Annotated in this window: 45 protein-coding genes, 2 pseudogenes and 1 other annotated feature (2 of these 48 cut by a window edge); of the genes and pseudogenes, 19 read left to right on the top strand and 28 right to left on the bottom strand. The window is 34.5% G+C overall.

The window, feature by feature from the left end; all coding sequences use genetic code 11:
* Positions 1 to 277: the 5' portion of a recombinase family protein gene (locus G7082_RS01490; RefSeq protein ID WP_166033405.1), read on the bottom strand. It extends 281 nt beyond the left edge of the window; only the first 277 of its 558 coding nucleotides appear in the window; its start codon is at positions 275 to 277; the stop codon falls past the left edge of the window.
* 309 nt (positions 278 to 586) lie between these two features.
* Positions 587 to 6,763, bottom strand: a complete 6,177-nt coding sequence (locus G7082_RS01495) for a MucBP domain-containing protein (RefSeq protein ID WP_166033406.1) — start codon at positions 6,761 to 6,763, stop codon at positions 587 to 589.
* Between the two features lie 302 nt (positions 6,764 to 7,065).
* Here G7082_RS01495 and G7082_RS01500 point away from each other — a divergent pair, with 302 nt between their 5' ends.
* The 6 genes and pseudogenes from G7082_RS01500 (at position 7,066) to G7082_RS01525 (ending at position 12,491) form a co-directional block, all read left to right on the top strand.
* Positions 7,066 to 8,373, top strand: a complete 1,308-nt coding sequence (locus G7082_RS01500; protein WP_166033407.1) for a Sapep family Mn(2+)-dependent dipeptidase — start codon at positions 7,066 to 7,068, stop codon at positions 8,371 to 8,373.
* Between the two features lie 63 nt (positions 8,374 to 8,436).
* On the top strand, positions 8,437 to 9,156 hold the full coding sequence (locus tag G7082_RS01505; RefSeq protein ID WP_166033408.1) for a GntR family transcriptional regulator, LSA1692 subfamily: 720 nt from the start codon (positions 8,437 to 8,439) through the stop codon (positions 9,154 to 9,156).
* A gap of 128 nt (positions 9,157 to 9,284) precedes the next feature.
* Positions 9,285 to 10,238, top strand: a complete 954-nt coding sequence (locus tag G7082_RS01510; RefSeq protein WP_166033409.1) for a glycosylasparaginase — start codon at positions 9,285 to 9,287, stop codon at positions 10,236 to 10,238.
* 13 nt (positions 10,239 to 10,251) lie between these two features.
* Positions 10,252 to 10,584, top strand: coding sequence for a PTS sugar transporter subunit IIB (locus G7082_RS01515; protein WP_166033410.1), 333 nt, complete (start codon positions 10,252 to 10,254; stop codon positions 10,582 to 10,584).
* A gap of 14 nt (positions 10,585 to 10,598) precedes the next feature.
* The gene (celB, locus tag G7082_RS01520) at positions 10,599 to 11,957 is read left to right on the top strand and encodes a PTS cellobiose transporter subunit IIC (RefSeq protein ID WP_166033411.1); all 1,359 of its coding nucleotides are present in this window, start codon (positions 10,599 to 10,601) and stop codon (positions 11,955 to 11,957) included.
* Between the two features lie 19 nt (positions 11,958 to 11,976).
* Positions 11,977 to 12,491: pseudogene (locus tag G7082_RS01525) on the top strand (GrdB-related putative oxidoreductase).
* A gap of 42 nt (positions 12,492 to 12,533) precedes the next feature.
* Here the strand turns inward: G7082_RS01525 and G7082_RS01530 are convergent.
* Entirely contained in the window at positions 12,534 to 14,444 is a 1,911-nt protein-coding gene (locus G7082_RS01530) for a sucrose-specific PTS transporter subunit IIBC (RefSeq protein ID WP_166033412.1), read from the bottom strand.
* Positions 14,445 to 14,648: 204 nt separating this feature from the next.
* Between G7082_RS01530 and G7082_RS01535 the strand changes: the two genes are divergently transcribed.
* Positions 14,649 to 16,148, top strand: a complete 1,500-nt coding sequence (locus G7082_RS01535) for a sucrose-6-phosphate hydrolase (RefSeq protein ID WP_202983120.1) — start codon at positions 14,649 to 14,651, stop codon at positions 16,146 to 16,148.
* A gap of 14 nt (positions 16,149 to 16,162) precedes the next feature.
* Positions 16,163 to 17,140: a LacI family DNA-binding transcriptional regulator gene (locus G7082_RS01540; protein ID WP_166033413.1), complete on the top strand. Its 978-nt coding sequence runs from the start codon at positions 16,163 to 16,165 to the stop codon at positions 17,138 to 17,140.
* Positions 17,141 to 17,215: 75 nt separating this feature from the next.
* Here the strand turns inward: G7082_RS01540 and G7082_RS01545 are convergent, their stop codons facing one another.
* The 4 genes and pseudogenes from G7082_RS01545 to opp3b form a co-directional block, all read right to left on the bottom strand.
* On the bottom strand, positions 17,216 to 18,169 hold the full coding sequence (locus G7082_RS01545; RefSeq protein ID WP_166033414.1) for an ABC transporter ATP-binding protein: 954 nt from the start codon (positions 18,167 to 18,169) through the stop codon (positions 17,216 to 17,218).
* Between the two features lie 16 nt (positions 18,170 to 18,185).
* Positions 18,186 to 19,222: pseudogene (locus G7082_RS01550) on the bottom strand (ABC transporter ATP-binding protein).
* A gap of 15 nt (positions 19,223 to 19,237) precedes the next feature.
* A complete protein-coding gene (opp3C, locus tag G7082_RS01555) occupies positions 19,238 to 20,266 on the bottom strand; it encodes an oligopeptide ABC transporter permease (protein ID WP_166033415.1) in 1,029 nt (342 codons plus the stop codon).
* Positions 20,266 to 21,210, bottom strand: coding sequence for an oligopeptide ABC transporter permease (gene opp3b, locus G7082_RS01560; RefSeq protein ID WP_166033416.1), 945 nt, complete (start codon positions 21,208 to 21,210; stop codon positions 20,266 to 20,268). The genes opp3C and opp3b overlap by 1 nt, the downstream gene beginning before the upstream one ends.
* A gap of 85 nt (positions 21,211 to 21,295) precedes the next feature.
* Here opp3b and G7082_RS01565 point away from each other — a divergent pair, with 85 nt between their 5' ends.
* Positions 21,296 to 21,640: a DUF3899 domain-containing protein gene (locus tag G7082_RS01565; RefSeq protein ID WP_166033417.1), complete on the top strand. Its 345-nt coding sequence runs from the start codon at positions 21,296 to 21,298 to the stop codon at positions 21,638 to 21,640.
* 91 nt (positions 21,641 to 21,731) lie between these two features.
* On the opposite strand, the gene G7082_RS01570 is transcribed toward G7082_RS01565, so the two are convergent.
* The 19 genes from G7082_RS01570 to G7082_RS01660 all read right to left on the bottom strand — a co-directional run bounded on the left by G7082_RS01570 (position 21,732) and on the right by G7082_RS01660 (position 46,139).
* The gene (locus G7082_RS01570; RefSeq protein ID WP_166033418.1) at positions 21,732 to 23,411 is read right to left on the bottom strand and encodes a peptide ABC transporter substrate-binding protein; all 1,680 of its coding nucleotides are present in this window, start codon (positions 23,409 to 23,411) and stop codon (positions 21,732 to 21,734) included.
* A gap of 324 nt (positions 23,412 to 23,735) precedes the next feature.
* Positions 23,736 to 24,116, bottom strand: a complete 381-nt coding sequence (locus G7082_RS01575) for a DUF956 family protein (RefSeq protein WP_166033419.1) — start codon at positions 24,114 to 24,116, stop codon at positions 23,736 to 23,738.
* A gap of 96 nt (positions 24,117 to 24,212) precedes the next feature.
* Entirely contained in the window at positions 24,213 to 25,130 is a 918-nt protein-coding gene (locus tag G7082_RS01580; RefSeq protein WP_166033420.1) for a PTS system mannose/fructose/sorbose family transporter subunit IID, read from the bottom strand.
* Between the two features lie 18 nt (positions 25,131 to 25,148).
* Positions 25,149 to 25,958 carry a PTS mannose/fructose/sorbose transporter subunit IIC gene (locus G7082_RS01585; RefSeq protein ID WP_166033421.1) on the bottom strand — a complete coding sequence of 270 codons (810 nt, stop codon included), beginning with the start codon at positions 25,956 to 25,958 and terminating at the stop codon, positions 25,149 to 25,151.
* A gap of 27 nt (positions 25,959 to 25,985) precedes the next feature.
* Entirely contained in the window at positions 25,986 to 26,960 is a 975-nt protein-coding gene (locus tag G7082_RS01590; protein ID WP_166033422.1) for a mannose/fructose/sorbose PTS transporter subunit IIA, read from the bottom strand.
* A 72-nt stretch (positions 26,961 to 27,032) separates the two neighbouring features.
* A complete protein-coding gene (locus G7082_RS01595) occupies positions 27,033 to 27,530 on the bottom strand; it encodes a PTS sugar transporter subunit IIB (protein WP_166033423.1) in 498 nt (165 codons plus the stop codon).
* 205 nt (positions 27,531 to 27,735) lie between these two features.
* A complete protein-coding gene (locus tag G7082_RS01600) occupies positions 27,736 to 30,558 on the bottom strand; it encodes a sigma-54-dependent transcriptional regulator (protein WP_166033424.1) in 2,823 nt (940 codons plus the stop codon).
* Between the two features lie 74 nt (positions 30,559 to 30,632).
* Positions 30,633 to 30,935 carry a hypothetical protein gene (locus tag G7082_RS01605; protein WP_166033425.1) on the bottom strand — a complete coding sequence of 101 codons (303 nt, stop codon included), beginning with the start codon at positions 30,933 to 30,935 and terminating at the stop codon, positions 30,633 to 30,635.
* Between the two features lie 94 nt (positions 30,936 to 31,029).
* On the bottom strand, positions 31,030 to 32,544 hold the full coding sequence (locus G7082_RS01610; RefSeq protein ID WP_166033426.1) for a flavocytochrome c: 1,515 nt from the start codon (positions 32,542 to 32,544) through the stop codon (positions 31,030 to 31,032).
* Between the two features lie 415 nt (positions 32,545 to 32,959).
* On the bottom strand, positions 32,960 to 33,742 hold the full coding sequence (locus tag G7082_RS01615) for an SDR family oxidoreductase (RefSeq protein ID WP_166033427.1): 783 nt from the start codon (positions 33,740 to 33,742) through the stop codon (positions 32,960 to 32,962).
* A gap of 94 nt (positions 33,743 to 33,836) precedes the next feature.
* Positions 33,837 to 35,060 carry a peptidase T gene (gene pepT, locus G7082_RS01620; RefSeq protein ID WP_166033428.1) on the bottom strand — a complete coding sequence of 408 codons (1,224 nt, stop codon included), beginning with the start codon at positions 35,058 to 35,060 and terminating at the stop codon, positions 33,837 to 33,839.
* 12 nt (positions 35,061 to 35,072) lie between these two features.
* Complete coding sequence (locus tag G7082_RS01625) at positions 35,073 to 36,713, bottom strand: peptide ABC transporter substrate-binding protein (RefSeq protein WP_166033429.1); 1,641 nt, start codon at positions 36,711 to 36,713, stop codon at positions 35,073 to 35,075.
* Positions 36,714 to 36,780: 67 nt separating this feature from the next.
* Positions 36,781 to 37,004 (bottom strand) — a binding site (T-box leader).
* Positions 37,005 to 37,076: 72 nt separating this feature from the next.
* A complete protein-coding gene (locus G7082_RS01630; protein ID WP_166033430.1) occupies positions 37,077 to 38,738 on the bottom strand; it encodes a peptide ABC transporter substrate-binding protein in 1,662 nt (553 codons plus the stop codon).
* Positions 38,739 to 38,876: 138 nt separating this feature from the next.
* Entirely contained in the window at positions 38,877 to 39,692 is an 816-nt protein-coding gene (locus G7082_RS01635) for a histidine phosphatase family protein (RefSeq protein WP_166033431.1), read from the bottom strand.
* 87 nt (positions 39,693 to 39,779) lie between these two features.
* Complete coding sequence (locus G7082_RS01640; RefSeq protein ID WP_166033432.1) at positions 39,780 to 41,213, bottom strand: 6-phospho-beta-glucosidase; 1,434 nt, start codon at positions 41,211 to 41,213, stop codon at positions 39,780 to 39,782.
* A 49-nt stretch (positions 41,214 to 41,262) separates the two neighbouring features.
* The gene (locus tag G7082_RS01645; protein WP_166033433.1) at positions 41,263 to 41,982 is read right to left on the bottom strand and encodes a glucosamine-6-phosphate deaminase; all 720 of its coding nucleotides are present in this window, start codon (positions 41,980 to 41,982) and stop codon (positions 41,263 to 41,265) included.
* A gap of 20 nt (positions 41,983 to 42,002) precedes the next feature.
* Positions 42,003 to 43,901: a beta-glucoside-specific PTS transporter subunit IIABC gene (locus G7082_RS01650; RefSeq protein WP_166033434.1), complete on the bottom strand. Its 1,899-nt coding sequence runs from the start codon at positions 43,899 to 43,901 to the stop codon at positions 42,003 to 42,005.
* Between the two features lie 75 nt (positions 43,902 to 43,976).
* Positions 43,977 to 44,816 carry a BglG family transcription antiterminator LicT gene (gene licT, locus G7082_RS01655; protein ID WP_166033435.1) on the bottom strand — a complete coding sequence of 280 codons (840 nt, stop codon included), beginning with the start codon at positions 44,814 to 44,816 and terminating at the stop codon, positions 43,977 to 43,979.
* Positions 44,817 to 45,071: 255 nt separating this feature from the next.
* Positions 45,072 to 46,139, bottom strand: a complete 1,068-nt coding sequence (locus tag G7082_RS01660; RefSeq protein ID WP_166033436.1) for an iron-containing alcohol dehydrogenase family protein — start codon at positions 46,137 to 46,139, stop codon at positions 45,072 to 45,074.
* 160 nt (positions 46,140 to 46,299) lie between these two features.
* Between G7082_RS01660 and G7082_RS01665 the strand changes: the two genes are divergently transcribed.
* The 7 genes from G7082_RS01665 (at position 46,300) to G7082_RS01695 (ending at position 52,750) form a co-directional block, all read left to right on the top strand.
* On the top strand, positions 46,300 to 47,754 hold the full coding sequence (locus G7082_RS01665) for an ABC transporter substrate-binding protein/permease (protein ID WP_166033437.1): 1,455 nt from the start codon (positions 46,300 to 46,302) through the stop codon (positions 47,752 to 47,754).
* Positions 47,747 to 48,469 carry an amino acid ABC transporter ATP-binding protein gene (locus G7082_RS01670; RefSeq protein WP_166033438.1) on the top strand — a complete coding sequence of 241 codons (723 nt, stop codon included), beginning with the start codon at positions 47,747 to 47,749 and terminating at the stop codon, positions 48,467 to 48,469. The genes G7082_RS01665 and G7082_RS01670 overlap by 8 nt, the downstream gene beginning before the upstream one ends.
* 211 nt (positions 48,470 to 48,680) lie before the next feature.
* On the top strand, positions 48,681 to 49,829 hold the full coding sequence (locus tag G7082_RS01675) for a pyridoxal phosphate-dependent aminotransferase (RefSeq protein ID WP_166033439.1): 1,149 nt from the start codon (positions 48,681 to 48,683) through the stop codon (positions 49,827 to 49,829).
* Positions 49,830 to 49,948: 119 nt separating this feature from the next.
* Positions 49,949 to 50,215 (top strand): hypothetical protein, encoded by a 267-nt coding sequence (locus G7082_RS01680; protein WP_166033440.1) that lies wholly within the window; start codon positions 49,949 to 49,951, stop codon positions 50,213 to 50,215.
* A 216-nt stretch (positions 50,216 to 50,431) separates the two neighbouring features.
* Entirely contained in the window at positions 50,432 to 51,307 is an 876-nt protein-coding gene (locus tag G7082_RS01685; RefSeq protein ID WP_166035992.1) for a cation diffusion facilitator family transporter, read from the top strand.
* Between the two features lie 100 nt (positions 51,308 to 51,407).
* Positions 51,408 to 52,529, top strand: a complete 1,122-nt coding sequence (locus tag G7082_RS01690; RefSeq protein ID WP_166033441.1) for an NAD(P)/FAD-dependent oxidoreductase — start codon at positions 51,408 to 51,410, stop codon at positions 52,527 to 52,529.
* A 53-nt stretch (positions 52,530 to 52,582) separates the two neighbouring features.
* Positions 52,583 to 52,750 carry an SPJ_0845 family protein gene (locus G7082_RS01695; RefSeq protein WP_166033442.1) on the top strand — a complete coding sequence of 56 codons (168 nt, stop codon included), beginning with the start codon at positions 52,583 to 52,585 and terminating at the stop codon, positions 52,748 to 52,750.
* 68 nt (positions 52,751 to 52,818) lie between these two features.
* Here G7082_RS01695 and yihA read toward each other — a convergent pair whose 3' ends face one another.
* Together yihA and G7082_RS01705 are read right to left on the bottom strand one after the other, a co-directional pair.
* Entirely contained in the window at positions 52,819 to 53,400 is a 582-nt protein-coding gene (gene yihA, locus G7082_RS01700) for a ribosome biogenesis GTP-binding protein YihA/YsxC (protein WP_166033443.1), read from the bottom strand.
* A gap of 88 nt (positions 53,401 to 53,488) precedes the next feature.
* Positions 53,489 to 55,081, bottom strand: a complete 1,593-nt coding sequence (locus tag G7082_RS01705) for a glucosaminidase domain-containing protein (RefSeq protein ID WP_166033444.1) — start codon at positions 55,079 to 55,081, stop codon at positions 53,489 to 53,491.
* 397 nt (positions 55,082 to 55,478) lie between these two features.
* Between G7082_RS01705 and G7082_RS01710 the strand changes: the two genes are divergently transcribed.
* From G7082_RS01710 to G7082_RS01720, 3 genes are all read left to right on the top strand, one after another.
* Positions 55,479 to 56,525, top strand: a complete 1,047-nt coding sequence (locus G7082_RS01710; protein ID WP_166033445.1) for a PTS sugar transporter subunit IIC — start codon at positions 55,479 to 55,481, stop codon at positions 56,523 to 56,525.
* A 135-nt stretch (positions 56,526 to 56,660) separates the two neighbouring features.
* Entirely contained in the window at positions 56,661 to 57,293 is a 633-nt protein-coding gene (locus G7082_RS01715) for a GntR family transcriptional regulator (RefSeq protein ID WP_166033446.1), read from the top strand.
* Positions 57,294 to 57,460: 167 nt separating this feature from the next.
* A protein-coding gene (locus tag G7082_RS01720) for a quaternary amine ABC transporter ATP-binding protein (RefSeq protein ID WP_166033447.1) crosses the window boundary here: on the top strand, positions 57,461 to 57,671 show its beginning. 995 nt of this gene lie beyond the right edge of the window; 211 of the gene's 1,206 nt are visible here — the first part of the coding sequence; it begins with the start codon at positions 57,461 to 57,463; its stop codon lies beyond the right edge, outside the window.

The raw sequence follows: 57,671 nt of genomic DNA on the forward strand, positions 1-57,671 counted from the left end.
CAACAACTAATTGGATGTCTTTTGCTTTTAATTCTGATAAAAATTCAGCTAATTGAATGATTGACTTACCTAAACATCTCAATTCATAAACAACTAATTGGTCCCCTGCTCCCAAGCTTTCAATAACTTGTGTTAAAACAATATCACTTTGGCTGATTTCTGACATATCTTCTTTTTCAATTGAGACTGTTTCGATTGAAAATCCTTTTAAGCCTTCAACTTGTTCTCTTACGTATGCTTCTTCACTAGATGCGTATACATATCCTATTTTTTTCATGGTTGTATCCTCCTATATGAACATGATTTTTACTGATAATCATGTATTTCCTTTTGCTATGTTCATAGTATATCTCTTTTTTAAAAAACCTGCCTTATCAAACTTTTCTCAACGTTGCGAAATTTTTGATAAAAAAAGAACTATTAATGAATTTAGACGATTTTTTCTCACTTTAATTCTCTTTTCGCATTATTTATATATGTTTTATGAACAAAAATAAAGTAAATTGTGATAAAACTAATTATCGTTTTATCACAATTTACTTCTATCTTTTTAATTTACCAAGCATTATGTTTGCTAATGCTCTTATTATTCCTTTTCTTTTCTCTTTAAAACCGCCAAAACAGCTAGCCCAAGAATACCAATCATACTAATAACAAATGAATTTATATTATTTTCTCCAGTTTTAGGAAGAGTTCTTCCTGCGCTTGTCGATCCATTATTATTAGTTGAAGTTTTTTTAGTTACTGTTTTTTTGTTTTGTTTGTAGATATAAACGACTTCTTGCGTTTCTTTCGTAAATGTTCCTTTAGCGTTCTTAGGTGTTTCTTTCAACTTCCAACCTTCAATCTCTTTGGCTTTCGTTTCGTAAACTTCACCTAATTTACCACTTAGAATTTCTTTTTCTGCTAACTCTTTTCCTTCTTCATCCACGTATTTTACATTTACTTTCGATACTTCTTCTTTCACTTTTTCGTAAACATAAACGACTTCTTGCGTTTCTTTTGTAAATGTTCCTTTAGCGTTCTTAGGTGTTTCTTTCAACTTCCAACCTTCAATCTCTTTGGCTTTCGTTTCGTATGTTTCACCTAATTTTCCGCTTAACACTTCTTTTTCAGCTAATTCTTTTCCTTCTTCGTCTACATATTTCACATTTACTTTTGCCACTTCTTCTTTTACTTTTTCATAAACATAAACGACTTCTTGCGTTTCTTTTGTAAATGTTCCTTTGGCATTTTTAGGGGTTTCTTTCAACTTCCAGCCTTCAATCTCTTTGGCTTTCGTTTCGTATGTTTCACCTAATTTTCCGCTTAACACTTCTTTTTCAGCTAATTCTTTTCCTTCTTCGTCTACATATTTCACATTTACTTTTGCCACTTCTTCTTTTACTTTTTCATAAACATAAACGACTTCTTGCGTTTCTTTTGTAAATGTTCCTTTGGCATTTTTAGGGGTTTCTTTCAACTTCCAACCTTCAATCTCTTTGGCTTTCGTTTCGTAAACTTCACCTAATTTACCACTTAGAATTTCTTTTTCTGCTAACTCTTTTCCTTCTTCATCCATGTATTTTACATTTACTTTTGCCACTTCTTCTTTTACTTTTTCGTAAATGTAGATGACTTCTTGCATTTCTTTCGTGAATGTTCCTTTGGCATTTTTAGGTGTTTCTTTCAACTTCCAGCCTTCAATCTCTTTAGCTTTCGTTTCGTATGTTTCACCTAATTTTCCGCTTAACACTTCTTTTTCAGCTAATTCTTTTCCTTCTTCGTCTACATATTTCACATTTACTTTTGCCACTTCTTCTTTTACTTTTTCATAAACATAAACGACTTCTTGCGTTTCTTTTGTAAATGTTCCTTTAGCATTTTTAGGGGTTTCTTTTAAAGTCCAGCCTTCGATTACTTTGGCTTTCGTTTCATAAGATTCACCTAATTTTCCGCTTAATTCCTCTTTTGTAGATAATTCTTTGCCTGATTCATCTACATATTTTACATTTACTTTTGATACTTCTTCTTTTACTTTTTCATAAACATAAACGACTTCTTGCGTTTCTTTCGTGAATGTTCCTTTGGCATTTTTAGGTGTTTCTTTCAACTTCCAGCCTTCAATCTCTTTAGCTTTCGTTTCATAAGATTCACCTAATTTTCCGCTTAATTCCTCTTTTGTAGATAATTCTTTGCCTGATTCGTCTACATATTTCACATTTACTTTCGATACTTCTTCTTTCACTTTTTCGTAAATGTAGATGACTTCTTGCATTTCTTTCGTAAATGTTCCTTTAGCGTTCTTAGGTGTTTCTTTCAACTTCCAACCTTCAATCTCTTTGGCTTTCGTTTCGTATGTTTCACCTAATTTACCACTTAATACTTCTTTCTTAGATAACTCTTTACCCGATTCATCTACATATTTTACATTTACTTTCGATATTTCTTCTTTCACTTTTTCGTAAACGTAAACTACTTCTTGCATTTTTTTCGTAAATGTTCCTTTAGCATTTTTAGGTGTCTCTTTTAAGATCCAACCATCGATTGCTTTGGCTTTCGTTTCGTATGATTCACCTAATTTTCCGCTTAATTCTTCTTTTTCAGCTAGCTCTTTTCCTAATTTATCTACATATTTTGCAGTTACTTTTGCCACTTCTTCTTTTACTTTTTCATAAACATAAACGACTTCTTGCGTTTCTTTCGTAAATGTTCCTTTAGCATTTTTAGGGTTTTCTTTTAACTTCCAACCTTCGATTACTTTGGCTTTGGTTTCGTATGATTCACCTAATTTTCCGCTTAATTCTTCTTTTTCAGCTAGCTCTTTTCCTAATTTATCTACATATTTTGCAGTTACTTTGGCGCCTTCTTCTTTTTCATAAACGTAAACTACTTCTTGCGTTTCTTTCGTAAATGTTCCTTTCGCGTTTTTAGGTGTTTCTTTCAACTTCCAACCTTCAATCTCTTTAGCTGTTGTTTCGTATGATTCATCTAATTTTCCGCTTAACACTTCTTTTTCAGCTAATTCTTTACCGGATTCATCTACATATTTTGCGGTTACTTTGGCGCCTTCTTCTTTTTCATAAACATAAAAGACTTCTTGTTCCTCTGATGTAAACACGCCTTCTGCATTTGTTGCTGTCTCTTTTAACGTCCAACCTTCAATCTCTTTAGCTGTTGTTTGGTAAGTTTCATCTAGTTTACCACTTAAAATATCTGGTTCTACTATGTCCGTATATGATTCATCTACATATCTTACAGTTACATTGACTCCTTGAGCTTTATCGTAAACAAAAACCACTGTTAAAGGATTCTCACTGAAAAAGCCATTCATATTATCAGGAATTCCCACTAGCTGCCAACCAGTCACATTTCTAGCCTTAGCTGTATATGCTTCACCAGAAAAACCATTCATCACTACTGGATTCGCTAATTGTTTACCATTTCTATCTACAAATCTAACAGTTACTGGGGCTCCTTTAGCTTTCTTATATCTGTACGTAACATATTGGATACTCTCTTTAAACGTTCCTGAAATATTATATGGGAATCCCTCTAGCTCCCAATTTGGAATTTTCTTCTCTTCAGATTTATAAGGTAGCCCTAACTTACCTGTTAACACAACTTCTGGTGCTAAGGTATTTCCTAATCCATCTTGATATCGAACGATGACAGGTTGGCTATTTGCTTCTTTCACATACACAAAAGTCACTGTTTGCCCTACTGTTTTAAAGACGCCTTTTGCATTTTCAGGTGTTTCTTTTAGAGTCCAGCCTTCAATCTTTTTAGGCTCAGCTTGATAGTCCACTCCCAACGCCCCTTCAAGACGTTCTTCATCCGCTAATTCGTTGCCTATTTCATCTACATATTTAATAATAACAGGCTGCGCTTTTTGTTTTTTGAATTTAGCAGTAAATGTTAAGTTCTTAGTTAATATTTCATCTTTTCCTGGTAAATTAGGATCCCATTCAGCAAACTCATAAAACTCATTTGGAATTGTCTTTGGAATATTCTTGATAACTTTATCCCATGTCACCCCGTAAGGAATTTTAATGGTTCTAATTGGGTTTCCTTCTAATTTACCACCTTCATCAGCTTTAAAAGTAATACTGATTTCTTGTTTTTCCCAAACGGCATATAAATCAATGTCTTTGTCTGCTGTTTTAAAATCAGCAGATAAGTCATAATCTTTTTCACCATTAGCTGACTTACTCCAACCAATTAGTTTAGCTCCTTCTTTGTTGAAGATCTCACCGGCTAACTGGATATTTGTATTTTTGTATGCTGAGCTTTGTTTTACTTCATCGCCATTATGATAATTAATATGAATCGTTTCATTTTCTGGAGCAAATTCTGCTGTTAATAGCGTATCTCCTTTAACAGGAATTAACGCATTTACTTGATACAAATTAAAATCTTTATTAGAACGCCAACCGATAAAAACATGATTTTTTGGTGGTGTAATTGAATCACTTGTCAGAACTCTTCCCACAGATCCCAAAGAATAAATATTTTTATCCTCAGGAACTTCACCTGTCCCACGACCTTTATCATATGTAACGTAGTAAGGATTTGTTTTCCATTTAGCATATAATGTAATATCTTTTGTCAGTGGTATTGTATTAGTAAATTCTGAATAGGTCGTTCCACCAATCAACCAATACCATCCCATGAAGACACCTTTATCTTCTACAAAGGTTTCATTCTTCACATATTCTCGAGGGAATTTTACGGTTTCATTTTTACCGTATCCTTGTTCTAGTAGTTCTTTACCATTAACACCATCTAAGTATTTGACTTTAATTTCTTGAGATTCCCATTTGGCAAAAAATTTTAAGTCATTTGCAGGCATAGTTAAATTTTCGAAATCTACTCTATTACGATACTCATCATCATAATACCAGCCTTTAAAATCATAGTCATTTTTTATTGGCATTCCAGGACTAGCAATTTCTCCTTCAAATTTCAAATTTTTAGATATCGGAACATCCGAAATAAAGGTTCCACCTTTTAAATCATAAGATAAATTAAATGATTTTCTTTTATATTTTAAATCAATTGAGTCTGGTGCTGGATCAAATTCTTGTTTCATTGGCGTAAAGAATCCTCGTATATCTCTAGGATGGTAAGTTATTTTATTTTTAGTCATATTATTTTTAAAAATTCTTGGTCCTTTAAAATCAGTACCTTCAACATTTTCTAAATACTCATTAAACGTTATTTCCTTTAATTCTTTTTCAAATTCAATCCACACCCCTAAATTTTCTTTCGATGGATCTTTAGGTAAAAAAGTCGTTGAGATGTATGTTGTTTTCCCTAACCAATTAACTGGATATAAAGATTCTTGTCTCCACGGAGATAAAGCATAAAAAAAGTTATTACTCCTAATTATCATTTCTTCCGGTTGTGGAAATTTTCGTTCAACATTTTCTCCAAATTTAGCTTTTACTTCATAACTTGGCAGTATGTTTCCATTTTGATTCCTTTTTCCAAAATAATCTATCCCATTTTTATTAAACCCGTTCAATGGATCTAAAATATAAAATTGATAGTTATAAATTCTTAATCTAGAATAAACATTAATAGTAGTTTCACCATTTCCTGATAATTTATCTTTTTTCGAATGATCAAATGTATAATACTCAATCCCTTTTCTTGTATAATAATTAGCATTACCCTCTAATATTTGTTGAACTTCTTGTTCACTCTTTATATCAATCTCTGTACCAGATAATCCTTTTTGTTTAGTAGAGGTTCCAGCGTACTCATAATTATCTGGATTACTACCCGGATCACCAATGACTCCTAACTTCTCTCTCCAAAAAACTACTGTATACTCAGCTTCAGCAGCTTCCCAAACAGCATATAATGTGACGTTTCCAGTGATTGGTGTTGCAAAATCATATTTTTCACCTTTTGGTTTTAGTGACCAATGTTTAAATGTGTACCCACTTCTTGTTGGAGTAGTAGGTTCTTCAATTCCTTTGCCATTTGTTGCTTGAACTGGTTCTACTTGTGTTCCTTCTGAAATAAATAGAACGGTATGGGTATCGGAAAATTTAGGAACTAAAACCAAATCTTTCGAAACTTTATTTAATTCAAATGAAAATGGTTGCTCTTTTGGATCACTCTCGTCATACCAGTACATAAAAAATTTATCTGCTGGTGCTTTAGGATCTTTTTTAGTTTCTTCTATATTTTCATTCTTATTTCGTTCATAAGAATCAATAATCGTTCCTGTGCTGTCTTTAAATTGAATTAAGAATTTTTCAGAAAATTTAGCATGATACACTGTTTCTTCATCTATAACTTCTTCAAATGTCACTTTTTTATCATTTTTATCAAACCATCCTAAAAAGGTTCCCTTACCTATAGGATCTTTGGGTTTCTCTATTTTTTCTCCTTTTTCGACGGAGACTTCTTTATAAACTTCTTCTCCTACCATAAAATTAACGAAAAGTTTTTCTTTGATATCTTTAGTTTCTTCTTTTACCTCTTCTTCTGATGAAGATTCTTCAGACACAGTGTCTTGTGTTGACTCTATTCTTTCACTTGTCGATGACTCTTCCAATTTTTTACTCGAACTACTCTCCGTTGAGTCCTCCGTACTTTCTTTAGTTGCCTCTTGTGTTTCTGAACTGGTTGTCTCTTTTTCTACGACTGATTCCGCATCTTTTTTCACAAAGTGATTTATTTCACTTGAAGATACAGCGAGGGGTTGCATTAATAAAATCCCCGCCATAATTGTCGTACTAATTTGTCTCATTAACTTATTTCTCTTCATTGATATCTCTCCTTTTCTAAGTATGATAGTCAAATTCGGGAACATTAACTGAACACAATTTGTAAACAAAAAAAACATTTTCTAACTATTAAAATGATAAAAAAACTTATAACATAACATTAAAACTGTTTATACTTTTATTTTAACATAAGCACCAAAACAATAAAACATTTTCATAAATGAAGTTTAATTAACTTTTATTAATCACTATTAAACAACTTTAACTGATTTTAAGGTCTTTATCTTTATTTTGGAAACTCCGTTAAAATAGTATATACTAAAAACAAAAAGGAGATTTTTAAATGAATCCTGACCTCATTAAACAAAAAATAAAAGAAGTTGAGCCATTATTCATTCAAGGTTTAACAAAAATTATGAAAATAAACAGCGTTAAAGGAGAAGCCACAGAAATAGCCCCTTTTGGAAATGGACCAAAAAAAGCATTACTCGCTACGTTAGATTTGGCTGAAGAATTAGGTTTTAAAACAAAAATGGTTGATAATGCTGTGGGATATGCACAACTAGGAGAGGATAACGAAGAATATATTGGAATTATCGGTCATTTAGATGTTGTTCATGAAGGAACAAACTGGGATTATCCACCATTTGATTTAACATTAAATAACGATTGTTTTTATGGAAGAGGAGTTTTAGATAACAAGGGGCCAATTTTAGCCAATCTTTATGCGCTTTATGTTTTAAAAGAACTTAACTTTCCTTTTACTAAAACAATCCGCATTATGTTTGGAACCGATGAAGAAAGTGGTTCAGCGGATATTCCTATGTATCTTGCCCATGAAAAACCACCGATGTACGGATATACTCCTGATTGTAAATACCCTGCTGTCTACGGAGAACGCGGTGTCTTATGCATTAAACTGGTAACACAAATTACTGATAATTCTTTAAATAGTCTAACTTCTTTCAATGGGAATTTTGACCGCAGTGCTGTTCCTGACTCTTTAAGCTTTTCCATCAGCCAAAATGACTACGCACTAACAGGAAAACGAGCACCGAGTAACGCTCCTGATTTAGGAGAAAACGTCATTACTTTATTCGCTCAAAAAATGGTCCAAGAAAATCTTGTTTCTGGGGAATTTTTTGAATACCTAACTTGGCTTTCTAACTCTTTCCATGAGAAACACGATGGATCTGGATTAGGTATTGATTTTTTTGATGCTGAATCCGGAAAACTCTCACTTACTCCAGTTAATTTAGAGTTTCAAAAAGATACCATTATACTGGAATTTTCAACTCGATACCCTGTTTCGATTACTAAAGACCAAATTATTGAACAATTACAAAAAGTCTTGCCTTTAGAAACAAATTTATCGATTACAAGAGAGATGTCCTCTACAAAATTTGATCCACATCATCCCATGATTCAGAAAATGACCAAAGTTTATGAAGCGTTAACTGGACTTGATGGGACACCCGTTACAACGACTGGTGCAACGTATGCTAGAAGCATGCCTAATATCATTGCTTTTGGACCTTCTTTTCCAGGGCAAAAAGGGATTGCACATAATAAAAATGAATATATGGATAAAGTAGATTTAATGAAAAATCTTGAGATTTATACCTACTTACTTGCTGAATTAGGAGTATAAATATCATGTCTCCTCCTTTTATTCATGATATAATACCTCTATTATGCATGAGAGGATTCAACTATGAGAAATACAACAAATATTTTTACTGAAATCGCTAATAAAATTAATACTAAAATTAAAAACGGATCGTATAGTATCGAACAAAAATTACCTTCTGAATATGATCTCGCTAAAGAGTTTAACGTGAGTCGCTTAACGATTAGAAAAGCAGTTGATCTACTCATTAAACAAAACATTTTAATTAAACAAAAAGGTAAAGGCACCTACATCATGAAGCAAACAGATAAGTTTCAAAGTGGTAAAAATGGTCTGTTAAGTTTTACAGAAAGTGCCCGAGCTTACGGAAAAACATCTAAAGCTACATTAATAACCTTTGAGAAAACAACTCAATTACCTGAGGAAGTAAAAGAAAACCTTCAAGTTCAAGAGGAACCTGTTTTTCATATTAAACGCTTAAGATTTTTCGATGAAGACCCGATGACCATTGAAGAAATCTTTATTAAAGAAACACTTCTTGATGAAGCAACTTTAGAAGAAAATATTACTGGCTCAATTTTCAAATTAATTGAAGAAAAATCTGACATTGCTTATTCCCATCAAGAAATAGAAGCTGTTTTAGCGACCGATGAACTAAGTGAGTTTTTAGCAGTTGAAAAAGGTCAACCCCTTTTACTGGTTCATACAACGACCTATTCAGCTTCGGGACACCCTATTTTATTTGATAAATCTTATTATCGCGGAGATAAATACACGTTTAAAAACATTCTCCACCGAATTTAATACGCTACCACAAGACAATTTGTTTCGACGAATTGTCTTTTTTTATTTCAGTATAGACAAAACAGTATATACTAATATATAATTCTAAATGTAAACGCTATTAATAAAAATACAAAGGAGAAGATTGGATGAATTACGGTACAATCGCAACTTGGCGAATGGCTCATGATGGTGTTATTAAAGCCAATGAATTACTACAAAACAGCGGATCTTCTGATGACGCACTTGAAATCACGGTTAAATCTGTTGAAGACTATCCTTTCTATAAATCAGTTGGCTTTGGTGGTTTGCCAAACGCTAAAGGCATTTTAGAAATGGACGCTGCTTTTATGAATGGAGATACCTTTCAATTGGGAGCAGTGGCAGGAATCACGGATATCAAGAATCCCATCTCTGTGGCAAGAAAACTAAGTCACGAAAAATTTAATAGTTTTCTAGTAGGACAAGGAGCAACCGATTATGCGATTGAAGAAGGTTTTGAAGAAAAAGAAATGTTAACAGAACGAGCAAGAAAAATTTGGTCAAATCGTTTGGATGACATCAAAAAACATAATTTAAGCGCTTATGATGGTCACGATACTGTGGGCGTGGTCACTTTAGATAAACAAGGAAGCATGACAGCCGGCACATCAAGTTCTGGTCTATTCATGAAACGACCGGGACGTGTGGGAGATTCCCCTTTATCAGGTTCTGGTTTTTATGTGGATAGTGAAATTGGCGGAGCTTCTGCCACTGGTTTAGGCGAGGATTTAATGAAAGGTTGCCTAGCCTATGAAATTGTTAGAAAAATGAAAGAAGGACTTTCACCTCAAGAAGCGTGTGATCAAACCCTCTATTCTTTTCACGATTTGCTAACAAAGAGATATGGAAAAGCTGGAGCATTTTCTCTAATCGCCATGAACAATCGTGGTCAGTGGGGTGTTGCAACTAATGTCGAATTTACTTTTTCAGTTGGAAATCAAGAAAAAGAACCAGCTATTTTTATTGCTAATATGGGAAATAACCATTCAACGATTATTGAACCGATTAGCCAAGAATGGTTAGATGCTTATGAAAAAAGAATTAAAGCACCGATAAAATAAGGAGGAAAAAAGAATGAGTACTAAGAAAATTTATTTATTTTGTGACGCGGGAATGTCAACAAGTATTATGGTGAATAAAATGATGGAGGTTGTTAAATCTCATAATATGCCTCTAGAAATATCCGCACATCCTGTGGGTAGAACAAAAGAAATGGTTGAAAAAGAAAAACCCATCGCCATTGTTTTAGGTCCTCAAGTAAGATTTATTTTAGATAAAACAAAAGCAGAATACGAACCTCTTGGTATTCCTGTTTGTTCCATTGATCCCGAAGCATATGGCATGATGAACGGGGAAAAAGCATTAAAAGATGTCTTAAAAGTCATCAAAACATTTAAGAAAGATTAAGGAGGCTGATTTTATTGAAAAAGTTTTTGGATTGGCTTGAAAGAATATTAACACCTATGGCTAGAGTCATTGGTGAAAACAAGTACTTAATTGCGATTCGTGACGGATTCTTATTATCAACACCGCTACTTATCGTCGGTTCAATCTTTTTATTAATCGCTAATTTCCCACTACCACAATGGGATGGTTGGATGTCTGCTATTTTAGGATCTGAGTGGGCTCAACATATGTCTGTTCCAGCTAGCGCTAGTTTTGATGTAATGACCATTTTAGCTGTAGCTGGTATTGGTTACAGTTTAGCAAGGCAATTTGATGAAGATGCCATGCAAGCTGCAGTCGTATCTCTTGTTGCTTTCTTCATCGTTACACCTTATACGACATTTTTTACGCCTGAAGGATCCGAAACAGTTTATGAAGTGAGTAGCTTACCTTTAAAATGGATGGGTTCTAGTGGGTTATTTTTAGGTATGATTACTGCTCTTATTGCTACTAGACTTTTTGTTTTTGTCCTGAAAAAAGGTTGGAAAATCAAAATGCCTGAGGGTGTACCACCAACTGTCGTTAAATCATTTGAAGCACTTATTCCAAGTTTTGTTGTTGTTTCTATCTTTTTTATCATTAGTTGGTTATCAGCTTTAACTCCTTATGGCAATTTACAAGAAGTCATTTTTAATTTATTACAAGCACCTCTACTGTCTTTAGGTAATACCTTAGGTGCCATGGTTGTGGCTTATCTATTCTTACATTTCTTCTGGTTCTTTGGGATTAACGGCGGAAGTGTCGTTGGTGCTGTTTTTAATCCAGTTTTACGTGCACTATCGATGGAAAATCTGGATGCTTATAAAGAAGGGTTACCTATTCCAAATATTATTACTGGACAATTCCAAGATATGTTCGCAACATTTGGTGGTGCTGGTTCTACCCTATCACTAATCGTTGTTATGATTATTGTTTGTAAGAGTCAAAGAATCAAAAAACTATCCCAATTATCATTAGTACCAGGTATTTTTGGAATTAACGAACCAATTATTTTTGGTTTACCTATTGTTTTAAATCCGATTATTCTAATTCCTTTTGTTTTAGTTCCTACTGTGAATATCATCATTGCTTACTTTGCGATGAATCTTGGCCTAGTTCCATTTACAAACGGGATTCAATTACCATGGACTACTCCTATTATATTTTCTGGTCTACTCGTTAGTGGTTGGCAAGGGGCTGTATTACAAGGAATTCTCTTTGTTTTAGGCATGTTTATCTATTATCCATTTATCAAAGTAATGGATAATCAATACCTTAAAGAAGAAGCAGCGATTTTAGAGAAAAAAGAAGAAGAAGATATCAGTTTTGACGATTTCGATTTTGATGCTTTATAAAATTGGAGATGAATAGATAATGAAAAAAATTGCACTTATTTTAAATCATGTTCAAGCAGGAATGGGTAGCGATGAAAACGCCATGTTACCACCTAGTGGGAAAAAAACGCCATTGGTCCTGGTGAAATTCTAAAACCAATGTTTAAGGCAAATGATGCCGATATTGTAGCGACTCTGTTTTGCGGGGATCAATATTATTTAACACATCCAGACGAAGTAGAGAAAAAATTTATCGGTTTTGCTAAAAAATTTGAAGTCGACGCGGTTCTTTGTGGTCCAGCCATGCAATATCCTAATTTCGGTGAAATGTCAGCAAAATTGGCTAAAGCATTTGAACTAGCCGGCATTCCTTCTGTCGCTTCCATGTCTATTGAAAATCCTGCAACAGACGCGTTTAAAAATGACATTACCATTGTTAAAATGCCTAAAAAAGGTGGCATTGGTTTACAAGATTCATTTAAACACATGGCTTTAGTTACTTCAAAAAAAGCTCATAAAGAAGAATTACTAGAGTGTTCAGACTATATTTTTTAATCCAAAAAGGGGTAGTTGGTATTCACCAACTACCCCTTTTTTCTATTTTTCTACTATTAATACAGTTTCGTTTTGATTCACAGTACTTTGAGATGTAACTGTCATTTTTCCATAATCTGATGTATTCGTTACAATCAACATGACTGTCGAATCTAAACCATTTTGTTTAATTTTGTCACGATCAAATGTTCCTAGTTTCTCACCTTGAGCCACTTTTTGACCTTTAGAAACAAAGCTTTCAAAACCATTTTCTGACATTGAAACTGTATCAATCCCAATATGAATCAATAACTCTACGCCACTATCAGTCACCATTCCATAAGCATGATTACTTTCATATAAGGCTGTAATTTCACCACTTAAAGGCGCGTATACGTCACTACTATTTGGAATAATTGCGACACCTTTCCCCATGGCTTCCGATGAGAAAACTGGATCAGAAACAGTCTTTAAATCAATGATTTCTCCAGTGACAGGTGTTAAAATTTTTTCACCTATTGCTTTTTCTACCATTACTTCTTCCATAACAGCTTCTTCTGTCATTTTTTTCTTACCATACATAAATGTTAAGGTGAATGAAATGACAATACTAATCACAATTCCGATCATAAATGCCGGTATTGATGGTGTTGCAATTGAGATAAAACCAATCACACTCGCAGGCCCCATGGCTGTTGCTAATACATGGAAGAAACCGATAAATGCTGAGGCAATACCTGAGGCAATCATGGCACAAATGAATGGGTATTTGAGTTTTAAATTTACCCCAAAAATAGCTGGCTCAGTGATTCCTAACATGGCTGATAAACTTGCTGATGAGGCTAAACTTTTTTGTTTCTCATTTTTTGTTAAGAAGAAAACCGCTAAGGCTGCTCCCCCTTGAGCCACATTTGCCATTGAAGCAACTGGGAATATAAATGAACCTCCCGTTTTTGCAATATCTGCTAAAAGCGTGGTTTCGATTGCTGGGAAACTTTGATGTAATCCAGTAATAACAATTGTTGAATAAAAGGTTCCAAAGATTCCCATGCCAAATGCACCTGTTGCTTCATACAACCATACTAAACTATCTGTTAATCCGTCCGAGACACCACGCATGAATGGTCCTACAATTGCAAAGGTTAAGAAACCTGTAATGATAATACTTAACATTGGTGTAAAGGTAAAATCAAGGGCTTTACTTATATGTCTATGGAAGAATTTTTCTAGATTGGCTAAAATAAATGCCACTGCTAAAACTGGTAAAACGGAACCTTGATAACCAGCTTGTGCAATATTCATACCAAACACATTCCAATAAGGCATTGTGCCTTCTGCAATCGCATTCGCTACACCATAACCATTCACTAAGTCTGGCATAACCATTGCCATTCCCATAGCAGCTCCTAAATAAGGATTCCCACCAAATCGTTTAGTTGCAGAAAAACCAACTAAAATTGGCAGAAAAGCAAATGGTGCAGCTGATAATAAATTAATGATAGATGCTAAATCTTTGATATTAGGATACATCTCAACCACTGATTGAGGACCAAATAATCCTTGAGAGGTTAAGACATTATTAATTGCCATCAGTAAACCACCAGCAACTAAGGCTGGAACGATAGGTACAAAAATATCTGACAATACTTTGATTAATTGCATAAATGGGTTAGGCTTTTTACCTGAACTATTAGCTATCTCTTTTAAATCCTCTGTTGAAGCTTCTTTTACTTTTGTAAGCGAAATCAATTCTTTATAAACTTTATCAACATCTCCAGGACCGATGATAATTTGATATTGACCATTTGCTTCAAAGGTTCCTTTCACATCATCATTTGTATCTAAAGCCGTTTGATTAATTTTCTCTTTATCTTTAACGACTAGTCTTAAACGCGTCGCACAATGTGCTGCTCCAACTAAATTTCCTTCCCCTAAGGCTAGTTGAATCTCTTTAGCAACTTTTTTATGATTCATCTTTCTCTCCCCTTTTTAATTTTTTTAATCTTTATATTCTCTATCATACTTAGAATTCTTAAAATGTCAAACGATTAACAATTATTTTTTAGATTATTTTAAACACGCTTTCTTTATAGCTTTTAAAAGATTCATATTTTTGTTATGCGTTTGACAAATAGTTTCTTTTTAATTATGATAAGTAAAAAAGGAGTTGAATTAAACATGACTCAATTAATAAACGAATGGACTCGAGAATTAAGATATCAACCTTACGATAGTTGGCATACAGACTACACGCAACAACTAAAAAACACCGTTAAAAAAGCGCCTTGGCGACTTGATTATCATGTTCAACCTAATACAGGACTTTTAAATGATCCTAATGGGTTTTCTTATTTTAATAATAAATGGCATCTTTTTTATCAATATTATCCCTTTGGTCCTGTTCACGGACTCAAATCATGGTATCACCTCACCTCAGATAATCTAATTGATTGGGTAAATGAAGGCGTGGCTATCGAACCTACTAATCAATTCGATAGTCACGGTGTTTATTCAGGAACTGCTCTTCCCATTGATGATTCCTTATTCCTTGCCTACTCTGGAAATGTTAGAGATGAGAATTGGCAGCGGAAATCTTATCAATTAGGAGCTAAGATGTCTAAAGAGGGGCACATGCAAAAATTAGAACACCCTCTAATTGATTTTCCGATTAAGGGTTATACTGATCATGTTCGTGACCCACAAATCATTCCTTATGAAGAGGGCTATTTAATGATTTTAGGGGCACAAGATACCAATGAAAAAGGACAAGTTATACTTTTTCAATCTGAAAATTTAACTAACTGGGAGTTTATTGGTAACTTGGACTATGCAGATGAAGAGATGGGCTTCATGGTAGAATGCCCTAATCTTTTATTTATTGAGGAGAAACCACTACTTATTTTTTGTCCTCAAGGTTTGAATAAAAATGTCTTACCTTATGACAACATCTACCCCAATACATATATTTTAGGTTCTGATTTTGATTTAAAGACAGTCACGATTAAAGATGCGACACCTTTACAACAACTAGATTATGGCTTTGATGTTTATGCTACTCAAGCTTTTACAAATAATAATAATCGCCATCTCAGTGTCAGTTGGGTTGGACTTCCAGAAGTGGACTATCCTAGCTTTAAAGATGGCTGGGCTCACTGTTTAAGTTTAGTCAAAGAACTGACCATCAGAAACGGGAAACTCCATCAGTTCCCTATAGCTGAAACGAAAGAATTGCGCCAAGATAAACAGTTGATTGAAGGAACTCTTTCTTCAGAAAATCAAATACTCACTCAACCAAAAAACAACTCTTATGAACTAAATTTATCTTTTGATGCAAACTCTTCTGGAGTGATTCATCTTATGAGGGATGAATCTTTAGACAAGTCATTCAAACTTACTTTTGATACCAAACTAGGAAAACTAATAGTTGACCGAGGGCAAGTAGGCGTTCCTTTTGCAGAAGCGTTTGGAACTACAAGAGAATTAGAATTAACCAAATATTCTTCCCTTGAACTGGACATTTTTGTGGATCAATCAATTATTGAAATCTTCGTTAATAAAGGCTCAGAAGTTATAACGAGTCGTGTATTCCCAAATTCTAATCAAACTAATTTAAAGATTGAAGGACAAGGTGGCAGTTATTTTGGTACAATGTATTCACTACGCAAGATGAAAAATTAAGTTAGGTGAAAATCATGACAATAAAATTAACGGACGTTGCTAAAAAAGCTGGCGTCTCTCCCACAACTGTTTCTCGTGTCATTAATAACTACGGCTCATTAAGTCAAAAAACAATCGATAAAGTCCATCAAGCAATGGAGGAACTAAATTACGTTCCAAATTCTCTTGCCCGTTCTCTACAAGGAAAAGGCACCCAATTGATTGGCTTAATCTTCCCCTCTATTTCCAATCCATTTTACGGAGAGTTAGTGGAAAAAATTGAAGAAAATTTATTCAATAAAGATTACAAAGTTATTTTATGTGATAGTGCTCGTGACACTGAAAAAGAACGTAGCTACCTTAGAATGTTAATCGGAAATAAAGTTGACGGTGTCATTACAGGCTCTCACAATCTAGGAATCAAAGAATATGAAAATGTTAGCTTACCCATTGTTTCTTTTGACCGTTATTTAGGTGACACGGTCCCAATCGTTGGTAGTGATAATTTCTTAGGCGGACAGCTTGCAACACAAGCTTTAATTGATGCTGGTTGTCAAAATATCGCAATTTTTTCCGGAAAGAATGATTCCATGTCTCCTACCAATCGACGAGTCGACGGTTACAAAATGGCGATCAGTAAGGCTGATTTATGTGAGCATACTTTTCACTTCCCATCTCCTACGTCACCCATCGTTAAATCTTCTGAGATCAAACAAATTTTAGAAGAACATGACTTTGATGGTATTTTTTGCACAGATGATTTAACAGCGATTTTAACCATTCAACAACTTGAAAAACTGAATCTTAATGTTCCTAAAGACGTTAAGGTGATTGGTTATGACGGCACACAATTTATCCAAAACTACTATCCTCATTTAGCAACCGTTGCTCAACCAATTGATGAGTATGCTAATCTGCTAGTTGAGTTATTATTAGAGAAAATCAAACACCCTGAAAAAGAACTTAAAAACTTTGAACTACCTGTTAAAGTTATAAAATCTAGCACACTTTAAAAAAGAAGCTCCTCTCAGTATTTTTCGAGAGGAGCTTCTTCTTTATTTATAAGAAACAGTAGATGGGGGAATTATCTACTGTTCTTTCTTTTCTTGGAGTTTATTGCGGTACATCTCAACCTCATCATCACTACAATAAACAAAATGATCTGGTGCGATTTCTTTTAACATTCGCGTTTTTCCGTCATCCGCTTGAGGTTTATATGTAATACGTTGACGTTTTCGCTCGTAATCAGGATCTGGCAATGGAATGGCAGACAGTAAACTTTCTGTATAAGGGTGTAAGCCGTTGTTGTAAATTTCTTCGGCAGAACCTACTTCTACTAATTTTCCAAAATACATCACACCAATTCGATCACTAATATATTTCACCATGGATAAATCATGGGCAATAAACAAGTACGTTAATTTTTCTTTTTCTTGTAGTTCTTGCAGTAAGTTAACAACCTGCGCCTGAATGGATACATCTAGAGCTGAAATCGGCTCATCACAAATGATAAATTTAGGTTCCACTGCTAAGGCTCTCGCAATCCCAATCCGTTGACGTTGCCCCCCTGAGAATTCATGAGGATAACGCGTTCCGTGACTTGGATCAAGTCCAACCGTTTTTAATAATTCATTCACACGATTTGTACGATCTTCATCCGTTTTAGCTAACTTATGTACGTCAATTCCTTCTGCAATAATGTCTTTGACTTTCATTCTTGGGTTAAGAGACGCGTAAGGATCTTGATAAATCATTTGAACATCTCGTCTAAATTGATTGAGATTTTGACGACCTTTGATTTTTGCCACATCTTCACCATTATATTTTATTTCACCACTTGTTGGTTGATACAAACGAATAATACTACGACCAGTTGTCGACTTACCACAACCAGACTCACCTACTAAACCGAATGTTTCCCCTTCATAAATAGTAAAACTAATGTCGTCTACAGCTTTTACTTCATCACTTCTGCCAACATTAAAGTGTTGTTTTAAATTATTAACTTCTAACAATAATTTTTTGTCTTTCACTTCACTCATCTAAATATCCCCCTTTCTACGCACCAAAGCGATCTTTGTATTTTTCACGACGACGAACAATTTCATCAGGTGGTGTTACTTTTGGTGCATTAGGCGCTAGTAACCAAGTTGCTGCTTTATGTGTTGGTGATACATCAAAGAACGGCGGCGCTTCTTCTGTATCAATTTGAAGCGCAAACTCATTACGTGGATAGAAAGCATCCCCTTTTGGTGGATCTAATAAATCTGGAGGAGATCCTGGAATTGCATAAAGTTCTTGTCCACGACTGTCTAATGTCGGCATTGAACTTAATAAGCCCCACGTATACGGGTGTTGTGGATTATAAAAAATCTCATCTGCAGTACCAATCTCAATAATTCGTCCACCATACATAACAGCAACACGGTCCGCCACGTTAGCTACCACCCCTAAATCATGGGTAATAAAGATAATCGATGTTTGAATTTTTTTCTGAATATCTTTCATTAAATCAATAATTTGTGCTTGAATTGTTACATCAAGCGCTGTGGTTGGTTCATCGGCAATCAAAACTTCTGGATAACAAATCAAAGCAATCGCAATCACGATCCTTTGACGTTGCCCTCCTGAAAATTGATGGGGATAATTTTTTAATCGTTTTTCCGCATTTGGAATACCTACTAATTTTAATAAATCTAAAGCACGATCTAAGGCATCCTTTTTGGAAATTTTACGATGCTTTCTTAATGATTCAGCAACTTGATTTCCAATATTCATGGTTGGATCAAGAGAAGTCATTGGATCTTGAAAAATCATCGCAATGTCTTTCCCGCGAATTGATTGCATCTCTTTCTCTGTTTTATGAACCAAATCTTCCCTTTAAATAAAATCTTACCCTCATCTATATTGGCATTATTGGCTAATAAACGCATGATTGTTCTTGTTGTGACTGATTTGCCTGAACCAGACTCACCTACGATTGCTAGTGTTTCACCTTTATGTAAATCAAAGTTTACCCCACGAATGGCGTGAACCTTACCAGCAAAAGTATCAAATGAGATATTTAAGTCTTTAACTTCTAATACTTTTTCCATTTTTTCATCACCATCCTAATCATTCATTTTCGGGTCAAAGGCATCACGTAACCCATCAGCAAGTAAGTTAAAACAAATCATAATAACTGATAACGTAATTGCCGGTGCCCACATTAAGTGAGGCAAGAATCTAAAAGTTTTATATCCTTCATTTAAAAGCGTTCCAAGTGAAGCTGTTGGAGGTGTTAATCCTAATCCAATGAAACTTAAGAAAGCTTCAAAGAAAATCGCTGATGGAATACTAAACATCATTTGTACGATAATAACACCAGAAATATTCGGTAAAATATGTTTAATGGCAATTTTAGATTGAGACTCGCCTAACGTTGTTGCAGCTAACACATATTCTTGATCTTTGATTTTTAACGCTTGGGCACGAACAATCCGAGCCATGGTAATCCAACCTGTCACGATCATCGCTAAGATAATCGACATAAGACCTGGCTTAAAAACCATTAACATTAAGATCATTACAACTAAGTTCGGAACACCAGAGAGAACTTCCAGTATCCGCTGCATGACGTTATCGGTTCGACCACCCTTCATTCCAGAGTAAAGTCCGTAGATAACCCCTATGGATAAATCGAGAAAAGCTGCCACAAAAGCAATAATTAAGGACATTCTTGTTCCCATTAACAAACGAGATAATTCGTCACGACCAAGCCCGTCTGTTCCCAAATAGAAATACTCACCTTCTGGAACTTTGGCTTGTTCGTATTTATCCACACGTTTACCGCCGACTTTGGCTGTTCCGTTAAAGCCGTCAATCCCAATACCAGGGATTTTTGGTGGTAAGTTAATATATTTAGGATTTTGTTTCGTTGGATCATGAGGTGATACCCAAATAGAACCAAAAGCTAACAGTGTAATGATTCCTAAAAGGATTAAAGAGATAACAGCTCCTTTATTCTTTTTAAGACGGCGCCATGAATCTTGCATAAAGTTTAATGAAGGGGCGCTGATTTTTTCACGATCTAAATTATTATCCATTGAAATTCTTTCAAATTTCTCAGCTGGAATATTTTTAATATCTAATTTTTCCATTAGTCTTTGCCACCTCCTGAAACGCGGATTCTTGGATCTACGATACCGTAAAGTAAATCAACAATTAAGATAACAACCACTAACATCGCTGAGAACATAATCGTTACAGCCATGATTGTTGGGTAATCATTGGTCATGATTGATTTTACAAATTGCTCACCAATTCCTGGTATTGCAAAAATGTTTTCTACTACAAGTGAACCTGTCATTAACGCAACAGCAAGTGGTCCAAGTAGGGTAATTAACGGGATTAAACTATTTCTTAATCCATGTCTAAAGACAACTTGTGTCCTACTTAATCCTTTAGCTCGCGCTAACTCAATGTAATCACTCCCTAGAACTTCAACCATTTCTGTTCTAATGAACCTCGCTGAGTCAGCAAGTGGTGACATGGACAGGGCTAAAGTTGGTAGAATCGTCGAGATAAATCCTTGATCCCACTTAGCAATTGGTAAAATACCTAATTGAATCGCAAATACGTATTGCAGTAAAACGGCGAATACAAAGTTAGGAATGGAGCGACCTAGAATGGCAATTAAGGTCGCTAGTGTATCCACCCATGTGTTTTGTTTCATGGCTGCAATAGCTCCTAAGATAATCCCTACAAATGTTCCGAAAATAATGGCTTGAACACCTAACTGGACAGATGGCCCAATTCTTTCTTTCAACAATTTAGAAACTGGTTGGTTTTTGAATTGGAAACTGGTTCCAAAATCACCTTGAACGATATTTCCCATGTAAATTCCATATTGTTGAATGACTGGCTTATCTAGTCCAGATTGCTCATTTAACATCTCGATTTGTTCTGGTGATAATTTTTCTTGATTAGCATATGGTGAACCAGGAAGTAATTTCATTAAAAAGAATGTGATCGTTGTAATCAACCATAGAGTGATTAACATGAACATCACACGTTTTAGAAAAAACTTGGCAAAATTCTTCATTTACTTTTCCCCCTTTAAAATATTTTGACAATGATTAATAAATGAATTAGAGTTAGTTTATCACTTTTGTAAGAAGGTATTATTTATGAAAAATAAGAAAAAAATAGCGATAAGTATCATTAGTTTATCACTAATTATCCCTCTCGTAACACTTTTATCAAAAAAAGAAATAACAACAACCTATCTTTCGGATAACTTCTTTTTGGTTTCACTCTTCTTTATTATTATTGGTGTCACTATCTTAGTTCTTTCATCTGGCTTTTTTGATTTTTTTCAAAAAAACATGAAACAACTAATGTGGCGCCGTAAAAGTAATGAACCAAAAGAATATATCCCACTTTCTCAAATCTTTGAGAAAAAACCAGTTTACTGGCTAAGTGTAGGTGGTACTCTTCTATTGATTAGTATCATTTTCGCCTTTTTATCTTAAATAATAAAAAAATCCTATAACTGGTTGGTTATAGGATTTTTTATTAGCTTGTTAAAGATAATCCTTATCCTTTTTTTATCTAAAAGTTTAACTAATCGACTTTATATGCCCACTTGTAGTCAAACATAGCGCCTGATGGATGTGATACTACTCCCTTAACCTTGTCAGAACGTAAATGAGCTTCTGCCTCTTGAATTAATGGAACAACACCGACTTCTTTAGTAATTAATTTCTCAGCATTGATCATATCTTCCCAACGTTTTTCAGGATCATTAACATTAGTTGTACTTGCTTCTTTAATTAATTTATCATATTCAGGGTTACTATAACGTCCACGGTTGTATGAGTTATCTCCAGTAAATAAATCTAAGAAGCTACTTGGATCTGGATAATCCGCAATCCAACCACCATAAACCATACTGAAATCACCTTTATTAGAACGATCTAGACGAACACTAAATGGTACTGGACTTAAATTAACTTTAAGACCTGGTAATTCTTCTTCTAAAGAACCTTTTAAGAATTCAATTGCTTTTTTAGAAGAATCAGTATCTGATGCTAATAAATCAACTTTGATAGTCTCTTTACCTAAATCTTTTTTAGCTTTTTCCCAATGCTCTTTAGCTTTTTTACTATCGTAACCTAATTCACTTCCAGCTTCTTCAGTAAAGTCTTTTCCACCTTTAGGATCTTTGGCAACATCTTTAGGTACTAATCCTTTAGAAGCAACTGAACCATCAGCTAAAATTTGGTTAGCTAAAGCTTCACGATCGATTGCATATGAAATAGCTTTTCTTAAATCTTCATTTTTGAATTCTGATTTATCATCACGTTGATTTAATTCAATGTAACGTGATGAAGCTTTCATCTCACTAACAAATTGTGGATCATCTGATTTTTGTTGAGCTAATTCTCCTGTTAGGATGATATCCTCAGCTTTACCACTTTCAAATAAGTTTAAGCTAGTTGATGCTTCTTTAACCACACTCACGTTAATCTTATCTAATTTAACTGTTTCTTTATCCCAATATTGATCATTTTTAACATATGACCATTCTGTATCAGTTCCTGGTCCATCAAAATCAGCTAATTTGAACGGTCCATTATACACAGCTTTTTCACTTGTTGTTGTGTATTCTTTTCCATACTTTTCAACGATATCTTCACGTTGAGGCATGTAAGTTGTGAAAGCTAATAAGTAATCAAAGTATGGTGTTGCTTTTTCTAAAGTCACTTCCAACTCATAGTCACTAACTGCTTTGATTCCTAACTCACTTTTATCTTTCTTACCTGCTGTAATTTCAGCTGCATTTTTTACTGGTTCATGTAAGTAAGCATATTCAGATTGTGTTTTAGGATCAACTGTTCGTTGCCATCCAAAGACATAATCTTTAGCTGTTACAGGTTTACCATCTGACCATTTAGCATCTTCACGTAATTTAATTTTGTAAGTCAAACCATCTTCACTAACTTCTGCTTTTTCTGTTGCTCCAGCAGGTTCTGGTGTTTGTTCTTTTCCGATGCGATAAACACCTTCGTATACGTTATTAAGTGCTACTGATCCAATAACATCTGTATTGAGAGATAAGTCAGCAGATGGCATTTCTTGAGTAACATTCACAGAAAACTCTTGTTTAGCTGATACCTTTCCCTCACCTTTTGAAGCGTCTTTTCCTTTTGAATCATCTTTACCTGCACCGCCTCCACACGCTGCGAGCGTCAGGACAACTGTCGATAATAAACCGATTGACAACATTTTTTTAGTCTTCATAATTACTTCCCCCTATTGATTGTTGTGAAAATTAAAATTGAATTAAAATATAATAACAATATTATATTATTTCTCATTATTTTGCAAGAAAATAGTTACTTATTTTAAAAGAAAAACCGAATATTCTGACAACTTAACGATTGAAAGTGCTTTATTTCTTTAATATTACTCATAATTATCAATCTAATCATTAATTTTTAACAAAAATATAGCTCGTCTTTCAAACATTAAAGAAAGATTAGAAAATAATAAAAAAATAAACCAATAATCATAAAAATTCAAATACAATTTCCATGATTATTAGTTTATTTTTAATTCATTGACTTATTTCTTTTTAGATGAAAAGAGATTGGACGCACCTCTTTTGACAACTTGAAAGAAACTTAGTGATTTCACAATTTTGTCAGCATCAACATACTCTCTGACTCCTCGAAGAAGTTTTTTAGGATCTTTAGCTGAAAAAGTAAACGTGCCATTTTTCTTTGTTTTAATCGCAAACCTTGGAATCCATTTACCTTTTAACATGACTGAAACGATAACTGTATCCACTTCTTCCCAAGGAATTTGAATAAATTTCTTCGCGTCACGCTCGTTAAAAAATTCAAATCCATTGTCACCGATCATGATTTTACCGTAATCTGTAAAGCCTAAAAAAGAAGTTGCATTCTCAACTAAATCGACCTTCGTATTGATTGATTCAACCATTCGTTCTACCTCTTTTCTCTTTAAAATGATAGCTTAATTATAGCATATTCATAAAAAAATAGTCTGAGCCAGTTAATTAGCTCAGACTAACGTTTCTTACATTAAACCTACTAAGTGTAATGCAACACCTGAAACGAATAAACCTAAAATGATAACGATTGGAGATACTTTTTTCTTAAGTAACCACATACAGAATAGAGTTAATAATAAACCAACTAAACCAGTAATTAAGCTATCTAAGTTATCTTGTAGTGTTGTAATTTTATACTCACTTAAAGAAAGTCCAGCAGCTTGTTGTTCTAACGCAACCTTAACGCCTTCAATTCCTTTTGGTAAACTATTCCAATCAATAAAGGCACCATTATCAAGTTTCACTTTAGAAACGACTGGCGTAAAGTTAATCGATACCCAGCGGTTTACTAAGGAACCTAAGATAAACATCCCTAAAATTGACGCACCTTTAGTAATATCTTGTAAGATACCACCTGATAAATCTTCTGTAATTTTAGAACCAGCTTTGTAGCCGAATTCTTGTGTGTACCACATAAATGCCATACGAATTAAGTTCCAACCTACAAAGTAGATGATTGGTCCTAAGATATTTCCACTAATTGCTAAAGTTGCTGCTAAAGCTCCTAAGATTGGTTTAACTGTAAACCAGAAAACAGGATCGCCGATACCAGCTAAAGGTCCCATCATACCAACTTTAACCCCTTGAATTGCTGCATCATCAACAGGAGCGCCATTAGCACGCTCTTCTTCAAGAGCTAAAGTTACACCTAAAATAGGTGAAGCTACGTATGGATGTGTATTAAAGAATTCTAAGTGACGCTCTAAAGCTGCCGCTCTGTCTTCTTTAGTTGTGTATAATTTTTTAATCGCTGGGATCATTGAGAATGCCCAACCACCATTTTGCATACGTTCGTAGTTCCAAGAACCTTGGATAAACGTTGAACGCCAGAAAACAGATTTACGATCTTTTTTGCTTAATTCAATTCTTTGTTGTTCTGTCATTTTAATGTCCGCCTCCTTTTAGTAGTTATCGATGATATCGCCAACAGGGTCACCAGTATTTGATCCACCGTTCCCACCTGATCCGCCACCTTGTTTAGAAAGAGCCAGATAGATAAGAGCTAGTGACATACCAATTGCACCAAGTCCGATAAGAGTAATTTGTTGTACTGTCGCAATAACGAAACCTAATGCGAAGAATGGCCATACTTCTTTTGTCGCCATCATGTTGATAACCATTGCAAAACCAACAGCTACAACCATACCACCACCAATTGCTAAACCAGCAGTTAACCATTCTGGCATAGATAATAGTAATGCTTTCACTGGACCTTCACCAATTGCTAAGATAAGTGCCGCTGGAATCGCAATACGGATACCTTGCATACAAATAGCCATGATGTGCCAGAATTCGATTTTTCTGAAGTCTCCTTCTTTAGCTGCAGCATCCATTAAATGTACGAATGCAGTTGCTAAAGTACGACCTAAGATTGTTAGTAAAAGACCAGCTACAGCTAAAGGAATTGCTAATGCAATCGCTGAATCTACTCCGGCTTTACCTTGTCCACCTAAAACTAAAATAATTGCAGATGCTACTGAAGCTAGTGCCGCATCAGGCGCAACAGCTGCCCCAATGTTTGCCCAACCTAGTGCTAATAATTGCAGTGTTCCACCTAAAATAAGACAAGGAACAAGTTGTCCTGTAACTAAGCCGATTAATGTACATGCAATAACTGGTTGATGGAAATGGAATTCATCTAAGATCCCCTCAACACCAGCTAAAAATGCTACAAATACGACTAAAATCATTTGAATGATATTTAATTCCATGATTATTAATCCTCCATTTTCTTAATGTTAATTACTTTTTTTGTTAATCTCTTCTTGTGCTTTTTTAATAATATCTTCCATGTTACCTTTTGAATCACTTGGTACTTTACGTACGTCAAATGCGACACCCGCATCTTTTAACTTAGTAAATGTATCAATATCATCTTGGTTGAAAGCTAATACTTTATTTGGTTGCACTTTACCTGGCGAGTGAGCCATTGATCCAACGTTAACTGTTGCGATTGGCACGCCACCTTCAACTGCTTTTAACACGTCTTGTGGTGTTTCGAATAATAATAATGCCTTTTGACCACCAAAATGTTGGTCATCTTTAGAAATTTTGATCATTTGATCAATTGGTACCACATGCGCTTTTACTCCAGGAGGAGCTGCTTGTTGAATTAATTTTTTACGTAAATCGTCGTTTGCTACCACATCAGATACAACAATAATACGTGTTGGTCCTGTTGTTTTAGTCCAAACTGTTGCTACTTGACCATGTAATAAACGAGTATCAATACGCGCTAATACGTAATCTAATTTACCAGGTTTTCCAGCTGCTGCTTCTGGTGCGTTTGTTGTAGCAACCTCTGTTTCTGGTTCAAGTTCTTCTGGTTTAACTTTTACGCCTTCTTTAGCAGTCCCAATAATATGTGTTGCAATTTCATGAGCGCTTTCCATTGAAAAACGTGAAGCATATGCTTCGATAACCATTGGTAAACTCATACCCGCTACAATTGCCCAATTTTCTTTGTGTTCTTCAAGTAAACTACTTGCTTGATTAAAAGGTGTTCCACCCCATAAATCAACTAAGAATAATACTTCATCTTGATTGTCAAAGCTTGCAATTGCATCTTGCATTTTTTTCTTAACGTCTTCTGGTCCTTCTGAAGGCATTAATGTAACAGCTGCTACATTTGCTTGCTCTCCAAAAATCATTGATCCAGATTGTAAAATTCCAGATGCGAATTCACCATGACTTGCTAAGATAATTCCTACCATTCCTTTACCTCCTACTTTTATTTTTTATCTATCAAAGAAATTTAAACGAATCATTTAAATGTTCCTTAATGTTTACAAGAAGTTTTGCTTTTTTAGTGCTTCCATTAGGTCGATTTTATGATCAGCTGGAACTTTTCTAATCTCAAGTTCGATTCCCTGTTCTGCTAAGTAAACAAAGGATGCCACATCTTGTTCATCAATTGAAACGAAATTAGTCAACATCCGTTTACCACTTGAAAAACTCATTCCTCCTATATTAATAGAAGAAAGAACCATTCCTTTTCTCACAAGTATCTCTACATCATGAGGTGAGGTAAACAAAAGGGCCACTTTTTCATATTGAAGAATATCACTTTGATAAACCTCAATCATTCTAGCCACACTAATAACATTTACCCTGATACCAGCTGGGGCCGCTTGTTTTAGCAAAAGTTTTCTTAATTGATTATTCGCTGCTACATCACTGATAACTAAAATCCGATCAATTCCCATTTGTTTTGACCAAGTAGTTGCTACTTGTCCATGAATCAAACGATCATCTATCCGAACTAAGCGAACATCAACACTCATACAAAAACCTCCCATGTAAAAAAAACACTAAATTAACTTTTCCTCTTACGATATTATATTATGCAATAAGTGTGCCAACTTTTCAACCCTTAATTTTATACATCTAAAACTTGATATATCAACATTTAACACAAGTTTGATACACTAAAAACACAGTATTAATACACTATTTCTTAGTTCTTAGTGTATTGATACTGTGTTTAATTTAAGCTTTTTCTAGTTCATTTTCAATAATCTTAATAATAAAGTAGCGTTCATTCACTGATATTTTTAATTGCAATAAGCTTTCTATTAATTCAAAAGCAGGTAAAATATCTTGATATAACACTGATGAATTAAATTCGTCTAGTTCTTCTTGAGTTGCTGTTAGTGTATCGTTTCGAAGTTCTCGCTCGATTGCTCCCGCTGTATGCATGCATAGATTAATATAAAACGGGACTTCAACAGTCATTTTTTGTATTTGACATATTTTATCTGTAAATTCCCATAAGGGTTGCAGCAATTTTTCTGGATTAATAAACGTAAAACTTTCCTTCATGTAGTCATAACACATTTTCTGAGCATCCTCTTTGGAAAATTCTAATTCGCTCGGCTCATAACTATTACTTAATACATCTTCTAAAATAGCGGCTCCTGAATCAGAAAACAATTGATCCATCGAGATAAAAGGGACTTCAATTTTAGGATCTTTAATACCCGTTGTTGCAATAATTTGATACTCTTCTCTAATTTTTTTAATATCTTTATTAAGTGTCACTACAGAAATTGGAAACACAGCAATCTCTGTTTGTAACTTAGAAACTAAATAACGATCGATTAGTTCTTTCATCCTTTGTGCTGTCCCTTTTCCAGAAGCACAAATCGCCACTATGGCTTTCTCCTTCAAATGAGCATCTGGAGTATCCACGGTTTTTGCTGAATTTTGCATCGTATAGCCGTAAAAATGCGACAACGATTCAAATAAATCATCTAATGAGGTATCTAGCAAACTCGATTTTCTCGCAGCTTCTAAAACAATCGCAGTCGTTACCATATCAATTACTTTTACCTCGATACCCGTTTCTTGTTTGATATCATCTGAAAAAGTTCCTAACGATCCCATATCAACAAGAAGCATTACGCCACTACCTTCATTAACAGACACCACTTCATCCACTATTTTCTCGTAAGCTTCTTTGGGTTTCATATCAAGAGGCATATCAACGGCTCTTAGATTATCAACTTTTAATAGCTGAGTGACCACTTGAACCATACTGCTCGCTGTACTATTTCCATGAGCTGCCACAACAACACCAATACGTCCTTCTTCCTTGTTTTCCTTTAGTGACACTAAAAGAACCGTTAGATAATGGACTTCCGATGTGGGTACTTCCACATGATAGTCTTCTTCTATAATTTTTTTCAACACGTTAGCGACTTCCATCTCTTCTGGATAGTGGGCTACCATGTTTTTGATGTTCTCATTATCGTGATTTAGACTATCCGATTTATTTTGTAGTCGATTCAAAAAAGAACTAATATGAAATCCCATGGCATATAAAAAATTCGTCTGAAAATCATAATTCAGCGCTTCTTTCGCATAATCATATATTTTTCTCGTCGTATTGATAATCCGTTGGTCAATAATTTCCGTTAACTTACTTTCAGTATCAAAAGTAAAGCCGTGATTGCGGTAAAATGATTTTAAATGGACATTAATATCCGTTGAAATAAAATGATTGATCGCGTCTTGAGTTAAGCCATCTTCCTTAAGAACCGCTGCTTTATCCCCGATAATTTCATATAAATTATAAGGCAATTCGTATGAATCTTCCGCAAACATCTCCAAAGGTTCGTTAGGTGAAATAACCATTTGTGGTGCTAGTAATGTGGTTATTTCAGACATGGCTTTTCGGTCATGTGCCAAACTAATTAAACCTTCTTTTATCCCCTCATTTAAATCCTCGAGATTGATATGAAGTTCCTCTTGATCCATTTGATTTAAAAAGGACTGAGCACTTACTAATTGGACGTTGGATTTTAATTGCCCTACATTCCCATAAGAAACACTACCGACCAAAGCTTTCACTACATCTTCACTTAAAATAATTTTCCGCTGAATTCGTTTTGCTTCCATAGTCATCATCATTTTAACCAAATCGATTTTTTCTCTAGCCGTTCTATCCTTGAAACTAGGGAGTTGAATTGTAATCGGAATCCTTCTGACAAAGGTGTTAAGTAAGGCAGATGCGGGATCTTCCGTTGTGGCACAAATAATCCGGACATTCGCTCGGTTATTTTTTTGCGTCTCCCCTAATTTAGCAAAGGTACCTGTATCCATAAAATAAAAGACCATCTCTTGCCCTTCTGGAGGTAAGCGGTGAATTTCATCTAAGAATAGAAAACTATCGTTGGCTAAACTGATAATACCGTCTTTTTCTTGCTCTGCGCCAGTAAACGCACCTTTCACATGACCAAATAAATGGCTCATTAAAAGCTCTGGATTACTAGCATAATCGGCACAGTTAAACACAATCATCTCTTTGTCTTTTGCCACTGCTTTATTTTGCTTCGCAAATTGAAACATCGTATGCGCGAAAAATGTCTTACCCGAACCAGTTGGACCAATGATGAGTGAGTTTAGTCCTTTAGGTGGATAAAGAATCGCAGCTTTTGCTTGTTCTGTAGAATTTTTCATACTACCATAAGAACCCACTACTCGTTTAAATATATCTTTAGATTTTACTTCTTCTTTTTTCCTTTTCTTAGGTATTGGTGGCGTCACTTCACGGTAGCTCTCCACGTACTTAGATAAAGGTTTATGCCTAAACACTGACTTACACACATACCTAACTGGTCGACCATCTAATTTATCTATTAACCCTTCTCTAACAAGACTATTCAAATCCTTACTCGCGTTACTCCGTTGAATGTCCAATGCGTCTGCCAATTGATTAGTCGTTACTCCTGAATTATCCTGTAAACTTTCCCCATCTAAATCTTTAGTTTGCTCTTTTATGTACGCATACACTCTGTCAATTCGCTTCATTTAGATCCTTCCTTACTGATACACTTAGTTACTGTATTTATAGTGTATCAAATTGCTTATCAAATGACACTTATTTATTCTCTCAACTTACCTTTATCCTTTGAGTAGTTCATATATTCTATCAATTTTGCTTTCTTTTTAACTTTTATTTTTTGAATGTCAGCTGTGGATAATTTTTTAATTTGACCATTTTCTTGTAGTAATTCCATGACTGTTAATAACTGATAGAACTCTGTTAATAAGTCTTGTTCGTTGGTTTCTTTCGGTCTGTCTGGATGAGTGTCGTCTAAACCAAATCTTATAGACTTCGCTGCTGCTTGAGCTATTTCGCTTGCTTCTTCCATAAGACAGACAAGTAAATATTCTTCTTCGTTCATCTTCCGTGACTCCTTTTTTATTTGAGTATACCAAAAAAAGAGCCTAAGTTAATAGACTCTTTCTGATTGGGACTAAACCGATTTAAAATTCACTCTATTTTACAAATGCTGCTGATTGTTTTCCTGATTGGCGACCGAATACGATGATGTCTCCTACTGAGTTTCCACCGATTCTGTTTTCGCCGTGTAATCCACCAGTTAATTCACCTGAAGCGTAAAGTCCTTTGATTGCTTTACCATCTTTATCTAAGACTTCAGTGTTAGTGTTTACTTTCACGCCACCCATTGTATAGTGAATACCTGGTGCGATTTTGATTGCATAGTAGTCTGCTTTTTCTAAGCCGTGATCCATACCTGTTGCACGGTTAAATTCAGCATCTTTTTTATCTGCAACAGCTTTATTCCAAGTTGTTACTGTTTCACTTAATGCTTTTTCATCCATATCTAATTCTTTAGCCAAACCTTCGATTGAATCTGATTTTTTAACAAATCCTTGTTTTTCGTAGAAATCAATTGCTTTAACACGTTCTTTTACGCCAGCATCAAAAATTAAGTAAGAAGATTTTTCTTTTAATTTATTTTCTGCAGCTGAAACATTATCACGTGTGTCCATTTCGTTAACAAAACGTTTTCCTTCTTGAGAAACTAAGATACCACCTTCACCACGAACAGCTTCACCAATTAAGATACCTTTATCTTGTTGAACAGTTGGGTGAATTTGAATTTGATCCATATCCACAGTTTGTCCACCAAGTTTTTCAATCATCTTGATACCGTCTCCAGTGCTACCTGCTTGGTTAGTTGTTACATAGCCTTTTAATTCTGGTTTTTCTTTTTCTAACATTTCAGGGTTAGCACCGTATCCACCAGTTGTTACAACAACAGCTTTACTTTTAATTTCTTTTTCTTTTTTCTCAACTTTTACTTTAACGCCATCAACTGCACCATCTTTTTCAGTGATTTCAGTCACATCAGCATTAACAAAAATTGGGATTTCTTTTTCATGTACGTTTTTAAGTAATCCATCCACTAAATATCCACCAACAGCTGATCCATCTTCAGGACGGTGAGTTCTTTTTTCGCTCATCCCACCTGTGATTGTTAAGTTGTTTAATTTAATTCCCATTGAATCTAACCAATCAATGGCATCTGCTGAATTATCAACATAATAACGTAATAATTCTTTATCGTTTGTTCCATGTCCGCCTTTTAATGTTTCTTCATAGAACTTGTCATTGCTATCTTTAATTCCTTGTTCTTTTTGGAATTTAGTCTCTGAGGCATTCATACCACTTGAAGATTTTAATGTATTACCACCAGCTACAGGCATTTTTTCTAAGATAACTGGATTTTTACCTTCATTTTTTGCTTCAATCGCTGCTGCCATACCTGCTCCACCAGCACCAACAATTACGATATCATATTCATCTTTTAATTCTTTAGGATCAGTGTATCCTTTTTCTGATGCCCCTGTTGTTACTTCAGTGCTAGAAGCTTTCGTATCTTTCTTTTCTTCCTTCTTAGCTGTATCTTTTGAACCACCACAACCAGCTAAAAGAAATAATACCGCTAAACTTGTTGTAACTGATTTCAACATTTTGTTTTTCATTGTTACTCTCCTTTTATTTGTGACTATTCGAACAATTAAATAGAGCTTACAATATTTTTATCTATAAATCAACCTTTTTTAAGTAATTTAATTCACAAAGGTGATGAAGAAGGCGGTTAACTCCAAGCAGCTGGAGGAAATGAAAAATAATTCGTGCTTTTGGAATTAATTTTCATTTTTATAGTTGTCGCAGGAGTTGCCTTCTGAATCCCGTTAAAGGTGGATAAAAAATTGTTTTGCTCTGAGTAACTGGAAGCAATAGGGAACAATCGATCTTTTCACGATTATTCCCTATTGCTGAAGTTACCGAAGGAGCAGATTTTTTAGCCCCGTCAATAGTGGTTTAAAAATCGGTTTGCTCTGAGTAACTGGAAGAAAAAAGAAGAGAACACCCTACATTCTCTTCTTTCTACTATTATAATAATGATTCTGCTCCGTCCACATAAATTTCTGTCCCTGTCACATTGGCGGAAAGATCAGACGATAAGAAACAAATCACGTTTGCTACTTGGTCTGGTTTTCCTGTTTCATCAGATAAAGGACGTGAACCTTCTGGAAACTCGACTTTAATTGCTACTTCTTCTGTTTCTTCCGTTACAATTGTACTAGCATTAATCGCTGTATCAATCGCTCCCGGACAGACAGCATTCACTCGAATATTGTATCTAGCAAACTCCAAAGCTGCCATTTTCATAAAAGCCACTTGTCCAGCTTTAGATGTACTGTAAGCACTGGCTCCAAAATTATTGTAGATTCGATTACCATTGATTGAGCTTGTAATTACAATTTTACCGCCAATTTCCTTCATATAAGGAACCACTGCTTTTACTGAAATAAAGGTACTAGTTAAATTTGTTTGAATCGTTCTGTTCCAATCAGAATTAGATAAGGTTTCAATCGGTGCCCACGTGCCATTAATTCCCGCATTAACTACAAGAATATCCACACCACCTAATTTTTCAGCTAAAGTCTGGATGGCATTTAGCAGTTCTTGTTCTTTTGAAACATCTGTTGTTTCGTAATAATTTTCCACTCCGATTTGGGTCAGTTCTTTTGAAATCTGTAATAAACTTTCAGGATTAATATCTAATAAACCTACATCAGCACCTTCATTAGCAAATTTAATGGCTGTTTCTCGTCCAATACCTGAACCAGATCCGGTGATAATTGCCTTTTTACCTTTTAATACTTTTGTCATAATCGTTCCCTCCTAAGTTTAAAACGCCTTGAACTTCCCCTTCCCTTAAATAAAGTGTAGTTTAAATTAAAATCTTAGTCAAAAGATAACTCAGTTACACGCGAGATTCCTTAATCACTTCTATTATTGTTTTAGTCGCAGTTTCCATTGCTTCAAGAGTTATAAATTCATACTGTCCATGGAAATTTTCTCCGCCTGTAAAAATATTTGGGGTTGGCAGTCCCATAAATGAAATCTTTGAGCCGTCTGTTCCACCTCTAAATGGCGTAATAATTGGCTTGATGTTTAGATTTTCCATTGCTTTAATGGCAATGTCCACTGAGCGCATGTCTTTTTCAATGATTTCTTTCATATTATAATATTGATCTTTCAGTGTCACCGTAATTCGTTCACGGTCTAATTCTTGATTAAGTTCAGTTACAATGTTTACAATATTTTGCTTACGCTCTTCAAAAATCTGCTTGTCATGATCACGAATAATATAAGTCATTTCTGCTTGATCAATGGTACCGTTAAAATCATGGAGTAAATAAAAGCCTTCTTTATCACGTGTTTTTTCTGGCACTTCATTTTGCGGCAAGCGCTGGTCAATTAAATTACCTACTTTAATCGCATTAACCATCATGCCATAAGCTGTCCCTGGATGAACACTGGTGCCATCAATTTGAATCGTTGCTTGGGCGGCGTTAAAGGTTTCATATTCAAAATGACCAATTCTTCCGCTATCTATTGTATAAGCAAATTCCGCTGGGAAAGTTGAGACATCAAAATGATCCGCTCCTTGTCCGATTTCTTCATCTGGTCCAAAAGCTACCCAAATATCACCGTGTTCTTCTTTTGAGTTAGCTATAAAATAGTCCACCGCACCCAGTATTTCAACAATCCCTGCTTTATCATCCGCTCCAAGTAAAGTGGTTCCATCTGTGGTAATTAACGTTTCTCCAACATAATCCTTCAAGTTAGGAAACTCGCTCACCTTCATTACAATATCTTGTTCTCTATTTAGCAATACATCTTGACCGTCATAATTTTCATGAATCTGAGGTGAGATATTTTCAGCGTTAAAATCAGCTGTATCTAAATGAGCAATAAATCCAATGGCTGGATATTTGTCTGAATTTTTAGGCAAGCATGCTGTTAAAAAACCATTCTTCTCATTATAATTAATTTCTGATAAACCGATTCTTTCTAATTCTTCCTTCAACACAAAGGCAAATTCTTCTTGGGATTTAGTTGTAGGAATTGTCTGACTTGTGGCATCTGATCTCGTATCTAATTTTGCATATGCTATAAATCGCTCTAGTAATTTCTCTTTCATATTTTCCTCCTATTAGTTGACTACCTCAGCGTTACGTAAGAAGAAGTATCCCCCGTACAATGGGTATTCAGCATTTTTAATTTTGGGATTCACTAAATAATTTGAGGCACTTTGATAAATTGGAACTTGCGCTGCTTCTTTGTTTAAAAGTATCTCCTCAGCCTTTTTGTAGTCTTCAAATTGTTTGTTGCCATCTGCTGCATGTTTTGTTTTAGCCTCTGTTACTAATTTAGTATAGTCTTCATTTTTAAAGTTACCATAGTTGTATGAAGATTTATCTGCATATAAGTTAAAATATGAGTCTAATTCGCTACTTCCTGCGATCCAACCTGATAAAGACAATTCATAATCTTTATCTTTTCTTGATTGGTTCACATTATTAGATGGTTGTAAGTTAACGTTAATTTTTAATCCTTCTAAATTTTGTTCCAACTGATTTTGTAAATACTCAGAAACTTTCTTTCCTTGGTCTGTATCAGCTGCAAGTAATTTTAACTCCAATTTATTACCTAATTCTTTTTTAGCTTCTGTCCAATATTTTTGTGCTTCTTTCAAATCATAAACACCAAACTCACCTGCATATTTTCGGTAATCTTCTTTTGTTTCGGCATTTTGATAAAGATTAGCAGGAACCAAACCATTTAAAGGTTTTGAACCATCAGCTAATACGCTACTAGTTAAGGCTTCTTTGTCGATTGCTAGAGAAATAGCTTTTCTTAAGTTGACGTTTCCAGCTGGCGTTCCCTCTTTTTTATTAAAATCCAAGAAACTATTTGCTACGTCTGAATAAGAAATGTATCCTTCTAAATCTTTATACTGGGCCACGTTTTGACCACTAATTCTGACTAAGTCCAGTTCCTGACTCTCAAATAGGTTGATTCCTGTATTTTCTTCTTTCAATGTTTGAACACTAATCTCTTTTAACTTAACTTCTTTCTGATCCCAGTAAGCTTCATTCTTCTCTAATTTCCATGTATCACTTGTTCCGTTCCAATCATTTAAAACAAAGGCTCCATTGTATAAAATAGAATCACTGTTCGTTCCATATTTATCACCTGTTTTCTTCACGAACTCTTCTGATTGAGGCGCTAACCAACCAATAGCTAGCACCGATAAAAATGAGGGTTGAGCATGTTCTAAAGCTACTTGAAATTCATCATCAGATGTCGCTTTAAATCCAACTTCCTCTACTGATTTCTCACCATTACGGACCGCTAAACTATTTACCACACTGTCTAAAAGATAAGCATTGGGTCCTTGGGTTTTTGGATCAATTAATTTCTTCCATGAATATTCAAAATCATGAGCAGTTATTTTTGTACCATCACTCCACTTAGCGTCTTTTCTAATTTTAAAGGTATAACTCTTACCATCTTCACTCACATCAATTTTTTCAGCTACTCCTGGAACAGGTTGAGTGTCTTTATCAAATCTGGTTAACCCTTCGAACAAATGTTGAACCATTGTGAAGGTGTTTTTATCGGTTGTTTGAGTCGTATCTAGCGTTGAAATTGGTGCTGGGGTGCTGATTGCTATTTTTTGTGAAATCTCTTCTGATTTTTGACTTTGAGACGTTTCTTTCTGTTTACCTCCACAAGCGCTTAAAACTAAACTCAGTGTCACAATACTTCCTACTAGTAATTTCTTTTTCATCCTATATTTCCCCTTTTAGTCTTTACAAAAATGTGAAAAAGAGTATAAAAAAGAATCCTTGCCCCTTTTAAAGGACAAAGATTCTTTTCTTTGCTACCACCTTTTTATCAAAAGCGCCTGCTTTCCGGTACTAACATACCTTTGTGCGATAACAGGCACCCCCGTGTAAGTTTAATTAGTCAACTTACCTGTTCAAAGGCCATTTTCACAACGCTTTCCGTTATCTCTTTTCACCAACCGAGACTCTCTAAAAACTTCTGTCGTTATTACTTTCCTTTTCAATACATTTTTAATTCAGACTGTTTTATTTGTTAAAAAGATATTACCAAACAAATAATCTCTCGTCAACATTTAAGTTTTAAATTATTCTTTCATCTCTAAATATTTGTATTCATAAGATGCGCCTGCACTATGAGCGATATATCCCGTTAGATTAGGGTTTCTTAAGTGACCTTCAACAACTTGATACACTGGAATAACGGCTGCATCTTCTTCTAAAAGAATTTTTTCAGCTGCTAAGTAGTCAGCCCAACGCGCTTTTTCATCAGTTGCGTGAGTTATTTTGGCATCTTGGATTAATTTGTCATAGTTTTTATTGGTATATTTACCTTTATTATAACTATTTCCTGTTTCAAATAAATCTAAGAACGAACTCACATCATTATAATCAGCACCCCAACCTGTTACTACCATATCAAAATCACCACTCGAAGTACGATCTAAACGAATTGGTTTAGTTACCGGTGTCACAGTTGTTTTGATACCTAATTTGTCTTTAAATGACCCTTGTAAATATTCAGCTAATTTTTTCGTTGATTCGTTATCATCTGTTAAAATATCAAAACTAAATTCTGTTGTATTCAGCTCTTTTTTAGCTTTTTCTAAGTATTCCTTAGCTTTTTTCTCATCATAAGTTTTGTACTCACCAGATTCATCCACGAAATCTTTTTTCGTTTCTGGGCTTACAGCGAGTGTCTTAGGAACGATACCTGAAACAGGCTCTGAACCATCACCTAAAATTGTATCAACAATCGCTTTATTATCCACTGAATAATAAAGTGCTTTACGGAAGTTCACATTATCAAATGGGGCTTTTTTACTCTCACGATTTGGTTCAATGTAAATCACACGACCATCTTTTTCACCGTTAAAGTTTGGATCTTCACGGTATTGCTTAGCTAATTCACCTGTTACAATCACGTCATCTAATTGACCATCTTCATACAAGTTTAAAGCCGTTGAACCTTCCTTAACAACCATCGCTTGAATCTCATCAATCTTCACAGCGTCTTTATCCCAGTAATCTTTATTTTTCAGATATTTCCACTCAATATCTGAACCAGGTCCACTAAATTCTGATAAAACAAATGGTCCATTATAAATTGTTTTTTCACTCGAATTAGCAAAATCTTTACCGAACTCTTCAACCGCTTTTTGATTTAATGGAAAGAATGTTGGAAAAGCCAATAATGAATCAAAATAAGGAATAGCATTATCTAAAGTAATCTTCACTTCATGATCATTCACCGCTTCAATTCCTAATTCCTCAGGTTTTTTCTCACCTGCTGAGATTGCCTTAGCATTTTTTACGTTTTCAATTAAGTATGCATACTCTGATGCTGTTTCTGGATTTACTACACGTTGCCAAGCATAGACATAGTCTTTAGCCACAACTGGTTCGCCATTACTCCATTTCGCTTCTTCACGTAGTTTCAATGTGTAAGTTAACCCGTCTTCACTAACAGTTGCTAATTCTTTTGCCCCAGCTGGTTCCGGTTGATTATCTTTATTCATACGGTAGAAACCTTCGTAAATTTGATTTAGCACACCAAAACTAACTTTATCAGTGGCTTTTGCAGGATCGATACTCGCGACTTCTTGAGGGATCCCAAATTTTGCGACGTGTTCTGTTTTATTGTTTTTTTTTGATTTCTCTTTTTTAGTGTCTCCTCCACCTGAGCAAGCAGCTAATAATACCACTGAGCTCAAGATAACTATTGAACCAATTAACTTTTTATATCTCATAAAAACATCCCCCTATAATTAACTATAGGATTAAGTCTATTACATAAATGAGAATTAAGCAATCTTTTTTTAATCTAATTTTAATTTAAATAAAAAAAGGACTTCGTTTATTAAAACGAAATCCCCAATCTATAAATTCTATTTCTCACTTTTTCCTTTTTCAATATAACTTGTATCATTCACACTTTCTAATGTGTATTTTCCATCCTTAACTTTAATCACAGAAACACTGGCATTTTTTAAGCCGCCTTCTGGCATTTTGAAATCATCAAATAATGTGTCTAGTAAAGCTGAAATACTCAAGCCGTGAGAAACAACTAAAACGTTCCCATTACCATCAGCTTTCATCTCTTTTTCAACAATACTATCAATTGATTTAGTCAACCGGTCTGTGATTGTTTTAAAGTCTTCTGCTGGCCAATTTTTACCATCTTTATTTTTCTCTTTGTCAATTTTCGCCACACTATTTGCAAATGATTCTGGTGTCATATTCTTCATAAACTCTTCTGGTGTGACTCCTTGATCTTTAGCAATATCATTCCACATCGTATGATTTAGATCACCTTCATAGGTTCCAAAATTGAATTCTCTCAAACCTGGATCTGTTTGTAAATCTAATTTAGACGATGTTTGATTTTCTTTTAAGATGAGGTTTGCTGTTTGCATCGCACGCCCACTATCACTACTATAAGCATTTTGAAACTCAATATCTTTCATGCCCTTTCCTGCGGCACTAACAACTTTTTCACCTTCTGGCGTTAAAACAGCATCTGACCAACCTTGAACACGATCAGTCGTATTTAACATGGTTTTACCATGACGGACTACATAAAGAGTTAACTCTTCTTTTGGTTTTTCTTTGGTTTTTTCTTCTGCTTTTTTCTCTGGTGTACAAGCTGTGAATAGCGCTAAAGTAAGTGCTGTGATTCCTAACAATTTAATTGACTTTTTCATAATTATTACCCCTTTTATGTAAACGTTTTTATTTTTATTCATAGAAAAAGAGACTGGTTTTCTAATTTCAGTCTCTTTTCAATTGTCTTACTTGTTACTTAAATCTTCACCATTACTTGCGATAACTTGTTTGTACCAATCAAATGATTTTTTCTTAGAACGTTTCAATGTTCCGTTACCATCATTGTCGCGATCCACATAGATAAAACCGTAACGTTTCTTCATTTCACCTGTTCCGGCACTAACTAAATCGATACAGCCCCAAGTTGTATAACCTAATAAATCAACCCCATCTAACTCAACGGCATCTTTCATCGCTTGGATGTGAGCTGCTAAATAAGAAATACGGTAATCATCAATTACATTGCCATTTTCATCAGGAGTATCCACTGCACCTAATCCATTTTCCACGATAAATAATGGTTTTTGGTAACGATCGTATAAGTCATTCATTGTTACACGTAGTCCTAGTGGATCAATTTGCCATCCCCATTCACTTGCTTCTAAATAAGGATTTTTAACTGAGGCAAAGATATTTCCAGCTGTTTCTTCTAATAATTTAGGATCTGACGTTTGTACACGTGATGAATAATATGAGAATGAAATAAAGTCAACTGTATGAGCTTTTAATAACTCAGCGTCTCCCTCTTCCATTTGAATCTTAATACCATTACGTTCCATTTCTTTAAGTGCATAAGTTGGGTACGCGCCTCTTGATTGAACATCGATAAAGAAGTAGTTTTCACGGTCAGATTTTTTAGCTGCCCAAACGTCTTCTGGTTTACATGTATACGCATAGTTTGTTCCTGCTGCTAACATACAACCTACTTGATTTTCAGGGTCTACTTCATGAGCGATTTTTGTCGCAACGGCACTTGCTAATAACTCGTGATGCGCTGCTTGATATTTCACTTGCTCTTTGTTTTCTCCTTCTTCAAAGTAAAGTCCAGCTCCCATAAATGGTGCGTGTAAAATCATATTAATTTCGTTAAATGTTAACCAATATTTAACTAGACCTTTATAACGGTTGAAAATAGCGTGACATAGATTTTCATAGAAACCTACCATTTCACGACTTCTCCAAGCTCCATATTTTTCAACTAAGTGCATTGGACAGTCAAAATGGGTAATCGTTACTAATGGTTCAATCCCATGTTTGCGACACTCTTTGAATAAGTCTTCGTAAAATTGTAGACCTTCTTCATTTGGCTCAGTTTCGTCACCCATTGGAAAAATTCGGCTCCAAGCGATTGATAGACGGTATGTTTTGAATCCCATTTCACCAAAAAGAGCAATATCTTCTTTAAAATGTGTGTACATATCAATGGCATTTTGTGCTGGATAAAAATGCTTTTCATCAAAATCAAACATTTTCATCTCTCCTGTGATAACTGGAAAACGATCTTCTCCCACTGGTGCTAAGTCAACGTTTGCTAAACCACGTCCACCTTTATCATAACCACCCTCACATTGATTAGCAGCTGTTGCGCCACCCCATAAAAAATCTTTTCTAAATCCCATTGTCTTACCTCCGTATATATTAATAGTAAACTTAATTACTGTTGTTCCCTTAGTTTAATTCTGATGCAGCTTCTTCATCCATAATAACAACTAAATTAGGATGTAGTTTTAAATAAGTTACTGGTAAATCAGGTGTGATTTCACCCTCAATGAATGATTTCATAATACCAGATTTTTCACGACCATTAGCGATTAAAACTAATTGTTTCGCACTCATAATACTTCTTGGTCCCATGGTTACATAAAAATCAGGGGCATCTTTTGGATCAATAAAATGATCAATAATCACTTGTTCTAAGTCAGGATTATCTTCAAACGTTACTTTTGATGTATAGTCATTGACAGTCGTTGTGTTTGGTAAGTTACCACAATAATGCCCATCAGCTCCTACTCCCAAAAGAATTGAATCTAGTCCACCGTCATTCTGTATGCGATTGTCTTGGTTTTCATAATTCTCACCATCAAGAACGTGAATATTTTCTTCTAATACATTAGCTGGATTTAAATATAATCTACGTAGATCAGCAATTGTAATTCCTTCTTGTTTATTATCCTTATAAGGGATTTCATCAAAATTATAGTAGTGAACATGATTTAAATAGTTCTTATCTTTCACTTCTGGAACCAAGTATTTATAAACTTCAAGAGGTGTTCTACCTGCTGTAATAGCTAGATTTACTCGCTCTTGTGAAGCAAACATAGTTCCTAATAAATGTTGGGATGCAACTTTGCCTAATTCTTCATAGTTTTTTGTAATAATAACTCTCATCGTTTCACTCCATTTCTTTTTTAAATAACGGCAATCATTAACTCATCTTCAGTGGTTACTTTTTTACCTGTATTTTCAACAATATCTAAATAATCATTAAAATTTGTAATAACAATCGGTGTTTGAGTACTAAAACCTGCCGCCTCAATTTTTTGAATATCAAATTCTAATAATTTATCCCCTGCTTTAAATGAATCACCTTGAGCTAGAAAAGCTGTGAAACCTTCACCTTCCATTTGCACCGTGTCTAAACCAATATGAATTAATAACTCTAATCCTTTATTTGAGACAATCCCAATCGCATGTTTTGTAGGAAATAACGAAAGAATAGTTCCATCAAATGGTGCGTACAACACGCCCTCAGTTGGTTCAATAACGACACCTTTCCCTAAAATACCTTCAGCGAATGCTTCATCTTTTGCTTGTGATAATGGTAAAACATTGCCTTTAATTGGTGCTTTGATAATTTCTTTTTCAACTGATTTTACTGTGTTCTCAATTGTTTCCTCCTCCACATAATCATCTTTCCAGAAGAAATAAGTTAGAACAAATCCAACAACTGAAGCAATCACAATAGCGATAAATGAATTTATCATACCACTTGCATCTCCTGTTTTTGTATTAATGAAGTTGACCACTCCAAAAATACCTAAACCACCCATTGTATAGCTCTTAATGTTAACTACCCCAATAAATGCACCTGCAACACCACCGCCAATCATACTAAAGATGAAAGGTTTTTTCTTAGGTAATGTAATACCATAAATTGCTGGTTCCGTTACTCCACAAAAACCTGAAATAACAGCTGGAATACATAAACTTTTTAACTTTTTATCTTTCAATTTGAAATACATCGCAAGGACAACTGCTGTTTGAGCAAAACTCGCACCAAATGTTGCTGCTAAAATGTTATCAAATCCTAATTCTGCTAAGTTGATCATTGCTAAAGGAATTAAACTCCAATGTAAACCAAAAATAACTAATGCTTGCCAGAAGAAACCGACAATTATTCCGAAAATAATTGGTGAAAAACCGTGAAGCGCTGAAAATCCTAAACTTAATAAAGCTGTTAATGTACTAATAATTGGTCCAATAACAATGAATCCAACTGGTAATGCAATTAGTAACACAATGAACGGAACAAAGAAATTAGCTAGCATTTCAGGAACAATTCGTTTAGCGATTTTTTGAATGTACGCAGCTAGTGCAACAATAACGATAACTGGAATAACTGTTGAAACGTAGTTATTCGCTAAAACTGGAATTCCCATAAATTTAAAGAAATAATCAGTGCCAAATAGTTGTCCAATCGGCTCTGCTCCGCCTAAAGCTGATAACTGGATACTTGGATAACAAAGTGCAGCTCCAATTACCATACCAATCATTGGTTGTAACTTAAATTTTTTAGCTGAGGTATAGCCTATAATAACTGGTAAAAAGTAGAAGACACTGTCCCCGATGGCATTTAAAATTAAATACGTTCCCCCAGTTGTTTCATAGTTGAAGCCACCAATAACCGTTCCTAAAAAGACAAGCAACGCATTCAGTCCTTTAATCATCCCTGCGGCACATAGCGCTCCCAAGAAAGGTTGGAAACAACCACTAATAATGTCAATAATACGATCGAAAAATTTCATTTTCTCGCCTTCAGCACTATCTGAACTTTCAGAAACACCGGTCAATTCAACAACATCTGCATAAACAAGTGGCACATGGTTCCCAATAACCACTTGATATTGACCACCACTCTTCATGACAGTCACAACGCCGTCCATTTTTTTCAATACATCATCATTGGCTTTTGACTCGTCTTTTAATTTAAAACGAAGACGTGTCACACAGTGGGTTAAACTGTTAATGTTCTCCTTTCCTCCAACTTGTTTGACAATTTCTTGTGCTAACTCTTGATACTTGCTCATTGTGTTTTCCTCCATATAAATTATTTTTTATATAATGAAGGTTTGGCCAACTTAATGTTACCATCCATACACTCGTTACTGTTCTGTACTAACTAGTTTTGCAATATGAATCATTAAATAGAGCTGTTCTTCTTTTGGCATTTGATACATATACCTTTGCTTAACATACTCGTTTATTTTTAGGACACATTCATATTCATTTTTATATTTTACCTTTACCATCTCAAAAAGTTCGTCATCTCCCTTGCTTTTAAAGGTTCGTTTATTTAAAATGCGATAGCAAAAGTATTTCAAATGAGTGCTGAATCGGTCAAAATACACCGACTGCTCATTGATTTCTACTTTGAAATGATATTTAACAATATTAGTTACCTGACTCATGAGTTCTGTTAACTCATAAGCATTACCAAACTTATCTGACATTTCGGAATTAACTAAATGTAAGGTAATGAATCCAGCTTCTTCTTTAGACAAGGTCGTATTCATTTTTTCATTCACCATCTTTAAGGCATCTTTTCCCACTAGATACTCTTCTGGAAAGAAGCGTTTAATATCCCAAATCAAGATATTTTTTAAAGCAATGCCTTCTTTCTCTCTTTCGATAGCTCCATTTATATGATCCATTAAAAAGAGATAAACTGAATCGCTGATTTCTTTATTCAATTTAGTTCTCGCATATTTAACAATATCATCAACAACTTCAATAATATCTACTGGTACTTCCTTTAAAAGCTCTTGAACTTTATTAGATGGTTGATTTTTCGCTAAGTTAAAGACTTGTGTTATATTTTTTTCTGCTAACACATCTCCTGGACGTTTCTTAAAAGCTAAACCTCTCCCCGTAACTACTTGTTCCTCATTTTTTTCATCCAATACAATGACAACATTATTATTGAGCACTTTGTGAATGATCATTTTACTTCTCCCCCTACCTCTTAAAAAAAGAAAAAAACCCAACCTTTCTAAAAAATACGCCAAATAAGCGTCTGCTTTAGAAAAATTAGGTTTAGCCAACTTAATGTTACTATCCATTCATATGTTTTGTTTCTAAACAAATAATAACAAATCATTTTTACAATGTCAACGTTTTCACACAGGTTTTATTTCAAGATCATTAAAAAAGACTCTCAAAATATCACTTTTGAAGTCTTTACTTGAAATCATTTTCTGTTAGATTGTCTCTAAAGTTAACATAGCCTGCTTAATTTTTTCTTTCGTCACCTGACAAGGTAATAAATGCATCAAAGGATCTTCGTTAGCTTTTTTTGCAATAGTATCCAAATCATCTCTAGTTATAGCCAAACTTGAAAATTGATAAGGTAGACCAATTTCTTGATAAAAAGGAATCAACTCTGATACCTCTGACAACTTTTCTTCTATTATAAGTTGCACTAAAATTCCATAAGCCACTTTATTTCCGTGTAAATAATTCTTAGTCTTAGGAATATAAGTCATCGCATCATGAATACTGTGAGCTCCAAATGTTCGCCCGTACTTATCCCCAAAACCACCCACCATTCCCGCAAGTAAAATATTAGTTTCTACTATCTTAATAAAATCTTCAGTGAGTTCTTTATTTTCTAAATCAATTAAAGCTTGTTTAGAACACATTAATAAATTATCTCGACACTCTTTAGCTGCAAATTTAGCCACGGCGATTTCTGCTGAGTATGTGCTTAACTCTGAAATAACAGGATTAGATTCGTACCACTTAGCTAAAGTATCTCCGATTCCTGCTACAAGTAATTCTTTTGGCGAATTAAGAATGACTTCTGGATCAACAAGTGTCAGACTAATGCTTTGACTGAAAAAAAGCATATCAACCATGGCACCCTCATTGTTGTAAATCACACTTAAAGGTGTATAAGCAGCACACGTTGAGGCTAAAGTCGGTAAACAAATAACTGGTATTAATATATCAGCTGCCACTGCTTTTCCTAAATCAAGTACCTTTCCCCCACCAATAGCAATGATTCCATCTAAATCATTTTCTTTAATAAATTCGACAAAGTAGCTAATATTTTCAAAAGTACATTCATTTTTATAATGTTTAAAGTGACACCCTACTTCCTTTAACTCAGGGAAAAATTCTCTAGCCACCTGCCACGACTTCTCACCATGTAAAATTAAGACTTTCTTTAACTTTCTTTTTAATAGGTGCTCCTCTAACTGATTCCACGCACCCGCGTGACATATATACTCTTGTGGCGCTCCTCTGACAATCATCGTTTCATTCATTATCATCTCTCCTTTTATTCATCATTATAATGAAAACGGTATTTTTATGCAATAATTTTCGAGTTTTTATTCAAATATTCATTTTTATCTTGCATAATACTTTGGATTTATGTATACTTCTTTTTATATTAAAAAAAGATAAGAAAAAGGAGTTTCGTACATGATAAAAAAATGGCAAAAAAAATTCGCAATCATTTTAATGTTTTTAATTAGTTTAACAAGTCTTACTTCCGTTCATGCAGAAAGTAATGACCCGACAATGAAAAAGGTACAAGATAAAGGGGTTTTAACAGTTGGATTATCTGCTGATTATGCGCCTTATGAATTTCACGCGACAGTGGATGGAAAAGATAAAATTGTTGGGACAGATATTGATATTGCTCAAAAAATCGCCGATGATATAGGTGTTAAGTTAAAAATTGAAGAATATGGCTTTGATGCTTTAATTGGGGCTTTAAAAACAGGAAAAATCGACATGATTATTTCTGGAATGTCACCTACTCCTGAGAGATTGAAAGAAGTTGATTTCTCAGATAACTATATGACCGTCGAACAAAAAGTGGTTATCAGAAAAGAAGATAAAGATAAATTCAATTCGATCGATAGCTTCAAAGGCTTAAAAGTTGGGGCTCAAAAACAATCCACACAAGAAGAATTAGCTAACAATGAATTACATGCTGATACAGTATCTCTGCAACGTTTACCAGATATTATTTTACAACTACAAAATAATAAAATTGATGGGGCTGTTATTGAAGGTCCTGTAGCTGAAGCGTATGTAGCTCAAAGTAACTTATTTACTATAGCTGATGGTATTTCATTTGAAAATGAGAAAAAAGGAACAGCTGTGGCGATTCCAAAAAACTCAACAGATTTTCTTGACTCAGTTAACAAATCAATTAAAGAAATTAAAGATGAAAAATTGTTAGATACTTATAAAGAAGATGCTTATAAATATATGTTTAACGAAGAATCTTTCTTTAAAAAATACGGTTCTTTCTATTTAAAAGGAACAGCCTATACTGTTTTCTTAGCTTTCGTTGGCGTACTCTTTGGTGCAGTTATCGGTGCTATTTTAGCTTTGATGAAATTATCTAAAAATAAATTATTCAAGTTTTTCTCAATTTGTTACATTGAATATGTTAGAGGAACACCTTTACTGGTTCAGATTTTCTTAGTCTTTTTCGGTTCAAATGTAATCGGGTTTGATCTTAGCGCCCTTGCTGCAAGTTGTTTAGCACTTTCTTTAAATAGTGGTGCCTACGTTGCCGAGATTATCCGTGCTGGAATTAATGCAGTGGATAAAGGTCAAACAGAAGCCGCTAGATCTTTAGGAATGAACCAGTTCCAATCAATGAAATTAATTGTTTTCCCACAAGCGATTAAAAATATTTTACCTGCTTTAGGTAATGAATTTGTCACTGTTATTAAAGAGTCTTCAGTAGTATCAGTTATTGGTGTTTCTGAATTAATGTTCCAAGGTGGCGTGGTACAAGGAGCGAGCTTTAAACCCTTCTTACCAATTATGATTGTTTCACTGATTTACTTTATGTTAACATTTACATTATCTAGAATTTTAGGTGTCGCTGAAAGGAGAATGGGAACAAATGATTAAAACGAAAAAATTAACGAAGACTTTTGACAAAAACGAAGTCTTAAAAGGAATAGATGTTAACATTAAGCAAGGTGAGGTTGTTGTAGTTATCGGCCCTTCTGGAAGTGGTAAAAGTACCTTTCTAAGATGTTTAAACCTTTTAGAAGAACCAACAAGTGGTACCATCGAATTCGAAGGAACTAATTTAACGGATCAAAAAACGAATATCAATGAATTACGTCAAAAAATGGGCATGGTATTTCAAGGTTTCAACCTATTTCCTCATAAATCAGTTCTTGATAATTTAACGATTAGCCCAATTAAAGTCAAAGGCGAAACAAAAGAAATAGCTGAAAAAAATGCTTTAGATTTATTAGATAAAGTTGGCTTAAAAGATAAAGCTTCTAGCTTCCCTTCTCAATTATCTGGTGGTCAAAAACAACGTGTAGCGATTGCTCGTGCTTTAGCTATGAATCCAGATGTTATGTTGTTTGATGAACCGACTTCTGCCCTTGACCCTGAAATGGTTGGAGAAGTGTTAACTGTTATGCAAGATTTAGCTAAGGACGGCATGACAATGGTTGTTGTGACTCACGAAATGGGATTTGCTAAAGAAGTTGCCGATCGTGTGATTTTCATGGCAGAAGGTATCATTCAAGAAGAAGGAACACCAGAAGAAATATTTGAACAACCAAAAAATAGCAGAACACAAGACTTTTTAAGTAAAGTATTATAAAATGGTGAGAAGGTTGTCTCAGAAGTGCTCAGCTTCAAGAAATAAAAAGGAAATCACGAAAATTGCTTTTCAAATTTTTGTGATTTTCGATTTATTTCCGTAGAAGCTACTTCTGTGGCACCGTTTATTTTTATGTATTTTGATAATAGTCAGTAGAAAAAGGCACCTTTCTACTTCCCTATTTTCTTACTAAATTTTAAGGAGGGTATTCATGAATCAAACTTATTTATCACAATTTTACCAACAACCTGTGGAAAATCTTTTAATGGATTTCACAACAATGGCGAGCCAAATGGATGATCTGTTGAACTTATCGATTGGTGATCCAGATTTAACAACTGACACAACGATTATTGCCGCAGCGTTTAAAGATGTTAAAGCAGGTCACACACACTATACTGCCTCAGACGGTAGTCAAGAATTTATCCAGGCGGTGATTGATTTTTATCAGCGCCAATACAATCTTAACTTTAAACCTGAACAAGTTAGAGCATCAGTCGGCGCTCTTCAAGGTATGTATCTGACACTACAAGTTTTACTTGATAAAGATGATGAAGTCATTATTCATGAACCTTTCTTCTCACCTTATAAAACGCAAGTTATCGAAGCTGTTGGAACTCCGGTTATCATTCCAACTTACGAAGAAGATGGTTTCCAGATTAATGTGGACGTGCTAAAAAAAGCCATTACGCCAAAAACAAAAGCATTAATTATTAACTCGCCGAATAATCCAACAGGGGCTGTTTTTTCAAAAGATACCTTCAAACAAATTGCTGATTTAGCGATTGAACATAACTTCTTTATTCTTTCTGACGAAGTTTACGAAGCGTTTAATTTTTATGAAGACTTCACACCAATGGCAACTTTTGCCCCTGATAATACCATCACTTTTAGTAGTTTCTCTAAAGCTTTTGCGATGACTGGTTGGCGAATTGGTTACATGATTGCACCTGAGTATATTAATAAAGCGTGTAAACTGTTAAACGAAGATATCACCTTCTCAGCACCTACGCCTTCACAACGTGCGGGAATTTACGCCTTAAATCATGCTGAAGAATTAGTACCAAGTGTGGTCGCTGTCTTTAAGGAACGTCTAGAATATGTCGAAAAGCGTGTGGCTAGTGTTCCTTTCATGTCACTCCACCCTGTTAAAGGAAGTATGTATGCTTTTATTAATATTTCTAAAACTGGGCTAGGTTCTGTAGAATTTGCAATGAAATTACTTCAAGAACATCAAGTTCTCGTTATTCCTGGCAAAGCTTTCGGTGAATCTGGTGATAACTACGTCCGTCTAGCAGCGACCCAAGATCTTTCAGTATTGGAAGATGCTTTCAATCGAATTGAAAAAATGTCCTTTTAATAGCGACCAAAGTTCATAACAATCGTTTTATTAAACTCCTAAAAACTATCTTTTTTTATATTTATAGTTGAAACAGTTTAATTCAGTATGATAAACTGTTCTGAAGGGAGTGATTGATCATGGCTAGAAAAAAAATCTCAATACTTGCAGCAACGAATGACCTTTTAACAACAGCTTTATACATTGAAAAAGGCACGCTAATCGCTGTTTATAACAATACAGAAAGAAAAGTATTTGCTGATGTTGATTTCTTTGAACTTGTATACAATGGAGAAGATCTTTATTTAAACTTTTCAACTGTAGGAACTGAAAATACTTACAATGAACGTATTAATTTATCAACAGTAAATAATATTAATGGTGTTTTAATTAATCCGTCAAATTAAGAGTGGTGAAAATGGCGGTTAGCTCTGAGTAACTGGAGGATCTGCCATTCGAACCCGGACCATTAAAGACTGACTTATTGTCGGTCTTTTTTTAGTTTAAAATATAGCCCACCATGAACTAATTTTTAGGAGCACTTAATTATTTTTTTCCACCTTTTCTAAAAGGTAGTCTATCTGATATACTTCATTTCAGTTAATAAAAAGGGAGTGGGTCAAATAATGACAGAAAGAAGTGCAGAACTAAAACAGGCTGAAAAGGGAGCATTGATCAGTATTTTAGCTTACGTTATTTTAGCTGCATTCAAACTAGGAGTTGGTAGTTATGCTAACTCGAAAGCTCTATCTGCGGATGGACTTAATAATTTTACAGATACTATCGCTTCGATTGCGATTTTAATTGGGCTACGACTATCCAGAAAACCAGCTGATAACGAGCATCGTTATGGCCATTGGAAAGCTGAGAATGTTGCGAGCCTTTTAACGTCTCTCATCATGTTTGCTGTTGGTTTCGATGTTTTAATTAAAGCTCTTCACTCACTAATTAATCACGATATTCAAAAACCCGATCCAATTGCTGCGGTGGTTGGTATTATTTCAGCAATTATCATGTATGCTGTTTATCTGGTTAATAAAAAATTAGGTGAAAAATATCAAAGTAGTTCACTCATCGCTGTATCAAAGGATAATTTTAGTGATATGCTAACAAGTTTAGGGGCATCAATTGCTGTCATTACAGCTACCTTCCATTTAGCATGGCTAGATACATTAACAGCTGTCGTGATTGCTTTAGTCATTCTAAAAACAGCTTTTGATATTTTTAAAGAAAGTACGTTTTATCTATCTGACGGTTTTGACCGTGATAAATTAGTTATCTACAAATTAGAAATTTTAAAAGTTGAAGGCATTAAAGAAGTACCTGTTTTAAGAGCCCGTAACTTAGGGGCAAATATTTTTTTAGATGTCACTGTCCGTGTTGATCCTGATCTAACCGTTAAACAAAGTCATCAAATCGTTGATGACATGGAAGAGGATTTAAAACGAAAATTCAAAATATTTGATATTGATGTCCATGTAGAACCTTTTGAAGACTAAAAAATCAATCATGAAGATATTCTGAACATTATGTTTATGATATCTTCATGATTTTTTGTTATACTTATTTTGTGAAACTTAACAGAGAGGAATCAAACAAATGACTAAAAAAATTGGAATCATTGGTGGAGGCATTGTTGGAAGTACGGCTGCCTACTACCTAACTAAAGAAAATCAAAACGTCACTTTAATCGATAGTGGTGTAGGACAAGCAACCTCTGCTGCGGCTGGTATTATCTCTCCTTGGCTATCTCAAAGACGAAATCAAGAATGGTATTTTTTAGCTAAAGAAGGTGCTAAATTCTACCAAACGCTGATTGCTGATTTAAATGAAAATCAAAATACCGATCATGTCTATCAACAAACTGGGACATTACTTTACAAAAATACCCCTGTCCTTCTTGAAAAATTAAAAAAATTAGCAGAAACAAGAAAGATAGACGCACCAGAAATCGGAAATGTTAATCATTTGTCGTACTCTGAAATCAAAGAAAGAATTGCCGATATTAATATGACAGAAGATGCCCTTTTTATTTCTGGAGGAGCTAAGATTGATGGCGCGGCTTTAACTCAACTTTTGAAAAAAGAAGCGGTGAGACAAGGTAATCAAAGTATTTCAGATGTTGTTCAATCTATTTCTTATAAGAATAATCAATGGGAAGTTATCGCACAACAAGAAACATTTATTTTTGATCAACTCATCCTTGCTTGTGGTGCTTGGATTGGCGATTTACTCCGTCCTCTTGATTTTTATGTGGATATCAGACCTCAAAAAGGACAATTAATCGAAATAAAAATTACTTCTGATACCAAAAATTGGCCTGTTTTAATGCCAGTTGGAGAAACAGATATCATTCCTTTTGACGATGGGAAGATATTAATTGGTGCAACCCATGAAAATGATAAAGATTACGATCTTTCACCTGATAATGAATTACTTGGCTCACTAAAAAAAGAGGCTCAAAATTTTATTTCGACCATTGATGAAAATGCTACGGTTGTTGGTAGTCGCGTAGGTACAAGAGCTTATACTTCAGACTATTCGCCATTTTTTGGGGAAATTGACAGCTTACCACAACTACTTGTTGCTAGTGGTTTAGGTTCTTCTGGTTTAACGACAGGTCCTATCATTGGAAAAACATTAGCTGATTGGACATTAGAAAAAGAGACCGACTTTGAAGACTACCGTGCTAAACCAAATCAATACGTCTATCCTAATTAACACTTTTAAGAAAACGTGGTACAATATTAAATAGAAAAGGATGTGTTATTAACATGGGAATGACTTTCAAAAAAACTGATAGTCTTGAAAAACTATTCGAAGAATTTGCAATTGATCCAGATAAAAAAGAGAATGAAAAAGCCGTTAATAAAAACAATCAATTTACAGTAGATATTAAAAACACAACCATTACAATGAAGAATAACGAAAAAGATGCCTAGTTTTAGGCATCTTTTTTCGTGTATTTTTTAATTATTTGAAGCTTAACGCCTGTTTCATCATACTTGTTTTACAAAAAGTTTTCAATTGCTTTCCATGCTTCTTCTTTTCCTTCTTTTGTTTCTGATGAGAAGATAATGAAATCGTCTGTTGCGTCGAAGACTAATTTTCTTTTGATAGCTGCCTCATGTTTATTCCACTGGCTACGTTTGATTTTATCACTCTTAGTAGCCACAACAATCACTGGGATTTCATAGTATTTTAAGAAGTTATACATCTGTACATCTTCTTCTGATGGATCGTGACGGAAATCAACAAGTGAGACAACGGCCTTTAGTTGTTCTCTTTCCGTAATATACGTCTCAATCATTTGTCCCCATTTAACACGTTCTGTTTTTGAAACTTTGGCATAACCATAGCCTGGAACATCCACAAAATGAAGGGCTTCTTCAATCAAATAGAAATTTAAGGTTTGTGTTTTTCCTGGTTTACCGGATGTTCTAGCTAAGCCTTTACGATTAATTAACGTATTAATAAATGATGATTTCCCTACGTTTGAACGACCTGCTAAGGCAATTTCAGGTAATTTTGTTTTTGGATATTGTTCTGGTTGAACCGCACTAATTACGATTTCTGCTTTATGTACTTGCATAGTATCTCCACTTTCTTTTTTTATTCTTCCTTATCTTAACAAAAAAAAGAAGAAATGAATACTCTAGACTCATCTCTTCTTATAAATTCTAATTAAAATTCATGTAATTAGCTGGATTAATGTAACCTGACCAAAGTTCAGTGTTGATGGCAAAATGTAAATGTGCGCCTGTTGAGTTACCAGTTGAACCAACGTAACCAATCATATCACCCATTTTTACTTTTTCATCCAACCCAACAGATGAACGGTTCATATGGAAGTAGCTAGTAAACAAACCATTTTCATGTTGTAAAATCACGTAATTACCAGCTGAAGGATCAAATCCTTTAGCCACTACTTTACCGTCAGAACTTGCATAAATTAGTGTATTTTCAGCAACTGCCATATCGATTCCATTATGGTGTTCTGAATCTCTGGCACCAAATGGACTAGAAATACTGTAACCCTCTTTTAATGGAATGATAAATTCACTAACTTCTTTTGATTTTAAGTTTTTAATTTTGTAACTTGAGATTTTTCTTTGACCAACGATGACACGTTGACCTTCTGTTAAGGCTTTTTTCTCATCTACTAATTTTTTGTTCCAGTTTAAAAATTCTTTTTTATCGACTGTTTTTTCAGCAATAATTGAATCAATTGTGTCGCCTGGTTTTACATCATAGTAAATATTTTGGATTTTAGCATCCCCATCTAACTTCTTATCAAAGAATGTTAAATCATATGTTTCAATTAATTTGTTTAATTTTTGATCATAACTTGTATCTGTTGCGTACTTACCAGTTAAAGATTTTGTTGCCTCTTGATACGTTTTAGCGTTTTTCTTCCAAGTTCCTTTGTAGAAATCGCCGTTACCTTTTTTAGTATCTGTCAATAACTCCGCGTAATCTTCAAAAGATTCTTTGTAACCTGGATATTTTCTAAATTCAGCTTTAATTGTATAAAGGCTGCCTTTTCCGTTGTCTTCACTTGTGTTATAAGAAACAGATTGCCCTTTGTATGATCCTTTAATACCAAATAAGTTATGGTTAGGTGCTTGGCTTAATTCACTATTTCCAGAACCCGTTTCAAGAATAGCTTGTGCAATCATAACTGACGCATATAAATCATATTCTTGACCAATTTCTCTCGCTTTATCGCCAATACTTTCGATAAAATCTTCTGTCGTTTGGTTTTTGATAAATTTAATGTCTGTTGTTGAGACAAAGCTACTTTCTTCTTCACCAGTTGGTAAAACAACATCCGATGTTTCGTTAATGTGGACGCTCTCTTTTGGCGTTGATTCTGTGGGTTTATTCTTTGTTGGTGCAGGTTTTGGCTTTGGTTTTTCTTTTGTACTACTTGTTGTTGATGTTTCTGGTTTTTTCGACTCTTCTGTTTTACTTGATTCTGTTGTCGTTTGAATCGTTGATTCTTCTGTTGAAGTTGATTCTGACGTAGATTCTTCTACACTAGATTCAGATGTTGTTGTTTCAACAGTTGTTTCTTCTGTGGTTTCAGTTGTTGATGTTTCTTCTGTTGATGATGTCTCACTTGTTGCTTCTGTTTCATTTAGTTCTTCTTTTTGAACATTTTCTATACTAACTTCACTAGTAATTTCTGTCGCTGCATAGCCTACCACGGGGGCAATTAAACCACTAGTAAAAGTTGCTGTCATAAAAATAGTTAAAAATTTATTTTTCATTCCCTATACTCCTCAACTTTAGTCTTATCATGATGCTATTGTTCGATTATACCATTCGTTATTGATATATACTAATCGATTGCTTATTTTTTTTCAATTAAGTGTTGCATCTTCAGAATAATTAGAATACAATTAGAAAAGTATATTTTTTACTCATCATTATCTTTTTATAACGAGCTATTTTTTTAACATCCACCACTAATATACCTTCGTTTTTGATAAAAGTTAGTGCTTATTTTCACTACTTGTATCACCTTTCTTTCATTCTCACTTAGCTAAGTTATTATTTATTATGTTATTTTAATCCTTTATAGGAATTTTTTTTATATAATTAATTTGTTAATAAAAACACAAACTAATTATATAGTTATTTTTAAGAAAATTGGAGTGATTGTTTATGTATGAAAAAGTAAATGCAAAAGAATTTTTTAATAAAGTTTTATCTGGAACAGCAACAGGGATTATTGTTGGGTTAATTCCCAATGCTGTTTTAGCAGCTATTTTAAATCTATTTGGTGATAATCCTACTGCTATTTTTATTACGCAGGCGGTTGTTATTTTCCAAGTAGCGACACCTCTTTTAATCGGTGCCTTAATTGCCCTTCAATTCAAGTTTAATCCCTTAGATATGGCAATTGTTGCAGGAGCAAGTTATGTTGGTTCTGGTGTAACCACCTTTAACGCAACTGCGGAAGCCTATCTCTCAAAAGGAACTGGAGATTTAATCAACACCATGATCACAGCCAGTATTGCTATTCTTTTAACGATGTTTGTTGGTGAAAAACTTGGTTCAGTAAAAATTGTTTTAGCTCCTATTTTAATCGGTGCTGGTAGTGGAATTATCGGACTTTTAATTTTACCTTACGTTTCCGGAATTACCGCTGCTATTGGTAGTATGATTAATTCCTTTACTAATTTACAACCTATTTTAATGAGTGCCTTAATCGCTAGTTTCTTTGCTGTATTGATTATCTCTCCTATTTCAACGGTGGCAATTGGGATGGCGATTCAATTAAACGGTGTCTCTGCCGGAGCTGCAGCAATGGGCGTTGCTGCTACAACCATCGTTTTAGTCGTTCATTCATGGAAAACAAATAAATCAGGGATTACAATTGCCATTGCTTGTGGTGCCATGAAAATGATGATGCCCAATCTTTTTAGATATCCAATCATTATCTTACCAGCCGTTGTGACTGCAATTATTTCTTCCATTCCAGTTGCCCTTTTCCAAGTTTCAGGAACACCAAAATCTGCTGGTTTCGGATTGGTTGGTTTAGTTGGACCTTTAACTTCTATTGATATGGGGGATAAAAGCATTAGTTTAATCTTAGCTTTGATAGTTTGGTTTGTTATCCCAATTGCAACAGCTCTATTAACTCGCTTTGTGTTTGGTAAAATGCTACATCTTTATGACGAAAAAGAAGTTTTCCAATACTTAGCATAAGCCTATCTCTATCAACCATACTCCTTCTATCGTAAAACATTGCTTAAACTTTTACGATAGAAGGATTTTTTTGTTTTTGCTTTTTTCGACTTTTTTTAGTACGATGTAATTGATTTATTAAGGAGGTCCCTAATTATGACAAAAAAGAAAGAAACCAGATCACCCCGTTACCAGCAAGTTGCTATTGAGATAGCTGAAAGAATTGTCGATAATCGCTACGCCGTTGGGGACAAACTTTATGCCAGATCGACACTTGCCTCTACATTTAGCGTCTCACCTGAAACAGCCAGAAAAGCCGTTAATATTTTAGTCGATTTAAAAATATTAGAAGTGAAACATGGCAGTGGTGTGATCGTTGCTTCAAAGCAGCGTGCCGTATCCTTCTTAGAGCAATTTAAAGATGTTCAATCCATTCAAGACATAAAAAACGAACTAATAAGCAGTTTGAAACAACAAAAAGAAGAGCTCAATCATGTGACCACTCTTGTTAATCAACTAGTCTCACAAACAGTTAAAATTAATCAAGTGAATCCTTTACTCCCTTCAGAACTTGTCTTAACTTCTGAAGCGAGCCATTTACAGACTTCTATTTCTGAACTCAATTTATGGCAAGAAACAGGAGCAACGGTGATTGCCATCTTACATAATGAAGAACTCGTCTTATCTCCTGGTCCTTACGCTGTTTTAAATGCAGGAAATACCTTATATTTTGTTGGAGATGAATACGCCACGCAACGAATGAGTAACTTTTTTTACCCAAGTTTATAGTTGTATTCAAAAGCTGTGACAGAATTTGATTCTGCCACAGCTTTTTTGTTTTTCTTTCATTTATAAAAAACAGCTTCTTTGACAAAGTGACCACACGATGTTATCATCATGTGGTCACTTATTATTTTCTGAAAATGATAAGAAAAAATCAAAAAGGAGCTAATATAATGGTAAAAGTTCAAGTCAAAAATTTAACTAAAGTTTTTGGTAAGAGAAGTCAAGCAGCTCTTAAAATGATTCAAGAGCAACGACCAAAAACTGAAATCCTTGAAAAAACAGGTGCCACTGTTGGTGTATACGATACTAATTTTGATGTGAATGAAGGTGAAATCTTCGTTATTATGGGGCTATCAGGAAGTGGTAAATCGACACTTATCC

It is taken from the genome of Vagococcus hydrophili (assembly GCF_011304195.1).
In the GTDB taxonomy this organism is placed as follows: Bacteria; Bacillota; Bacilli; order Lactobacillales; family Vagococcaceae; genus Vagococcus; species Vagococcus hydrophili.

Bases quoted from the DNA above. Each gene is read 5' to 3' on its own strand.
- G7082_RS01675 (WP_166033439.1), top strand. From the start codon at position 48,681: ATGAATCAAACTTATTTATCACAATTTTACCAACAACCTGTGGAAAAT.
- G7082_RS01500 (WP_166033407.1), top strand. From the start codon at position 7,066: ATGAATCCTGACCTCATTAAACAAAAAATAAAAGAAGTTGAGCCATTA.
- G7082_RS01605 (WP_166033425.1), bottom strand. From the start codon at position 30,935: ATGAACGAAGAAGAATATTTACTTGTCTGTCTTATGGAAGAAGCAAGC.
- G7082_RS01680 (WP_166033440.1), top strand. From the start codon at position 49,949: ATGGCTAGAAAAAAAATCTCAATACTTGCAGCAACGAATGACCTTTTA.
- G7082_RS01645 (WP_166033433.1), bottom strand. From the start codon at position 41,982: ATGAGAGTTATTATTACAAAAAACTATGAAGAATTAGGCAAAGTTGCA.
- opp3C (WP_166033415.1), bottom strand. From the start codon at position 20,266: ATGGAAAAATTAGATATTAAAAATATTCCAGCTGAGAAATTTGAAAGA.
- G7082_RS01535 (WP_202983120.1), top strand. From the start codon at position 14,649: ATGACTCAATTAATAAACGAATGGACTCGAGAATTAAGATATCAACCT.
- G7082_RS01715 (WP_166033446.1), top strand. From the start codon at position 56,661: ATGACAAAAAAGAAAGAAACCAGATCACCCCGTTACCAGCAAGTTGCT.
- G7082_RS01590 (WP_166033422.1), bottom strand. From the start codon at position 26,960: ATGGTAGGAATTATCTTAGCAAGTCATGGTGAATTCGCATCTGGAATT.
- G7082_RS01635 (WP_166033431.1), bottom strand. From the start codon at position 39,692: ATGAAAAAGTCAATTAAATTGTTAGGAATCACAGCACTTACTTTAGCG.
- G7082_RS01710 (WP_166033445.1), top strand. From the start codon at position 55,479: ATGTATGAAAAAGTAAATGCAAAAGAATTTTTTAATAAAGTTTTATCT.
- licT (WP_166033435.1), bottom strand. From the start codon at position 44,816: ATGATCATTCACAAAGTGCTCAATAATAATGTTGTCATTGTATTGGAT.
- G7082_RS01670 (WP_166033438.1), top strand. From the start codon at position 47,747: ATGATTAAAACGAAAAAATTAACGAAGACTTTTGACAAAAACGAAGTC.
- G7082_RS01695 (WP_166033442.1), top strand. From the start codon at position 52,583: ATGGGAATGACTTTCAAAAAAACTGATAGTCTTGAAAAACTATTCGAA.
- G7082_RS01660 (WP_166033436.1), bottom strand. From the start codon at position 46,139: ATGAATGAAACGATGATTGTCAGAGGAGCGCCACAAGAGTATATATGT.
- G7082_RS01505 (WP_166033408.1), top strand. From the start codon at position 8,437: ATGAGAAATACAACAAATATTTTTACTGAAATCGCTAATAAAATTAAT.
- G7082_RS01625 (WP_166033429.1), bottom strand. From the start codon at position 36,713: ATGAAAAAGAAATTACTAGTAGGAAGTATTGTGACACTGAGTTTAGTT.
- opp3b (WP_166033416.1), bottom strand. From the start codon at position 21,210: ATGAAGAATTTTGCCAAGTTTTTTCTAAAACGTGTGATGTTCATGTTA.
- G7082_RS01510 (WP_166033409.1), top strand. From the start codon at position 9,285: ATGAATTACGGTACAATCGCAACTTGGCGAATGGCTCATGATGGTGTT.
- G7082_RS01565 (WP_166033417.1), top strand. From the start codon at position 21,296: ATGAAAAATAAGAAAAAAATAGCGATAAGTATCATTAGTTTATCACTA.
- G7082_RS01705 (WP_166033444.1), bottom strand. From the start codon at position 55,081: ATGAAAAATAAATTTTTAACTATTTTTATGACAGCAACTTTTACTAGT.
- G7082_RS01595 (WP_166033423.1), bottom strand. From the start codon at position 27,530: ATGAGTGTTGATGTTCGCTTAGTTCGGATAGATGATCGTTTGATTCAT.
- G7082_RS01615 (WP_166033427.1), bottom strand. From the start codon at position 33,742: ATGACAAAAGTATTAAAAGGTAAAAAGGCAATTATCACCGGATCTGGT.
- G7082_RS01650 (WP_166033434.1), bottom strand. From the start codon at position 43,901: ATGAGCAAGTATCAAGAGTTAGCACAAGAAATTGTCAAACAAGTTGGA.
- G7082_RS01545 (WP_166033414.1), bottom strand. From the start codon at position 18,169: ATGAGTGAAGTGAAAGACAAAAAATTATTGTTAGAAGTTAATAATTTA.
- G7082_RS01540 (WP_166033413.1), top strand. From the start codon at position 16,163: ATGACAATAAAATTAACGGACGTTGCTAAAAAAGCTGGCGTCTCTCCC.
- pepT (WP_166033428.1), bottom strand. From the start codon at position 35,060: ATGAAAGAGAAATTACTAGAGCGATTTATAGCATATGCAAAATTAGAT.
- G7082_RS01515 (WP_166033410.1), top strand. From the start codon at position 10,252: ATGAGTACTAAGAAAATTTATTTATTTTGTGACGCGGGAATGTCAACA.
- G7082_RS01580 (WP_166033420.1), bottom strand. From the start codon at position 25,130: ATGACAGAACAACAAAGAATTGAATTAAGCAAAAAAGATCGTAAATCT.
- G7082_RS01495 (WP_166033406.1), bottom strand. From the start codon at position 6,763: ATGAAGAGAAATAAGTTAATGAGACAAATTAGTACGACAATTATGGCG.
- G7082_RS01640 (WP_166033432.1), bottom strand. From the start codon at position 41,213: ATGGGATTTAGAAAAGATTTTTTATGGGGTGGCGCAACAGCTGCTAAT.
- G7082_RS01610 (WP_166033426.1), bottom strand. From the start codon at position 32,544: ATGAAAAACAAAATGTTGAAATCAGTTACAACAAGTTTAGCGGTATTA.
- G7082_RS01575 (WP_166033419.1), bottom strand. From the start codon at position 24,116: ATGGTTGAATCAATCAATACGAAGGTCGATTTAGTTGAGAATGCAACT.
- yihA (WP_166033443.1), bottom strand. From the start codon at position 53,400: ATGCAAGTACATAAAGCAGAAATCGTAATTAGTGCGGTTCAACCAGAA.
- G7082_RS01690 (WP_166033441.1), top strand. From the start codon at position 51,408: ATGACTAAAAAAATTGGAATCATTGGTGGAGGCATTGTTGGAAGTACG.
- G7082_RS01570 (WP_166033418.1), bottom strand. From the start codon at position 23,411: ATGAAGACTAAAAAAATGTTGTCAATCGGTTTATTATCGACAGTTGTC.
- G7082_RS01630 (WP_166033430.1), bottom strand. From the start codon at position 38,738: ATGAGATATAAAAAGTTAATTGGTTCAATAGTTATCTTGAGCTCAGTG.
- G7082_RS01530 (WP_166033412.1), bottom strand. From the start codon at position 14,444: ATGAATCATAAAAAAGTTGCTAAAGAGATTCAACTAGCCTTAGGGGAA.
- G7082_RS01600 (WP_166033424.1), bottom strand. From the start codon at position 30,558: ATGAAGCGAATTGACAGAGTGTATGCGTACATAAAAGAGCAAACTAAA.
- G7082_RS01585 (WP_166033421.1), bottom strand. From the start codon at position 25,958: ATGGAATTAAATATCATTCAAATGATTTTAGTCGTATTTGTAGCATTT.
- G7082_RS01665 (WP_166033437.1), top strand. From the start codon at position 46,300: ATGATAAAAAAATGGCAAAAAAAATTCGCAATCATTTTAATGTTTTTA.